This window comes from Methylobacterium sp. 285MFTsu5.1 (genome assembly GCF_000383455.1).
Lineage (GTDB): Bacteria > Pseudomonadota > Alphaproteobacteria > Rhizobiales > Beijerinckiaceae > Methylobacterium.
Genome location: NZ_KB911274.1, coordinates 55,158 through 112,253, shown reverse-complemented (window position 1 = coordinate 112,253; position 57,096 = coordinate 55,158). Strand labels below are relative to the sequence as shown.

The window sequence follows — 57,096 nt, the reverse complement described above, 5'->3', positions numbered from 1 at the left end:
GGCCCGGCCGCTGTCCTTCGCGCTCCGCGACCCGGAGGTCCTCGACGGCATCGAGGCGGTGCTGAGTTCGGGCCTCCCGCGCCGCGTCGCGCTGTCGACCCGGGTGCCGCTGGAGCGGACCTTCGATGTCCAGATCGGCGCCCTGCCGATGCCCGACGGGTCCGGCGTCAGCGCGCTGCTGTTCCTGCGCGACCTCACCGCGGCCCGGCGCCTGGAGGCGATGCGGGTCGACTTCGTCGCCAACGCCAGCCACGAGCTGCGCACGCCGCTCGCCACCCTGATCGGCTTCATCGAGACCCTGCAGGGGCCGGCCCGCGACGACGCGCAGGCCCGGGAGCGCTTCCTAGAGATCATGCGCGTCCAGGCCCTGCGGATGACGCGGCTGATCGACGACCTGCTGTCGCTGTCGCGGATCGAGCTGCGCGAGCACGTCGCCCCCACCGCGGTGGTCAATCTCGGGGCGCTCGCCCGCCAGATGGTCGACGCCCAGGGCCCGCCCGCCGAGGCGCGGGGCGCCACGATCCGGCTGGAGGAGGGTGCGGGCCCCTACGCGGTCCCCGGCGACGCCGACGAGCTGGCGCGGGTGATCGAGAACCTGATCGAGAACGCCGTGAAGTACGGCGGCGGCCAGATCAGCGTCGGGCTCGCCCGCGAGGACGACCCGCGCCTCGGGCGCCGCGTCGTCCTGTCGGTGGCCGATGACGGGCCGGGCATCCCGCCCGAGCACATCCCGCGGCTGACGGAGCGCTTCTACCGGGTCGACGTCACCTCGAGTCGCGCCCGCGGCGGCACCGGGCTGGGGCTCGCCATCGTCAAGCACAGCCTCAATCGCCACCGCGGCCGCCTCGCCATCGAGAGCGCGACCGGCGAGGGGACGACCGTGCGGGTCAGCCTGCCCGAGTACGGCGCCGCGCCGCCTCGGTTCGCGGCCGATCAGGCCGGCCCGGTATAGGAGCCGATCCCGAGCCCGGTCTCGACCCGCCCGACCCAGGCGCGGATCGCCGGGTAGTCCGTGAGGTCGAAGCCCCCCTCGTGGGCCATGCGCGTGTAGGCGACGAGCGCCACGTCGGCGAGGGTCAGGATCTCGCCCGCCATGAAGGCCGAGCGCCCGAGGGTGTCCTCCATCAGCCGCAGGGCGTCGGCGCCGCGCTCCGCGAGCTTCGGGTCGAGATCCTCGGGCGCCCGCTTGAGGTAGTGGAGCTGGTAGCGGCGGACCGCGATGTAGGGCTCGTGGCTGTACTGCTCCCAGAACATCCACTGCAGCATCCGGGCGCGGGGCAGGGGCTCCGCGGGGACCAGCGCGGAGCCTTCCGCGAGGTAGACGATGATCGCGTTCGATTCCGACAGCACGGTGCCGTCGGGCAGGACGACGATCGGCACGCGGCCGGCGGGGTTCAGGGCGAGGAACTCGGGTTTGCGCGTCCCGCCGCCGGGGACGTCGACGTCGCGCCAGACCGCCGGGATGCCGAGATGCGCCGCGACCCACTTGACCTTGAGGCAGTTGCCGGAACCCGGGTCGCCGTAGATCGTCAGCGGCTCGCTCATCGGTGTCCCCGTCGCTCCGGTGGGCGGTGACCTTGGCCGGACGGGCGCGATTCTACAACGGCCGCGGCCCGCATCGACCGGCCGGATCCGGAGCCTTGCCCGCGAACCCTTGACCTTCCCATCATGGGAAGCTCCATCTGACCGGGCATGGATGCTTCCAACCGGACCACCGCCATGTCGAGATCCGTCGCCCTGACCCTCCCCGTCGAGGGCATGTCCTGCGCCTTCTGCGTCGGCCGCGTCGAGCGCACCCTCGCGGCGCTGCCCGGCGCCCGTGACGTGGCGGTGAACCTCGCCACCCACCGCGCCAGCCTCGTCCTCGACGGGGCGACGAGCCCGGGCGACGTCGCGACGGCGCTCGCGGATGCCGGCTACCCCGTCCCAGAGACGCAGAGCCTGCTGGCCGTGGACGGGATGTCTTGCGCGAGTTGCGTCGGCCGCGTCGAGCGGGCGCTGGCCGCCGTGCCGGGGGTGACCGGCGCCAGCGTCAACCTCGCCGCCGGCCGGGCCGCGATCCGCCATCCCGAGGGGGTGGTGCCGATGGACGCGCTGGTGGCGGCCGTGGAGGCGGCCGGCTACGAGGCCCGGCCGGTCGAGGCCGGCCACCCGGTCGACCCTTCCGCCCGTCAGGCGGAAGAGGGGCGCGCCCTGCGCCGCGACCTGATCGTCACCGCCCTGCTGTCGGCGCCCGTCGTGGTCCTCGACATGGGCGGCCACCTCCTGCCCGCGCTGCACGGCGGCCCGGTGACGGCCCTGGTCCAGGCCGCGCTGGCCACCCTGGTCCTCGCCGGCCCGGGGCGGCGCTTCTTCCTGCGCGGCGTCCCGGGCCTCCTGCGCGGCCATCCCGACATGAACGCCCTGGTCGCCCTCGGGGCCGGCGCCGCCTACCTGTACTCGCTGGTCTCGACCCTGGCTTCGGACCTCCTGCCGGCCGGCGCGGCGCACCTCTACTTCGAGGCGAGCGTCCTGATCGTCACGCTGATCCTGCTCGGCCGGACGCTGGAGGCCCGCGCCAAGGGGCGCACCGGCCAGGCGATCGCGCGGCTGATGGACCTGACGCCGAAGACCGCCCGGGTCATCCGCGACGGCGCGGAGACCGAGGTTCCCCTCGACGCCCTGCGCCTCGGCGACGTCGTCCGGGTGCGTCCGGGCGAGCGGGTGGCGGCGGACGGCGCCGTGGTCTCCGGCACCAGCCACGTCGACGAGAGCATGGTGACGGGCGAGCCGGCGCCGGTGCGCAAGGGCCCGGGCGATCCCGTGGTCGGCGGGACGCTCAACGGCCGCGGCAGCCTCGACCTGCGGGTCGAGGCCGTGGGGGGCGCCACCGTGGTGGCGCAAATCGCCGCCATGGTGGAGCGCGCCCAGGGCGGCAAGCTGCCGATCCAGGCGCTGGTCGACCGCGTCACCGGGCGGTTCGTCCCGGCGGTGATCGGCATCGCCGCGGTGACCTTCCTGGCCTGGCTGGCGCTGGCGCCGGCCCCGGCGCTGGGTCCGGCCCTGGTCAACGCCGTCGCGGTGCTGATCATCGCCTGCCCCTGCGCCATGGGGCTGGCGACGCCGACTGCCATCATGGTCGGCACCGGGCGCGCGGCGGCGCGCGGCGTGCTGTTCCGCGACGGCGCGGCGCTGCAGGGCCTGCGCGACGTGCGGGTGGTGGCCCTCGACAAGACCGGCACCCTGACCGAGGGCCGCCCCCGGCTCACCGAGATCGTCCCGGCCGCGGGCGTCGCGGAGGACGCGGTGCTGGCCCTCGCCGCCGCTCTGGAGACCCGCTCCGAGCACCCGCTGGCCGGCGCCGTCGTGGCGGCGGCCCGCGAGCGCGGCCTGGACCTGCCGGAACCGGACAGCTTCGAGGCGGTGGCGGGCTTCGGGATTGCCGGACGGGTCGCGGGCCGGGCCGCGGCCCTCGGCGCGCCGCGCTACCTGGAGCGCCTCGGCGTCGCCCTCGACCCGGATCTCGCCGCCCGGGCCGAGGCGCTGGCGGGCGCGGGACGGAGCCCGATCCACCTCGTCCTCGACGGCCGCCACGCCGCGATTTTGGCGGTGGCCGATCCCGTGAAGCCGGGCGCCCGCGCGGCGGTCGCGGCCCTGAAGGCGCGCGGCCTCGCGGTGGCGATGGTCACGGGCGACGATCCCGTCACCGCCGCCGGCGTGGCGCGGAGCCTCGGCATCGACGCCGTGGCCGCCGGGGTGCTGCCCGGCGGGAAGGTCGAGGCGGTCCAGCGGTTCCGGGCGGAACACGGGCCGGTGGCCTTCGTGGGCGACGGCATCAACGACGCGCCGGCGCTGGCCGAGGCCGATGTCGGACTGGCGATCGGCACCGGCACCGACATCGCCGTCGAGAGCGCCGACGTGGTGCTGATGTCGGGCGATCTGGAGGCCCTGGTCGAGGCCCTGGCGCTGTCGCGGGCGGTGATGGCCAATATCCGCCAGAACCTGTTCTGGGCCTTCGCCTACAACGCCGCGCTGATCCCGGTGGCGGCCGGCGTGCTGGTGCCGTTCGGCGGCCCGGCCCTGTCACCGATCCTGGCCGCGGGCGCCATGGCCTTCTCGAGCGTGTTCGTCCTGGGCAACGCCCTGCGGCTGCGCCGGGCCGGCGGGCGTCCCGCGGCGGCCGAGGGGCCGGCGCTGGCCGCGAGGCCGGCATGAGCGCGGCGACCCTCACGATCGGCGAGGCGGCGCGCCGGACCGGCGTCTCGGCCAAGATGATCCGCTGGTACGAGGCGACCGGCCTGCTGCCGCCGGCCGCCCGGTCCGAATCCGGCTACCGCCACTACGGCGAGGCGGACCTGCACACGCTGCGCTTCATCCGCCGCGCCCGCGATCTCGGCTTCAGCGTGGACGCGATCGCGGATCTCCTGGCGCTCTGGCGCGACCGCGCCCGGCCGAGCGCCGGGGTGAAGGCGATCGCGCAGGAGCAGATCGCCGATCTGCGCCGCCGCATCGCCGAGATGGAGGGCATGGCCCGGACGCTGGAGCACCTGGCGGAGGCCTGCTGCGGCGACGCGCGGCCGGACTGCCCGATCCTGGACGACCTCGCCGCGGGCGACCATCCACCCGCGCCGCGGCGGCGCGGGCGCGGGATCACGGGGCCGGGTGCGGCGTGAGCGGGGCGCCGCGGATACCGAGCTTGGCCGTTGACGGCGGCTCTGGCCCCGGCTTTGCTGGTCCGGCCCACCAGCCAAGGCCACGAGAGCCCCGCCCCGATGCCCGTCCTCGAACGGATCCGCGCCTTCGCCGACACGATGACGGCGTGGCGGCACGACCTGCACGCCCATCCCGAGTTGCTCTACGACGTCGACCGCACCGCCGGCTTCGTCGCCGAGACGCTGCGGTCCTTCGGCTGCGACGAGGTCGTCACCGGCATCGGTCGGACCGGGGTGGTGGGCGTCATCCGCGGCCGGGGACGCAGCTCCAACCGCGCCATCGGCCTGCGCGCCGACATGGACGCCCTGCCGATCCAGGAGGTGCGCGACCTGCCCTACCGCTCCACCGTGCCGGGCAAGATGCACGCCTGCGGCCACGACGGTCACACGACCATGCTCCTCGGCGCCGCCAAGTACCTCGCCGAGACCCGGGATTTCGACGGGGCGGCCGTGCTGATCTTCCAGCCCGCCGAGGAGGGTGGCGGCGGCGGCGAGGCGATGGTCGACGACGGAATGATGGAGCGGTTCGGGGTCGAGTCGGTCTACGGGATGCACAACATCCCCGGCATGGCGGTCGGCACCTTCGCGATCCGGCCGGGGCCGATCATGGCCTCGACCGATCGCTTCACGATCACGATCGAGGGACGGGGCGGCCATGCGGCCCTGCCGCAGAACGCCGTCGACAGCGTGCTCGTGTCGAGCCACGTGATCATCGCCCTGCAGAGCATCGTGTCGCGCAACCTCGACCCGGTGCAGTCGGCCGTGGTCTCGGTCTGCGCGCTGGAGGCCGGCGAGGCCTTCAATGTCCTGCCGCAGACCGTCACCATGCGCGGCACCATGCGCACGCTGTCCCAGGCCGTGCGCGGCGAGATCAAGGCGCGGATCGAGACCCTGGTGGCCGAGATCGCCGGCGGCTTCGGCGCGCGGGGCGGGGTCGCGTACGGGGCGAGCTACCCGGTGACCGAGAACCATCCCGCCGAGACCGATTTCATGGCCGGCGTCGCCGAGGCGCTGGTGGGTGAGGAGAACGTCGACCGGACGGTGGCGCCGATGATGACCGCCGAGGACTTCTCCTACATGCTCGCCCGCCGTCCCGGCGCCTACATGTTCATCGGCAACGGCGACAGCGCCTCGCTCCACCACCCGCACTACGATTTCAACGACGCGGCCGCGCCGTACGGGGCGTCCCTGTGGGCGCGCCTGATCGAGACCGGGCTGCCGCGCACCGCCTGAGCGCGCCCCCAGCCGCACCGTCATCGCGCGCGCAGCGACCCAGCCCACGCCGTTAGAGGTTGCGCAGCCCTGGGTCGCTTCGCTGCGCTCGCGATGACGGGAGGCGATCAGCTGCCGTAGCGGGCCTTGAGCAGCGCGTAGGTCAGCCGCGCCGTCTGGACCTCGCCGCCCTCCGGCCGGCCGGGCTTGGCGGAGGGGTTCCAGCCGTAGAGGTCGAAATGGCCGTGCGCCTTCGTGTTGGGCGCGAAGCGGCGCAGGAACAGGGCCGCGGTGATCGCTCCCGCGAACGGCCCGCCCGAGACGTTGTTGAGGTCGGCCACCTTGGAATCGAGCAGGCTCGCGTAGGGCGCGTGCAGCGGCATGCGCCAGACCGGGTCGATCGCCGCCCGGCCGGCCCGCGCCACCGCCTCGGCCAGCGCGTCGTCCTCCGTGAAGAAGGCCGGTAGGTCCGGCCCGAGGGCCACCCGGGCCGCGCCGGTCAGGGTCGAGAAGTCGAGGATCAGGTCGGGGGAATCCGCGTCCGCGAGGGCGAGCGCGTCGGCGAGGATCAGCCGGCCCTCCGCGTCGGTGTTGCCGATCTCGACGCTGAGCCCGGCCCGGCTCGGCAGCACGTCGCCGGGGCGGAAGGCGTTGCCCGCGACCGCGTTCTCCACCGCGGGGATCAGCAGGCGCAGGCGCAGGTTCAGGCCCGCGCCCATGACCATGTCGGCGGCGGCCAGCGCCGCGGCGGCGCCGCCCATGTCCTTCTTCATCAGCAGCATCGCGGCCGACGGCTTCAGGTCGAGGCCGCCGGTGTCGAAGGCGACGCCCTTGCCGACCAGGGTCACGCGCGGCGCGTCCGCCGGCCCCCAGGTCAGGTCGATCAGCCGCGGGGCCCGGGGCGACGCGGCGCCGACCGCGTGGATCAGCGGGTACCCCTCGGCGAGGGCCCCGCCTTCCGTGACGGCGACGGAGGCGCCGTGGCGCGCGGCCACCGCCCGGGCGGCCGCCTCGATCTCGGCGGGTCCGAGATCGTTGGCCGGCGTGTTGACGAGATCCCGGCCCAGCGCCACCGCGGCGGCGATCCGCTCCACCTCGGCCGCGTCGATGCCGGCGGGCGCCGCGAGCCGGGCCTTCGTGCCGCCGCCGGTCCGGTAGCGGCCGAAGCGGTAGCTCCCCATCAGCCAGGCGAGGGCGGCCTCGGCCGGCTCGGGAGCGTTGTCCAGGCGGAAGGTCCCCTCCGGCAGCAGCCCCGGCAGCTTGCCGGCGAGGAGCCTGTCGTAGGCCGCGGCCTCCGGATCGCCGAGGCCGAACAGGACGCGCGCGAGGCCGCCGTCCGGGCCGGGCAGGAGCGCGAGGCTGCCCGCCTTCGGCTTGAAGCCGATGGCCCTGGCGAAGCTCCGCTGGGCGGGCTCCAGGCCGGACTCGACCGCCGCCCAGCCCCCGGTGGTGACCAGCGTCACCGGTACGGCCTGGGTGTCGCCGGGCAGGAGCCCGCGGGTCGTCGCCGGAATCTCGGCCTGGGTCATGTGCCTCTCGCGTGCCGCCCGGACCGGCGGCTTAACCGGTGATTAGGGTTAACGCTCTATCACCGGCCGGCCGGGAGCGTGAAGCGCGTGCTATCGCGTCCGGTCCCGATGCCGGCGGAGCGCACCATGATGACGGCCCTGTTCCGGGTCACCCGATCCCAGGCACGCCCCGGACGCCGCGCCGCCCTCGCGGCCGCCGTCGTCGCGCTGGGCCTGGCCGGCTGCAACACCCGCTCGCCCGAGACGACCGGGTCGATCGGCCCCCTCGGCGGGCCGTCCGCGGCCGCCGCAGCGCCCTCGCGGCAGGACATCGACCGGCTGGCCGAGCGCTACAACGCCGACCCCGCCGACGGGCGCACGGCGATCGCCTACGCCCGCGCCCTGCGGGCCACAGACCAGATCGGCCAGGCCTCGGCGGTGCTGCAGCAGGCCGCCCTGCGCAACCCGCGCGACCAGGCCCTGCTCGGTGCCTACGGAAAGTCGCTGGTCGAGGCGGGCCGCTTCCGCGAGGCGATCGACGTGCTCTCCAACGCGCACACGCCCGCCAATCCCGACTGGCGCATCCTGTCGGCGCAGGGCTCGGCCTCCGCCCAGCTCGGCGAGCAGGCCCGCGCCCAGGGCTTCTACGAGGCCGCCCTCAAGATCCGCCCGAACGAGCCCTCGCTCCTGTCCAATCTCGGCCTGTCCTACGCGCTGTCGCGCAACCTCGATCAGGCCGAGCAGACCCTCCGCCTCGCCGCCGACCAGCCCGGCGCCGACGCGCGGGTGCGCGCCAACCTCGCCATGGTGCTCGGCCTCAAGGGCCGCTTCGCCGATGCCGAGGCCGTCCTGCGCCGCGACATGAGCGCCGAGGAGGCGGCCACGAACGTCGCGTCCCTGCGCAGGCTCGCGGCCCAGCCGAATCGATCGAAGGCCCTGTCCGTCGCGGGCGTGCCCGGGCAAGGGTAGGGCGCCCGCGCCCCGCGACTCCCGCCCTTCTGCGGGCTCGCGGACGTACGCAGCAGCACCGGCAACACCCGTGCGGCTCTCCGCTCCCGCTCGGGAGAGGGGGCCTGTCGCGCTCGGCCGCCACCGTCGATGCCCGCTGGAGATGCGCGAGTCGCGCAGGCCTCCGCGGCGCGCGCCCAGTCGCCGCCACGGTCCCCGACAGGAAAACGCACCTGTCATGACGACCCGGTAGCGGTCAGATTCGAAAAGTTCTATATCCCTCCGCGGCTGCGCCGCGCGGCATCACGGGCGTCCAAATCGCCCCCGCGCATCGTCCTGCCCGGGCACTCCCGGGGCGGCGCGCGCCCGTCGGGCGCTACACAGGCCGAACACGGATCTCGTAGCGCAGGTCTTGCCTGCGCGTGTTCGACAACCCGCAGCGAGGATAGAACCAGCCGTGCCCTCACTCGACAGCTTCAAGGCCCGCCAGACGCTCGAAGCCGGCGGCAAGACCTACACCTACTATTCCATTCCCGCGGCCGAGAAGAACGGCCTCGCCTCGGCGGCCGCGCTGCCCTTCTCCATGAAGGTGATCCTGGAGAACCTGCTCCGCTACGAGGACGACCGCTCGGTCAAGAAGGCCGACATCGAGGCCGCCGTCGCCTGGCTCGACCAGAAGGGCAAGGCCGAGGTCGAGATCGCGTTCCGCCCCTCCCGCGTGCTGATGCAGGACTTCACCGGCGTCCCGGCGGTGGTCGACCTCGCGGCCATGCGCGACGCCATGGTGGCGCTCGGCGGCGACCCGCAGAAGATCAACCCGCTGGTGCCGGTGGACCTCGTCATCGACCACTCGGTGATCGTCGACGAGTTCGGCACCCCGAAGGCGCTCGCCGACAACGTCGCCCTCGAATACGAGCGCAACGGCGAGCGCTACACCTTCCTGAAATGGGGCCAGTCGGCCTTTGACAACTTCTCGGTGGTCCCCCCGGGCACCGGCATCTGCCACCAGGTGAACCTGGAATACCTTGCCCAGACCGTCTGGACGAAGTCGGAGAACGGCGCCGACGTCGCCTATCCCGACTCGCTCGTCGGCACCGATTCGCACACCACCATGGTCAACGGGATGGCCGTGCTGGGCTGGGGCGTCGGCGGCATCGAGGCCGAGGCGGCCATGCTCGGCCAGCCGCTCTCGATGCTGATCCCCGAGGTCGTGGGCTTCAAGCTCTCGGGCAAGCTGCCCGAGGGCACCACCGCCACCGACCTCGTGCTCACCGTCACCCAGATGCTGCGCAAGAAGGGCGTGGTCGGCAAGTTCGTGGAGTTCTACGGCCCCGGCCTCGACGACATGGCGGTCGCCGACCGGGCCACGATCTCCAACATGGCCCCCGAGTACGGCGCGACCTGCGGCTTCTTCCCGGTCGACCAGAAGACCATCGACTTCCTGAAGGTCACCGGCCGCTCCGACGACCGGATCGCCCTGGTCGAGGCCTACGCCAAGGCGCAGGGTATGTGGCGCGACGCCCGGACACCCGACCCGGTCTTCACCGACACGCTGGAGCTCGACATGGGCCAGGTCCGGCCCTCGCTCGCCGGCCCGAAGCGCCCGCAGGACCGCGTGCTGCTCGACGGCGCCAAGCTCGGCTTCGCCGCCTCGATGGAGACCGAGTTCAAGAAGGCCGCCGACCTCGCGCGCCGCTACCCGGTCGAGGGCACCAACTTCGACATCGGGCACGGTGACGTGGTGATCGCCGCGATCACGAGCTGCACCAACACGTCGAACCCCTCGGTGATGATCGGCGCGGGCCTGCTCGCCCGCAACGCCGTCGCCAAGGGCCTGCGCTCCAAGCCGTGGGTGAAGACCTCGCTCGCGCCCGGCTCGCAGGTGGTCGGCGAGTACCTGGAGAAGTCCGGCCTGCAGGAGCCGCTCGACGCGCTCGGCTTCAACCTCGTGGGCTTCGGCTGCACGACCTGCATCGGCAATTCCGGCCCGCTGCCGGAGGCGATCTCGAAGGCGATCAACGACAACGACGTCGTCGCCGCGGCGGTGCTCTCGGGCAACCGCAACTTCGAGGGCCGCGTGAACCCTGACGTGCGGGCGAACTACCTCGCCTCGCCGCCGCTCGTGGTGGCCTACGCGCTGGCCGGCTCGCTGCAGATCGACATCACCACGGAGCCGCTGGGCCAGGGCTCGGACGGCAAGCCCGTCTACCTCAAGGACATCTGGCCGTCCTCGGCCGAGGTCCAGCAGTTCATCGAGGAGAACATCACCTCCGCGCTGTTCAAGTCCCGCTACGCGGACGTGTTCGGCGGCGACCAGAACTGGAAGGACGTCGAGGTCACCGAGGCCGAGACCTTCGCGTGGAACCCGGGCTCCACCTACGTGCAGAACCCGCCCTACTTCGTCGGCATGGAGAAGACCCCGAAGCCCGTCGAGGACATCGAGGGTGCGCGCATCCTCGGCCTGTTCCTCGACTCGATCACCACCGACCACATCTCGCCGGCGGGCAACATCCGCGCGGCCTCGCCGGCCGGCGAGTACCTGCAGTCGCACCAAGTGCGCGTGCAGGACTTCAACCAGTACGGCACGCGGCGCGGCAACCACGAGGTGATGATGCGGGGCACCTTCGCCAACATCCGCATCAAGAACCAGATGGTGAAGGACGCCTCCGGCGGCGTGGTCGAGGGCGGGTGGACGCATTTCCAGCCGTCCGGCGAGAAGATGTTCATCTACGACGCGGCGATGAAGTACGCCGAACAGGGCACGCCGCTCGTGATCTTCGCCGGCAAGGAGTACGGCACCGGCTCGTCGCGCGACTGGGCGGCGAAGGGCACGAAGCTGCTCGGCGTCCGCGCCGTGGTGGCCGAGAGCTTCGAGCGCATCCACCGCTCGAACCTCGTCGGGATGGGCGTGGTGCCGCTGGTCTTCCAGGGCGACACGAGCTGGCAGTCGCTGGGCCTGAAGGGTGACGAGACCGTCACCATCAAGGGCCTCGCCGGCGAGCTGAAGCCCCGCCAGACGCTCACCGCGGAGATCAAGTCCGCCGACGGCTCGGTGAAGCAGGTCCCGCTGACCTGCCGCATCGATACGCTCGACGAGCTCGAGTACTTCCGCAACGGCGGCATCCTGCCCTACGTGCTGCGCTCGCTCGCGGCGTGAGCCTCCGGAGGGCAGCGTCCCCGCTGCCCGCGCGGTAATCAGGCGGCGCCCACCGGGTGCCGCCTGACTCGTTTTCGGTCGGTGCCGTCGTCCGACGCGCCACCCCGTCATCGCGAGCGCAGCGAAGCAATCCAGCGCGACGGAGGAAGTCCTTGCGCCGGCTGGATTGCTTCGCTCCGCTCGCAAAAACGGTGGTGACTGATAACCTCGCTTCTGTCGCCGAGCAGGTCGTTTCGCTTGCGCGCAACCTTGTTTCGCGCGCGGGCCGCCCCATAACCCGGCTCCTGAAGCCAGGATGGGACCCCGATGAAGCACCTCAGCAAGACACTCGTCGCCGCCGGCCTGACGGCCCTGCTGTCGAGTGCGGCCTTCGCCGCGCAGGTCGAGCGCGTCCGCGGGACCGTCGACAAGGCCGACGGCGGCACGGTCACGATCAAGACCGACGACGGCAAGACCGAGACCGTCGACGTGAGCGGCGCCAAGTTCGCCTGGGTTGTCCCGTCGAGCCTCGACGCGATCAAGGACGGCGTCTTCATCGGCACCGCCACCAAGGGCGAGAACCCGATGACCGCCCTGGAGGTCGTGCTCTTCCCCGAGTCGATGCGCGGCACGGGCGAGGGCCATTACGGCTGGGATTCGATCACCGACCACACCGCGGGCGCCGGCGCCAAGGTGAAGAGCGCGATGACCAACGGCACCGTGAAGGCCGAGTCGCCGAACGCCCCGAAGGTGAAGAGCGCGATGACCAACGGCACCGTGAAGGCCGACAAGGCGGCCTCGGGCGGCGAGCGCACGCTGACGGTGAGCTACGGCAAGGACGGCTCCAAGGAGATCGTGGTGCCGGCCTCGGCGCCGATCGTGGCCTTCGAGCCCGCCGACAAGGCGATCCTGACCCCCGGGTCGAAGGTGTTCGCCGTGGTCGCCAAGGACGGCAGCAAGGCCGAGGGCAAGCTCGTGGCGGTCGGCAAGGACGGCCTGACCCCGCCCATGTGAGGGCGGCAGCCGCTGCGGGCGCCGGACAGACCGGCGCCCGCAGCGGCGGTCCATACGGCCTCCGGACGGCGCGTTGACGAGGAATCCGCATACAGTCGGCGCCGGACTGGATTAAAATCGACGTCTCAGCGTGTCGCGCGCTGGCACCCTGCACACAAATCGCGCATCGTCCGCCGCCGCGAGGCCCGCCAACGAGGCCGCGGCGGAGGAGTCCATCATGGGTGCTGGAGTGGCAGGCGCGATCGCGCCTGAGGGAACGCCGAGTCTGTTGTCGCGCGAGCGGATCGTCGCCAAGCCGGGCTTCAACCGGTGGCTGGTGCCGCCGGCGGCGCTGGCGATCCATCTCTGCATCGGGATGGCCTACGGCCTGTCGGTGTTCTGGCTGCCGCTGACCCGGGCGCTCTCCGTGGGCAAGCCGGCGCCCGCCGCCTGCCCCGACATGGGCGTGATGACGGCCCTGTTCACCACCACCTGCGACTGGCGGGTCAGCGACCTCGTCACGGTCTTCTCCATCGGCATCGTCGTGCTCGGTCTCTCGGCCGCCCTGTTCGGCGGCTGGCTGGAGCGAGCCGGACCGCGCAAGGCCGGCATCGCGGCGGCCCTCTGCTGGGGCGGCGGCTTCCTGATCGGCGCCTTCGGCGTCTACATCCACCAGCTCTGGCTGGTCTGGCTCGGCATGGGCCTGATCGGCGGCATCGGCCTCGGGCTCGGCTACATCTCGCCGGTCTCGACCCTGATCAAGTGGTTCCCGGACCGGCGCGGCATGGCGACCGGCATGGCGATCATGGGCTTCGGCGGCGGCGCGATGATCGGCTCGCCCCTGGCCGACAGCCTGATCAAGAGCTTCCGGACCGCCGATTCGGCCGGCGTCTGGCAGACCCTCGCGGTGATGGGCGTGGGGTACATCCTGTTCATGCTGGGCGGCGCGTTCGGCTACCGGGTGCCGCCGGCCGGCTGGCGCCCGGACGGCTGGACCAGCCCGACCGCCAAGAACGCCATGATCGCTTCGGGGCACGTCCACCTGCGCGACGCCCACAAGACCGTCCAGTTCTGGATGATCTGGCTCGTCCTGTTCCTCAACGTGTCGGCCGGCATCGGCGTGCTGGCGCTGGCCTCGCCGATGCTCCAGGAGATCTTCGGCGGCGAGCTGATCGGCCTGCCCGGCACCGGCTTCTCGGCCCTCGACGCCGGCCAGAAGGCGCAGGTCGCGGCCATCGCGGCCGGCTTCGTCGGCCTGCTCTCACTCTTCAACATCCTGGGCCGGTTCTTCTGGGCCTCGATGTCGGACCGCATCGGGCGGAAGGTCACCTACGCGATCTTCTTTGCCCTGGGCGGCCTCCTGTACGCGGCGGCACCCTGGGCCGCCGGCATCGGCTCGCAGGCGCTGTTCGTCGCGATCTTCTGCGTGATCCTGTCCATGTACGGCGGCGGCTTCGCGACCGTGCCGGCCTATCTCGCCGACGTGTTCGGCACGCAGTTCGTGGGCGCCATCCACGGGCGCCTGCTCACCGCCTGGTCGATGGCCGGCATCGTCGGGCCCTTCGTCATCACCAAGATCCGCGAGGCGCAGGTCGCCGCGGGCGTGCAGGGGGCCGATCTCTACGGCCGGACCATGTACGTGCTGGCGAGCTTCCTGGCGGTCGGCTTCCTCTGCAACCTGCTCGTCCGGCCCCTGGCGCAACGCTGGTTCATGTCCGATTCCGAGCGGGCCTCCCTGGACGTCCGCGCCGGCGCCACGGCCTCGGGGCCGTCCGGCTCCTTCGGGATCGGCCGTGGCGGCTTCAGCGCGGGGGCCGCGCTGGCCTGGGCGGTGGTCGGCATCCCGATCGTCTGGGGCATCGGCATCACCCTGTCGAAGGCGTTCATCCTGTTCCGCTGAGCGGGCACGCTCGGTTGTGGCGGGCCCGGCGGGCCGCTAGGTTTCCGGCGCCTCGCCGTGCCGGGATGCCTTCGTCGTGATCGACAAGCTGGACTTCCTGCTCGCGCTCGCCCGCGAGCAGCATTTCGGGCACGCCGCCGAAGCCTGCGGCGTGACTCAGCAGACTCTCTCGGCCGGCGTGAAGCAGCTGGAGAACCGGTTCGGCGTGCAGCTCGTGCTGCGCGGCTCCCGCTTCCAGGGCTTCACCCCCGAGGGCGAGCGGGTCCTCGAATGGGCGCGGCGCATCGTGGCCGACGCGCGGGCCATGCACGAGGAGGTCACGGGCCTGCGCCGGGGCCTGACCGGCCATCTCCGCATCGCGGCGATCCCGACGGCGCTGCCGATGATCGTGAACCTCACGACGCCCTACCGCGAGCGGCACCCGGACGTGCGGCTGACGGTCGAATCGGCCACCTCCGCCGACATCTTCTCGCTGATCGAGAACCTGGAGGCGGATGCGGGCCTGACCTACCTCGACAACGAGCCCCTCGGGCGGGTGATCTCCGTCCCGCTCTACCGGGAGCGCTACCGCCTCGTGACGGCGATCGGCGGGCCCTTCGAGGGTCGCACCAGCGTCACCTGGGCCGAGACCAGCCGCCTGCCCCTCTGCCTGCTCACGCCGAACATGCAGAACCGGCGGATCATCGACCAGCAGATCCGCGAGGCGGGTGCGGATCCCGCCGCGACCCTCGAGTCGAACTCGATGATCGTGCTGCTGACCCACGTGCGCACCCTGCGCTGGGCCTCGATCATGCCGGAGATCCTGGTCGACGCCCTGGGCCCCATGGAGGGCGTGCGCACGATCCCGATCACCGCACCCGACCTGGAGCACACGATCGGCCTCGTCGCCCCGCGGCGCGAGCCGTCCACGCCGATGGTGACGGCGCTCGTGGCTATCGCGCGGTCCCTGGCACGGACGCTCGATCCGGATCTGGCCGCGCCGGGCCCTTCCTGAGCGGTCGGCTCCGGGCGCGGGCCGGAACGCGGCGTTCCGCGAGCAAGCCGCGGGTCGCCCGGAGCGCGTACACCGGCAGCGTCAGGACGCGCCAGAGCGCGAGGATTGCCGCGGTGATGAGAATCGCCAGCAGGATCCGCTGCATCGAACCCGCCCTCCAACCGCCGAGCTGGCCGAGAACGCGGGCCGGTGATCGGCCGGCGGGTCGGGCAGCGTCCGGGACGAGCGACGGTTAACGAGTCGTGCTGGCGCCGGGCTGTCGGCCGGTCAGGTCGCGGTTCGGGAGATCCCGGCGACGCCGTGCGCGGGAACGCGCCGGGCAAGGAAAAAGCCGCCCCGTCTCCGGAGCGGCTTCCCGTGGGCGGTCAGGCCGCGAAGCGGCCCGCGGCCTTACTTGATCTTGGTTTCCTTGAAATCGACGTGCTTGCGCGCGACCGGGTCGTACTTGCGCATCGTCAGCTTCTCGGTCTGCGTGCGGGAGTTCTTCTTGGTGACGTAGAAATAGCCCGTGTCGGCGGTGGAGACGAGCTTGATCTTGACGGTGACGGCCTTGGCCATGGCGCGGCGCTCCTGCAGGGTGCGGCATTCCGCGTGAGCGAAACGCAAATGGCCGGGAGAGCCCGGCCGAATACGGGCGGGTGAATGCCCGATCAGGCCCGACAGGTCAAGAGCGGACGCGCCGGCGCTCCGTGACGGCGAGCCAGCCCGCGAAGGCCAGGAACAGGGCGAGCAGCGCCAGCGCGAACCCGTTCGGCGGCACCAGATCGAGCCCGCCGCCGATCACCGGCGGCCCCAGCATCAGCCCGACATTGTAGAGCACCACGAAGGCCGCGTTGGCGCCCGCGAGGTCGTTCGGCGGCGTGCGGTCGCCCAGCATCGCGAGGCCGACCGTGTAGAGGGTGCCGGCGATGCCGCCCCAGACGAGGAGCAGCAGGCCGAACGCCGCCGGATGTCCGGCCGCGAGCGGGATCAGGGCCGAGCCCGCCGCCCCCGCGAGGCCCGCGCCGAGAAGCACCGCGCCCCGGTCGAGGCGGTCGGCGAGCCAGCCGAACGGGATCTGGAACAGCACGTTGCCCAGCGCGATCAGGCTGACGAGGCCGGCCGCCCCTTGCGCGTCGTAGCCGAGGCGCAGGCCGTAGAGCGGCAGGATGGCGAAGATGCCGGTCTCCACCGCCCCGTAGGCCAGGGCCGCCGCCAGGGCGCCGGGGGCGAGCCGGACGTAGCCGAGGATGCCGCGGCCGGAGCCCGTCTCGATCGTCGGCGACAGGCCGCGGGCCAGCGCGATGGGCAGGCCGCCGGCCAGCATGAGGGCGGCCCCCGTCGCGTAGGGCGCCAGCCCCTCGGTCCCGACCAGGGCCAGCAGCAGCGGTCCGACCGCGAAGCCCGCCGCCAGCACGGTGGCGTAGATGCCCATCACCAGGCCGCGCCGCTCCGGCGGGGCGGCGGCGTTGATCCAGTACTCGGAGAGGACGAACAGCGCCCCGAGCGTTGCCGAGAAGACGAAGCGCAGGGGGAACCACAGGGCGATGCCCGGCAGCATCGGGAACAGCGCGAGGCTGATCGCCCCGACGAGGAGCGCCAGGCCAAGCAGCGGGGCGACGCCGACCCGCGCGGCGAGGCGCGGCACGAACGGCACCGTGCAGATGCTGGCGATGCCCGCCACCGCGGTGTTGAGCCCGATCAGCGTGCTCGACGCGCCGCGCCGCTCCATCTCGATCGAGAGGAGCGGGATCGACAGGCTGAGCCCGATGCCGACGACGGTGACGCAGGTCACGGCCGCCGAGATCGCCGCCACGTCCTCCGAACTGATCCCCCGCCGCCCGTCCTGCAATCCGTCCGGACCGCTCACAAGGCCACCCGTTCGCGCCGCCCGTAGCGCTCGTAATGGAAGGGGATCATCCGGTAGGGCGCGAAATCGACGGCGATCTGCGCCTCCAGCTCGTCGAGGATCGCGCGGGTGATGAAGGGGAGGTCGAGCTTGCGGGCCGCGTCGAGCTGCACCCAGGCAAGTTCGGTGAACTCGGCGTCGGCCTGAACCCGCCCCGGCTCCTCGGCCGCCACCATCCGGCGGTCGACCGTGAAGAAGCGCGTGTCGAAGCGGCGCACGCGCTTCGGCGGGGTGATCGCGCGGGCGACGAGGTGCAGCGCCTCGAGGTCGGGCAGGACGCCGTGCCGGGCGAAGCCCTCCCAGCCCGCCGGGACGTCCTCGGGCGCACCGTGCTCGGTCGTGCCGAGGAGCAGACCGGTCTCCTCGTAGGTCTCGCGGATCGCGGCGAGCGCCAGCGCCCGGCCGAGATGGTGCGGGGGTCGGGACACCTGCCGGGTCAGCGCCGCCTCGGCGTAGTCCGGGAGCGCCCCGGCCACCGGCATGTGGCGGTCGCCGAGCTCGATCCGGCCGCCCGGGAAGACGAACTTGCCCGGCATGAAGGCGAGGTTGGGGTTGCGCCGGCCCATCAGGACCTTCGGGCCGCCCCGTCCGCGCCGGTCGATCACGATCATGGTCGCGGCGTCGCGCGGCCGCAGGCGCGCCGCGGCGGGCTTCCGCTCAGGAGCTGTGACGATCGGGGGCTCCCGCTGCGGCTCCGGCAAGGCGCGTCTCCTCAAGCCCCGGGGCGGGGCGGCTCCGCGGTAGCGTGGCGAAGCCGTGCATGCCAAGGGCGTATTGCAGCCCGACGACGGCGCCCTTCACGGGCTGGAGCAGGGCCAGCGCGAAGACGAGGGTGAAGACCGGCCACACGCCCATCTCGACCCAGAGCGGCACATCGTAGGCGCTCTCGGTCTCCAGGATGAGGTAGCCGACGATGTGGGCGACGATGAAGATCACCACGTAGGGCGGCAGGTCGTCGGCCCGGTGGTGGTGCAACTCCAGGCCGCAGACGTCGCATTCCGGCCGCACCTTGAGGAAGCGGCCGAAGATCCGGCCCTGGCCGCAATGCGGGCAGCGGCCGACGAAGCCGCGGGCCATCGCGGGGATCAGGCGGGTGCGCTCGGGAATCGCGTCGGCGGCCATGCCCTGGCTCTACACCGCCCGGGTCAGCGGCGCGAGCCGCGGTGGCGCGACCCGGTGTTGCGGATGCCGGCGGGGCGACCGGGCGGCGCGGCCTTGAAGGGCCGCCCGCCGGACTTCTTCCCCGACCCGGCGGACCGGGCGCCGGAGCGGGTCCGGCCCTCGCTGAGCAGCTCGAAGCGCAGCGCCCCGGCCACCGGCGCGGCCTCCACGAGCCGCACCTCGACCCTGTCCCCGAGGCGGAACGTCTCTCCGGTGCGCTCGCCGACCAGGGCGTGGCGGCCCTCCTCGTGGCGGAAATAATCGGCGCCGAGCTGCGAGACCGGCACGAAGCCGTCCGCGCCGGTCTCGTCGAGCTTGATGAACAGGCCGGCCCGGGTGACGCCGGCGATCTGGCCCGCGAAGGTCGCGCCGACCTGGTCGGCGAGGTGGTGGGCGATGAGGCGGTCGATCGTCTCGCGCTCGGCCGCCATGGCGCGGCGCTCGGCCGCCGAGATCTGCTCGCCGATCTGCGCCAGCTCGCCGAGGGAGATGTCGCTCGCGAGCCCGTCCGAGCCGAGCCGGCAGGCGGTGATCAGCGCGCGGTGCACGATCAGGTCGGCGTAGCGCCGGATCGGCGAGGTGAAGTGCGCGTAGCGGCGCAGGTTCAGGCCGAAATGCCCGAGATTCTCGGGCGCGTAGACGGCCTGGGCCTGGCTGCGCAGGATCACCTCGTTGAGGAAGACCCCGTGCTCCGTCTCGGCCGCCGTGGCGAGGATCCGGTTGAACAGGGCGGGGCGCAGCGCCCCCTCCTTGGGCAGCTTGATGCCGACCGAGGCCAGGACCTCGCCGAGCGCCCGCATCTTCTCCAGGGCGGGCTCGTCGTGGACGCGGTAGATCAGGGGCTGGCGCGCCTGCTCCAGCGTCTCCGCGGCGGCGACGTTCGCCTGGATCATGAACTCCTCGATCAGCCGGTGGGCGTCGAGGCGCTCCGGCACGATCACCCGGTCGACCGCGCCCTCGGGGCTCAGGACGACCTTGCGCTCGGGCAGGTCGAGGGCCAGGGGCCCGCGGCGGTCGCGGGCCGCGCGCAGGGCCGCGTAGGCCGCCCAGAGGGGGCGGAGCGCCGTCTCCAGCAGCGGCCCGGTCGCGTCGTCCGGCTGCCCGTCGATGGCGGCCTGCGCCTGCGCGTAGGCGAGCTTGGCGCGGGAGCGCATCATCACCCGGTGGAACCCGTGGCGGCGCTTCTCGCCGTCGGCGGCGATGACCATCCGCACCGCCAGCGCCGGCCGGTCCTCGCCCTCGCGGAGCGAGCAGAGGTCGTTCGAGATCCGCTCGGGCAGCATCGGCACGACCCGGTCGGGGAAGTAGACCGAGTTGCCCCGCTCCAGCGCCTCCCGGTCGAGGCTGGAGCCCGGCCGGACATAGGCGGCCACGTCCGCGATGGCGACGGTGAGGACGAAGCCGCCGGGATTGGCCGGGTCGGGATCGGCCTCGGCCATGACGGCGTCGTCGTGGTCCTTGGCGTCCGGCGGGTCGATGGTCACGAGCGGCCGGTCGCGCCAGTCCTCGCGGCCCTTCAGGGTGGCGGGCTTGGCGGAATCCGCCTCCGCCAGCGTCGCGTCGGCGAAGACGTGCGGGATGTTGTGGAGGTGCAGGGCGATCAGGCTCACCGCCTTCTCGGAACCGAGCGAGCCGAGCCGCTCCCGCACACGCCCCTTCGGCAGGCCGAACCGGGTCTCGCGCTCCAGCGAGACGCTGACGAGGTCGCCGTCGCGGGCCTGCCCCTCCTCGCCGGGCGGGATCAGGATCTCGCGGCCCTGCGCGCGCTTCTCGACGGGCACGATCCGGCCGCCCTGCGCGCCGGCCCGGTAGACACCGATGATCTCGGCCTTGTTCTTCCCGATGACCTTGACGACCCGGCCGGTGTAGCCGCCCTCCGCGTCGCGCTCGACCCGGATCAGGGCGCGGTCGCCGATGCCCGGGGCCGGGCGGTTGCCCTTCCGGGGGCCGCGGGGCTGCGTCAGCACGATGGCGGGCGGCTTGCCGGTGCCGGTCCACTCCACCGGGACCGCCAGGAAATCGCCGTGACGGTCGCGGGAGCGGATGTCGGCCAGCACGACCGGCGGCAGGTGACCCGCCGGGGCGAGGCCGCCGCGGCCGCGGTCGAGGGCGCCGTCCTCCTCGATCTCCTTGAGGACGCGCTTCAGGTCGATCTTGGCGGCCCCCTTGATGCCGAAGGCCTTGGCGATCTCCCGCTTGCCGACGCGCTCCTTCGACTCGGCCACGAAGGCGAGGATCTGCTCACGGGTGGGGAAGGGCTGCGGAGCGGCGGGCTCGGCCGCCGGGGCGGTGGTGCGTCGTGCCAAAAGGGGGGTGCCGGAGAGTTCTGCGATAGACGGGACCCGCGTGCGGGCGCGGGACCGAGGCGTCGGTCCTGTGAGGCTAACATGGGTGTCCGGCCCGCGCGCGGCAACGCCGTGCCGGCACTCCTCAACAGGCGCGATCAGCCGGTCGAGGCACTCTTGCGGATGCGCGCCACGGCCTGATCCACGTCGAGGCCGGGTGCGAGGAGCTCGTCCAGGGTGAAGGGGCAGGCGCGCGGCAGGGTCAGGTTCACCCGTCCCTCTAGCGGCGCGAGTTCCGGGCTCTCCGCCGCCTGGACGGCGAGCGTCCAGGCGCCGTCCATCCGCAGGCTCTCGGGCTCGGGCAGATCGCCCGCGAGGGCGGCGAGCCTGGCGCGGCCGGCCGCGCGGCAGGCGTCGCTCAGGCCGTCGTCCGAGAGGAGGGCGGCCTTGATCAGCTCGGCCAGGGCGTCCCTGACCCGTTCGAGGCTCGCGTTCATGGGCATCCGTTCCGGAGATTGCGGGAGGTCGCAGGAGGTCGCGGGTGCGTGGCAAGCCGGATGCCAGCGCGCCCCGTCCCGCCGCCGATGGTCTCCCGCGATCCGCCGGGTGTAGAAGGCGCGGATGATCCCGGTCCTGACCCGCCACACCGAGGCCGTGCCGCTCTACGCCGCGGCCTGCGCCGAGCTGCGCCTGCGCGGCTTCGAGGGCGACCTGACGCTCTCGGACGCCGACCGCACGGTCTTCTCCACCGACAACTCGATCTACCAGGTGGCGCCGGGGGCCGTGGCCTTTCCGCGCACCCGCGACGACCTCGTGCGCGTCGCCAAGCTCCTCGCGGATCCGCGCTTCGCCGAGATCGTGATCCGGCCCCGGGGCGGGGCGACCGGCACCAACGGCCAGTCGCTGGGCCACGGCCTCGTGGTCGACACCTCGCGGCACATGAACCGCATCCTGGAGATCGACGTCGCGAACCGCGTCGTCCGGGTCGAGCCGGGGGTGGTGAAGGACCAGCTCAACCGGGAGCTCGCCAAGCACGGCCTGTTCTTCGCGCCGGAGCTCTCCACCTCGAACCGCGCCACGATCGGCGGGATGATCTCGACCGATGCCTGCGGGCAGGGCTCGTGCCTCTACGGCAAGACCCGGGACCACGTCCTCGCGCTGACCTGCGTGCTCACCGACGGCACGGTCTGGACCGCCGAGCCCTTGGACCCGGCCGGGCTCGACGCCGCCAAGGGCCGCGACGACCGCGTCGGCGCCATCCACCGCACCGTCGACGCCGTCGTCACCGAGAACGCCGCGCTCATCGCCGAGCGCTTCCCCAAGCTCAACCGCTGCCTCACCGGCTACGACCTCGCGCATCTGCGCGACGCGGGCGGCCGGTTCGACCTCAAGAGCGTGATCTGCGGCTCCGAGGGCACGCTGGCGCTGATCGCCGAGGCGCGGCTGAACGTGCTGCCGATCCCCAAGGCCGCCGTGCTGATCGCGCTCTCGTACATCGACTTCGACGCGGCGCTGCGCGACGCGCAGGCGCTGCTGCCGTTCGGCGCCGCCTCGGTGGAGACGATCGATTCCACGGTCCTGGCGCTGGCCCGCAAGGACCCGATCTGGGCCGAGGTGCGGGCCTTCTTCCCCGACGATCCGGCCGGGCGGCCGGTGGACGGCATCAACCTCGTGGAGTTCGTCGGCGACGACGCCGCGACCGTGGAGGCGGCCCTCGCGCGGCTCACCGGGACGCTGGAGGCCGAGCGCGGCACCGACACGAGGCGCACCGGCTTCACCATCGCCCGGGGCGACGCGATCGAGCGGCTCTGGACCATGCGGAAGAAGGCGGTGGGCCTGCTCGGCGCCGCCAAGGGCGACGCGCGCCCGATCCCGTTCGTCGAGGACACGGCGGTCCCGCCGGAGCGGCTCGCCGACTACATCGCGGAGTTCCGCGCGCTCCTCGACGGCAAGGGGCTGCGCTACGGCATGTTCGGCCACGTCGATGCCGGCGTGCTGCACGTGCGGCCGGCCATCGACCTCAAGGACCCGGCGCAGAACGGCCTGATCCGCGAGGTCACGGAGGGGGTGGTCGCGCTCACCGCCAAGTACGGCGGCCTGCTCTGGGGCGAGCACGGCAAGGGCTTCCGGTCGGAATTCGTGCCGGCGACGTTCGGGCCGCTGATGCCCGCGCTGGAGGCGGTCAAGCGCGCCTTCGACCCGGACGACCGGATGAACCCGGGCAAGATCGCCTCGGCCATGGGTGCGGGCCTGACCCGGATCGACGGCGTGCCGCGCCGGGGCGAGCGGGACCGCACCATCCCGGCGCCGGTCCGGGAGGATTTCGACGAAGCGCTCCACTGCAACGGCAACGGCGCCTGCTTCAGCTTCGACGCGGACGAGGCCATGTGCCCGTCCTGGAAGGCGACGCGGGAGCGGCGCCACTCCCCCAAGGGCCGCGCCTCGCTGATGCGCGAGTGGCTGCGCCGCGCCGCGGAGGCCGGGATCGACCCGGCCGCCGAGCTGGCGCGGCAGCCCGCCGGGTGGCTCTCCGACGTGGCGGCGACCCTGCGGAGCCGCCTCCGCGGCCGGTCCGAGGCCGACGACTTCTCCCACGCCGTCAAGGAGGCGATGGACGGCTGCCTCGCCTGCAAGTCCTGCACGGGGTCCTGCCCGATCAAGGTCGATGTGCCGACCTTCCGGGCGAAGTTCCTGGCGCTCTACCACACGCGCTACGCGCGGCCGCTGAAGGACCATCTCGTGGCGGCGCTGGAGCCGCTGCTGCCGCTGGCGGCGCGGGCGCCGCGCTTGAGCAACGCGGTCCTCGCCAACCCGCTGGCCCGGCTGATCCTGGCCCGGGCCGGGCTGGTGGCGATCCCGGCCCTGTCGCCCGTCGACCTCACGGCGCGGCTGGCGGAACGCGGCGTCGCCGTCTCGACTCCGGACGCCCTGGCCCGGCTGGACCCGCAGGAGCGCGCGCGGTCCGTGCTGGTGGTGCAGGACGCCTTCACCAGCCACTTCGACGCGGAAGTCGTGGCCGACAGCTGCGACCTCCTCGCCGCCCTCGGCTTCCGGCCCTGGCTGGTGCCCTACCGGCCGAACGGCAAGCCGCTGCACGTACACGGCTTCCTGGCGCGGTTCGCCGCCGTCGCCCGCTCGAACGCCGCGCTGCTGCGCGACCTCGCCGGGCACGGCGTGCCCCTGGTCGGGATCGACCCGTCGATGACGCTGACCTACCGGTCCGAGTACGCGCAGGCGCTGGGCGGCGATCTCCCGAAGGTCCAGCTCCTGCAGGAATGGCTCGCCGCCCGGCTCGACCGGATCGCGCCGGGGCAGGGCGGGCGCACGATGCGGCTGCTGCCCCACTGCACCGAGCGCACCAACGCGCCGGGCGCGGTGCGGGACTGGCAGGTCGTGTTCGCCCATCTCGGCCTGCGGCTTGAGGTGCCGGCCGCCGGCTGCTGCGGCATGGCGGGGACCTACGGTCACGAGGCGCGCCACCGCGCCACCTCCGAGGCGATCTACGGCCTGAGCTGGGCCCGCCACGTCGCCGAGGCGCCCGGCTGCACCCTGCTGGCGGACGGCTATTCCTGCCGCTCGCAGGCCAAGCTTATCGACGGCGTGCGGCTGCGGCACCCGGCCCAGGCGCTGCTCGAGCATGTCCGCGCGGCCGACGCGGGCGCCGCGCCCTTCCACCCCGAGCGCGCCGCGGCGGTGGCACCGTGAGCGCCGCCGTGAGCCCCGCCATGACCGTCGCCGTCGTGGGGGCCGGCGCGGTCGGCTGCTACTACGGGTTCCTCCTGGCGCGGGCCGGCCACGCGGTGACGCTGATCGGCCGTCCCGCCCTGGTCGAGGCGGTCGAGAAGGACGGTCTCGTGCTGGAGAGCGCGGCCGGGACGGCCTCCGTGCCCGTCCGGGCGACCGATACGGGGGCGGGAGTGTCGGGCGCCGACCTCGTGCTGGTCTGCGTGAAGTCGGGCGACACCGAGGCGGCGGGCGCGATGATCGCCCACCACCTCGATCCGGCCGCCACGGTCCTCAGCCTCCAGAACGGCGTCGACAACGCCGAGCGGCTCGCCGCCGTGCTGGGCCGGCCGGTGGTGCCGGTGGCGGTCTACGTCGCCACCGCGATGGCCGGCCCCGGCCACGTCCGGCACAACGGGCGCGGCGACCTGATCCTCGGCGCGTCCGAGACGAGCGGGCACGTCGCCGCCGCGTTCGCGGCGGCCGGCATCCCGACCACCGTCTCGGCGAAGGCCGTCGACGCGCTCTGGGCGAAGCTGATCATCAACTGCGCCTACAACGCCCTGTCGGCCCTGACGCAGCTGCCCTACGGCCGCCTGGTGGAGGGCGAGGGCGTGGCCGCGGTCATCGCGGACGTCGTCCAGGAATGCGCGCGCGTCGCGGAGGCCGAGGGTGTGTCCGTGTCGCCCGGCATCCTCGACGACGTGATGGCGCTCAGCACCGCCATGGCCGGACAGCGCTCGTCCACCGCCCAGGACCTGGCCCGCGGCCGGCCGAGCGAGATCGACCACCTCAACGGCACCATCGTGCGCCGGGGCGCGGCGCACGGAATCCCGACGCCGGCGAACCGGCTGCTGCACGCGCTGGTCAAGCTCGCCGAGCGGCGGGACTGAGATCGGCCCCGCACCGGCACGGAGGCCGGCGGTCCGGCTCGCGACGGGCGGTCAGGCCCGCGCGGCGGCGTTGGCCTTGCGGGTCGCGGCGGCCTTCTTGGCGGAGGCGGAGCGCTCCGCGGCCGTGCGTCCGGCCGAGGCCTTGCCGCCGGACGCGCCGCCCTTGTGGGCGGCCGGGTGACCGGTGGCCTTGCCGCGGCCCGAGCCGCCCGGCTTCTTGCCGCCGCCGTCGTCCTTGTTGACGGTGGCCCAGGCCCGGGCCTCCGCCTCCTTCTCCGGCACGCCGCGGGACTCGTACGAGTCGGCGATGTGCTCGGCCTTGCGCTTCTGCTTGTCGGTGTATTTCGACTTGTCGCCCTGGGACATGGGCCGTCTCCCGAAGCTCAGCCCACCCCGGTCGGACCGTCGAGGATCGCGCGCACGCGGCGGACCAGCTCCGTGCGCCGGTAGGGCTTGTTCAGGAGATCAAACTCCGAGCCGCCGATATCGGTTCGCTCCAGGCTCGCCTCCGCGTAGCCCGTGGCGAGCAGCACCTTGAGCTTGGGCTGGCGGCGCCGGGCCTCGCGGGCCAGGAGCACACCGTTCATGCCCCCCGGCATGATCAGGTCGGTGAAGAGCAGATCGACCTTCCCGCTCGAGTCCAGGATCTCCAGCGCCTCGCGGGCATTGCTCGCGACCAGCGTCGTGTAGCCGAAGTCCCGCAGGATGGTGCGGGCGAGTTCGGCCACGTCCTCGCGGTCGTCGACGATCAGGATCGTCTCGGTGCCCTGGCGGTCCACGGCCCGCAGCGAGACCTTCGCGGGGGCGTTGACGTCGCCGTCGGTCGCTGGGAACGACAGGCGCACCGTCGTGCCGGACCCCACCGCCGACTCGATCTGCGCGGCGCCGCCCGACTGCTTGGCGAAGCCGTAGACCATCGACAGGCCGAGACCCGTCCCCTTGCCCTCCTCCTTGGTGGTGAAGAACGGGTCCATCACCCGGGCGAGCACGGCGGGCGGGATGCCGGTGCCGCTGTCCCTGATGGCGATGCTGACGTAGCGGCCGTCGCGCAGCGGCCCGATCTCCCGGCCGCGCGCGGCGATCTCGCTGTTCTCGGTGGAGATCCGGACGGTGCCGCCCTCCGGCATCGCGTCGCGAGCGTTGATCAGCACGTTCAAGATCGCGACCTCGGCCTGGGTCGGGTCGACGCGGCAGTTCCAGAGATCGGGCGCGAGGTCGAGTTCGACCTTCACGGCCTCGCCCACCGAGCGGGCGACCATCTCGCCCATCCCCTCGATCAGGGTGTTGAGATTGACCGCGCGGCCGTCCAGCCGCTGCTTGCGGGCGAAGGCCAGCAATTGCTGCGTCAGCGTCGTGGCGCGCTCGGCCGCCTGCCGGATGTTCTCGGTGGCGCGGCCGAGCCGCGCGCGGTCGGCGTCGGGCTTCTCCAGGCCGGCCGCCAGGATGTCGACGTAGCCGACGATCACCTGCAGCAGGTTGTTGAAATCGTGCGCGATGCCGCCGGTGAGCTGGCCGAGCGCCTCCATCTTCTGGGCCTGGCCCAGCGCCTCCTCGGCGTCGCGGCGGCGCGAGACGTCGAGCTGCGAGCCGAAGTAGTACACGAGCTCGCCGTCGGCATTGTAGACCGGCGAGACGAACAGGGCGTTCCAGAAAGTCGAGCCGTTCTTGCGGTAGTTCAGGATCTCGGTGGCGAACTCGCGCTTCTCGGCGATCGCCGCGCGGACCTGCGCGACGCTCTCGCGGTCGGTGTCGGGACCCTGGAGGAAGCGGCAGTTGCGCCCGATCAGCTCTTCCGGCGTGTAGCCGGTCATCGCCAGGAACGCCCGGTTGGCGAAGATGATCGGGTTGTCGGGCTGGCGCGGATCGGTGACGATCATCGGCATCCGCGTCGTCTCGACGGCCGCGAAGAAGATGTCGCTCTTGCGATCGGTGATGTCGCTCGGGGCGCCGTCCCGGATCGGGGGACTCGGCCCGGAGGGCGGTGTTTCTGGCGTCTCAGACATGCGAGGCGGTCGTCACCTTCCTGGCCGGGAAAGACCTCTGCGCCCGGTCGATCACGCGAGGCGTGCGCGAGACTAGCGGCCGGACGGCCGAAGTCGACCTTGTATCCCCAGCGGCGGTGTCGCGCGAAGGGCTCATGCCGCGGCCGGCCGCGCCGCCTCGGAAGGCGCGCCCACGGGGGCCGGGACGAGCCGGGGCGGCGCGGCCTCACGGCAGGCGCCCAGCACCGCCGACAGCGCCTCGTTCAGCGACGTCACCAGGAAGTCCGCCGAGGTCGCCCGGCGCAGGCGCTCCAGGGTCGCCGGATCGCGCTCGCGCCAGAAGCCGACCAGGATGCGGACACCCGGCACCGCGGCCCGGGCCTGCCGGACGGTGAACCGGATCTGCGACAGGCTCACCGGCTCCAGGTAGGAGAAGCAGATCAGCGCGAGGCCGTCCGGGTTCTCCGGCCGCTCGCCGGCGCGGATCGCCGCCATGGACAGGATCTGCGAGGCCAGCCCGTGGCGCGCGAGGATCTGGCTCAGCATCAGCGTCGCCGCCTCGTCGAACGGGCCGCGGCTCGACACGCACAGGACCGGCGTCTCGCCGCGCCAGTTGGGCGCGAGGTCCTCGCGCTCGAGGACGATGCCGGCCACCTGCCGGTCGGGCCCGACGGCGGCGAGCGCCGCCGCGGTCTCGGTGTCGGGGCCGCGGCCGGATCCGCGCCGTGGCCGACGCGCGACCGGGGCCGTGCCGAGGCGGTCCACCACCGTCCCGATCGCGGCACCGACCTCCGCCTGCCGTTCCCGATCCAGTGTGCCGCGGGACAGGTCCTCCTGCGCCAGCAGGAGGCCCGCGAGGGCGACCTCGTCGTAGTAGGTGACGAGGGCGCGCTCCTTCAGGAACTGCCAGCCCTGGTCGATCGCCTCGACCGGATCGCCGGCCAGCATGCGCTGGTAGAAGATCTCGGGCGGCGACAGGGCGGGCTGATCGCCGAGCAGCACGTCGAGGTACCAGAGCCGCTCCACGTGCCGGCCGAGCACCACGAGGCAGACGGTGAGGGGCGTGGCCAGCACGAGGCCGATCGGGCCCCACAGGAACGTCCAGATCGTCGCGGCCAGGATGACGGCGACCGGCGAGAGGCCGGTGGAGTGCCCGTAGAGCAGCGGCTCGATCACGTGGCCGCAGATCGGCTCGACCACGAGGAACAGGGCCGCGGTGGCGATCACCATGCTCCAGCCGGGATCGACGGCGGCCGCGAGGATCAGCGGCAGCAGGGCGCTGATCGCCGCGCCGATATAGGGCACGAACCGCAGGATCGCGGCGAGGACACCGAACAGGGTCGGGCTCGGCACGCCGATCAGCCAGAGGCCGATGCCGATCACCAGCCCGAAGGCGATGTTGAGGGCGAGCTGGGCCAGGAAGAACCGGCTCAGCCGGCTCGTGGCGTCGTCGATCGCCGCCGTCGTGCGCCGCAGATCGCCCGAGCCGCCGGCGAGCCGGATCGCCCGGTTCCGCAGGTCCTCGCGCTGGAGCAGGATGAAGATCGTGAAGATCAGGATCAGCCCGGTCGTCGCCAGCGGGTGCAGGATCGGGCCCGCGAAGGTCTGAAGCGTGTCGACGACGCTCGCGCGGGCGGGGGTGAGCTCGACCGTGAGCGGGTGCGTGCGCGATCCCGGCTCGCCGCGGACCTCCGCGGCCGGCGGCGGCTGCAGGGTGGCGCTGAGATCCTGCACCATGTCGACGATCCGCGAGAGCGTGCCGGTCCCGGCCGTCGCCCCGCGCAGATCCTTGATCTTCGTGCGCATCACCTGGGTGTAGCGCGGCAGGTCGGAGGCGAGCTGGGACGCCTCGCTGGCGATCAGGCTGCCGATGCCGAACAGGGCGCCGAAGACGATCACCACGACCAGCAGGACCGCGGGCGCGCGGGGCACGCGCAGCCGCCGCAGCATCCGCACCGCCGGCACGAGGACGAAGCTCAGGAGGATCGCCAGCGTCACCGGCACGAGGATCTCGCGCCCGAGGTAGAGGGCCGCCATCGTGGCGACCACGAGGAGGAGCGACGCCAGCGCCACGAAGATCGGCAGGCCCTGCCGCAGGCGCTGGGCAGTGACGGGATCCTCGCTCACGGACACGCTCCACTCACATCAGGTCTCGGGGCCGCAGATCTCGGGGCCGCAGGTCGCGCGTCCGCTGCCGGCTCAACTCGCCTGCGCGGTCTCGCCCAGGGCGGCGCTGATCTGGCTGAGCAGCTTCGAGAAATCGACGGGCTTCGGGTGATAGTCGTCGCAGCCGGCCTGGATGGCCTTGTCGCGGTCGCCCGACATGGCGTGGGCCGTGAGCGCGATGATCGGGATCGCCCGGGTGTCGGTGCCGGATTTCAGCGTCCGGGCGACCGACCAGCCGTCGAGGACCGGCAGGTTCATGTCGAGGAGGATCACGTCGGGCTGGCCCGAGCGCGCCTGCCGGACGCCGGCCTCGCCGTCATGCGCGAGCATCACCTCGTAGCCGCGCCGCTTGAGGCGGCGCGAGAGGAAGTCCCAGATCTCTTCGTGGTCCTCGACCAGCAGAATCTTCGCCATCAGAACTCGTAACCCCCGGCTCGCGTCGTGCCGGTCGGAGGCCCAACGCGCGGCAACGCACAATCGCCCAACGTTCCTGCCGCGATTCCGGTCCCTGGAGAAGTGGCCTCCGGTCCGCGGTTGACCCGTCGGTCCGCGGGTAAGAGCGTGGACGCCAACGAATCGACAATCCTCGGACGGGGCGGAATGGCCAGTATGCCTGACATCGAGTTCTATCATTCGCCCAATACCCGCTCGTCGGGCGTCCGCGTGCTGCTCGAGGAACTCGGGGTCCCGTACCGGCTGCACGCGCTCAACATGCGCGCCGGCGAGCACCTCCAGGACGCCTATCGCGCCGTCAACCCGATGGCGAAGGTGCCGGCGATCCGCCACGGCGACGCCCTCGTGACCGAGCAGGCGGCCGTCTACCTCTACCTCGCCGACCTGTTCCCCGAGGCGGGGCTCGCCCCGGCGCCGACCGAGCCCGACCGCGCCACCTATCTGCGATGGATGGTGTTCTACGGGTCGTGCTTCGAGCCCGCGGTGATCGACCGGCACCTCCAGCGGGAGCCGGGCCCGCGCGCCCTGTCGGCCTACGCCGATTACGACAGCGTCATCGCCCGGGTGAAGGAGGCCCTGACGCCCGGCCCGTACCTGCTCGGCGCGCGCTTCAGCGCCGTCGACGTGCTGTGGGGCGGCGCCCTCGGCTGGACGACGGGCTTCGGCCTCGTCGCGCCCGACCCGGTGCTGGCGGCCTACGTGGAGCGCATCCGGTCCCGCCCGGCCTCGCGGAAGGTCGCGGCCGCGGACGCGCAGCTCGCAGAGGCGCACCAGGCGGCCGCGTCGACCTGACCGCGGCCGGACTCTTGCTGGGGCTCGCGCCGGGGGCCGGCCCCGGCGCGCGGTCCGGTCTCCCGCCGCCGGCGCACCCCGCGGGCGGCCCCTCGCGCGACCGGAACCCGTCGGCCCATGCGTCTGCTCGCTCCCCTCATCGCCGCGCTCCTCCTCGGCGCCCCCGCGGGCGCCGCACGAGCCGCCGAGCTCACCGGCACGCTGAAGAAGATCCACGACAGCAACAGGCTGGTCCTCGGCGTGCGCGATACCGCGACCCCGTTCAGCTACCTGGACCAGGACCAGAAGGTCGTCGGCTTCGCGGTCGACATCTGCCTGAGGATCGCCGACGCGGTGAAGCGCGAACTGAAGATGCCGGGCCTCGAGGTCGGGATGGAGTTCGTCAACTCCTCGTCCCGCATCCCGCTGATGACCAACGGCACGATCGATCTGGAGTGCGGGACGACCACCAACAACGCCGAGCGCAAGAAGCAGGTGGACTTCACCAACACGCACTTCCTGACGGCGACCCGCTTCGTCTCCCGGAAGGACCAGCACATCGCCAGCTTGGACGACCTGCGCGGCAAGACGGTCTCGTCGGTCGCCGGCTCGACCAACATCCTGATGCTGATCAAGGCCAACAACGAGCGCAAGCTCGGCATCACGGTGATCGCCGCCAAGGACGTCCCGGAGGGCTTCCTCATGGTCGAGACCGGCCGAGCCTCGGCCTTCGTCATGGACGACGTGCAGCTCAGCGTGGTCGCGGCCCAGTCCAAGGAGCCCGCCGCCTACGCAGTCAGCGAGGAGACCCTGTCCAATCCGGAGCCCTACGGGATCATGCTGCGCAAGGACGACCCGGCCTTCAAGGCGGTGGTCGACCGGGCGACGGCCGATCTCTACCGGAGCCCCGAGATCACGGCGCTCTACGACCGCTGGTTCCTGAAGCCCGTGCCGCCGCGCGGCCTGACCTACAACGTGCCGCTGTCGTCGGCCCTGCGCTGGGCCTTCGCGCACCCGACCGACAATCCGGATCCCGCGTTCTACGCGCACTGATCTGTCGCGCGGCGGGGTTCCGCTCCGGCGAGGGAGATGCGATGCCGCGGGTCTGATCCCGCCCGCGTCGCGAAGCGTGCCATGACCGACAGCACAGAGCCGGCTCTCCCGTCCAGCGCGGCCGTCGCCGCGGCGCCGGCCACGTCGATCCCGCGCCTGATCGTCGTGCTGGCCTGCGCGGGGTTCGGCAGCACCTTCGCGCTCCGCTCGGTCGAGCCCCTCGTCGGCGTGCTCGCCCGGGATCTCGCGAGCGACGCCCACACGGTGGCGCTCCTCTCCACCGCCTTCGCACTGCCCTACGCGTTCATCCAGCCGGTGCTCGGCCCGATCGGCGACGCGCTCGGCAAAGAGCGGGTGATGAGCACCTGCCTCGCGGTGCTCGCCGTCGCGCTGACCCTGTGCAGCGTCGCGCCGGACATCGGCAGCCTGTTCGGCCTCCGCATGCTCGCGGGGGCTGCCGCGGGCGGCTGCATCCCGCTCTCGCTCGCGCTCCTGGGCGACCGCGTGCCGATGGAGGGTCGCCAGGTGGCGATCGGGCGCTTCCTCGTGGCGGTGATCCTCGGCCAGCTCTCGGGCTCGACCTTCGCGGGCCTGATCGAGGCGGCGATCGGCTGGCGCGGCGTCTTCGCGGTCATCGCCGCGGTGGCGGCCCTGGCCTGCGCGGCGACCGTCTTCGGCTTCGACCGGGCCGGCCGGGCTCCGGCCCGCCGCCCCGCCTTCGGCGAGGCGGTGACGCGCTACCGCACGATCCTGGGCAATCCCCGGGCGCGGGTGCTGTTCTCGGCGGTGTTCATCGAGGCCATCGCGATCTTCGGCGTGTTCCCGCACCTCGCCCCGCTGATCGAGGCGCGGGGGGAGGGCGGCCCGCGCGAGGCCGGGCTGGTGCTGGCGGGGTTCGCGGTCGGCGGCCTGCTCTACTCGGCCCTGGTCGGGCTGCTGGTGCGGCTGCTCGGCCTGCCGCGGATGCTGATCGGCGGCGGCCTGATCTGCGGCGCGTCGCTCACCGTGGTCGGGCTCGCGGGCTCCTGGCAGGTCGACTGCGCCGCGCTCACCGCCATGGGCCTCGGCTTCTACATGCTGCACAACACCTACCAGACGCAGGTCACCGAGGTCGCGCCCAAGGCCCGCGCCTCCGCGGTGGCGCTCCACGCCTTCTCGTTCTTCTGCGGCCAGGCGCTCGGCGTCGCGGTGATCGGGCAGGCGCTGCTCCGGTTCGGGCAGCTCGGGGCCCTGCTCGGATGCGCCGTCACCATCCTGGCGCTCGGGATCGCCACCGCCATCGCCCTGCGGCAGAAGCCGGGACCAGTCCCGTTTACCGGCTGAGCGCGCCTTTTCCCGGACGCCCGCAACGCAGTGGAAGGCGATCCGGGAACCAGCACACGAAGCGCCGCGAAAGCGGCACCGCATATCGACGCTTCGCGACGTTTCGCGCTGGATCCTGGGTCGCATTCCGCTGGTGCTCCATGCGCCGGGGAAAGGGCATGGTGCTCGGACGATTCAGAGCGGCGTCCAGCCGTTCCATGGTTTTCCGAGAGTTAGTCTGAACCGCGCGAGGTCGTCCTTGTGAGCGCAGCGAAGCAATCCAGTGTCGCGCCACGCCTCCCGATGTCGCGCTGCTCTGGGTCGCTTCGCTACGCTCGCGATGACGCGGAGCAGCTCTCAGACCCGCCCCATCGCCAGCGCCTTGAGGTCGAAGCCTAGATCTTCCGCCTTGTCGGGCGTCAGCGGCGTCCCGGCCGCGAGCAGGCGCCGCGCGATCATGTGGTCACCCGCGCGGTCGACGGATTCCACCGCGCTCAGGCGCCCGTCGCGGAAGCGGAAGACCGAGAAGGCGTCGCCGGTCCCGCGGACGACGCCGGCATCGCCGGGTCCCGACAGGCCCGCGATCTGCAGCTTGTGCGGACCCTGGTCGCTCCAGAACCACGGCAGCGCCCCGTAGGCGGCGGGCTTGCCGGTGAGGCGGGCCGCGAGGCAGCGGCCCTGGTCGATGGCGTTCTGCACGGACTCGATCCGCACCGTCCCGTCCGGCGTCAGCCCGCGGGCGAAGGGGATCGGGAAGCGGGCGCAGTCGCCGATCGCCGAGATGGCCGGGTCGGGCGTCGCCAGGAACGCGTCGACCCGCACGCCGTCCTCGGCCGGGAGGCCGGCCTCCGCGGCGAGCTCCCGGTTCGGCAGGACGCCGATCCCCACGAGGACCAGATCGGCCGCGCGTTCGCTGCCGTCCGCCAGGGCGACGCCGGTGGCGCGGCCGTCCCGCCCGACGATCGCCGTCACGCCCGCCCCGAAGGCGAAGCGCACGCCCATCGCGGCGTGGGCGCGGCGGAAGAATTCGCCCATCTCGGACGAGACCGCCCGGGCCATGGGCCGCTCGGCCGCCTCGACCACCGTCACCGGGAGGCCGCGCGCGGCCGCGACGGCGGCGAATTCGAGCCCGATGAAGCCGGCCCCGATGATGACGACCGCCCGGGCCTCGGCGACTGCCGCCTTCAGGGCGTCGGCATCCGCGAGACCGCGCAGCTGGCGCACGCCCGCGAGTTCGGCGCCCGGGACCGGCAGGGGGCGGTTGCGCGCGCCGGTGGCGAGCACGAGGTGGTCGTAGGGGAGGTCGGTGCCGTCCGAGAGCTGCAGGCGGCGCGCGTCCCGGTCGATCGCGACGGCGCGGAGCCCCGGGCGGTGCGCGATGGCGTGCTCGGCGAAGAAGCCGGGCGGGCGCAGGAACAGGCCCTCTCGGTCGGTCTTGCCGGCGAGGTAGGCCTTCGAGAGGGGCGGCCGCTGGTAGGGCAGGGCGGTCTCGTCGCCCACCAGGGTGATCGGGTCGCGGAACCCGCCCTCCCGCAGGGACGCGGCGAGCTGGAAGCCGGCCTGCCCGGCCCCGGCCACGACGACGCCGGCAGCGGCGCTCACGCCTTGGCTCCCGCCAGCACCAGACCGCTCTGGGCGACGCCCGGCAGGCAGCGCGCGCCCTCCGACATCAGGTAGGACCAGACCGCGGAGGCGGCCGGGCCCAGCACCTTGTCGGCGCGCCGGACCGCGTACCAGTCGCGCCGGATCGGCAGGCCCCTGACGTTGAGGAGGACGAGGCGCCCGCTCTCCAGCTCGGCCGCCACGGAGTGCACCGAGAGCAGCGCGATCCCGAGCCCGGCCATCACCGCCTGCTTGATCGTCTCGTTCGACCCGGTGTCGATGTCCAGCGGCGCCCGCTTGACCAGGACGCCGCTCATGAACTCCTCGAAGACCATGCGGGTGCCCGAGCCCTCTTCGCGGAGGAAGAACGGCTGGTCCGCGAGGTCCTCGCGGTTCAGGTCGGTCCGGCCCGCCAGGGGGTGGCCGGGCGGCGCGATCAGCACGATCGGGTGCGGCCCGAAGGTGGCGGCCTCGATCGGGAAGTCCCGGGGCGGGCGGCCCATCAGGGCGAAGTCGATCTCGTAGCCGCGCAGCGCCTCCACGGTCTGGCCGCGGTTGCGCACCGACAGGCTGATCTCGACGCCGGGATGCTTCTTGACGAAGCCCGCGATCACCTGCGGGGCGAAGTACTTGGCGGTGGAGACGACGCCGAGCGCCACGCGGCCGCCCTCCGCGCCGCGCAGGGTGCGCAGGCGGTCCGTGCAGGTCTCCAGCACCGTGTTGATGCTGTCGATCGCCCAGAGCATCTCGCGGCCGGCATCCGTCGGCTTGAGGCCCCCCGGCGTCCGGTCGAACAGCAGCAGCCCGGCCTCCTCCTCCAGCTGGCGGATGCGCGCGTAGAGGGCGGCGGAGGTGACGTTCAGCTCCTGCGCAGCCCGGGTCATGGTGCCGAGGCGGGCCACGGCAGCGACCGCCTGAAGCTGCTTGAGGGAGAGGTTGCGCATGGCGGACATCTCGTTTTTTTCGTCCTATGGCACAAGATCGCACAGAAATCTTGAAGGCCCCGCCGCGGGTTCCTGTCGATCCGGAGACAGAGACCGCTATCTTGGCAGCCAAGCGGCCGCTACAGAGCCGGCGCGGAACGCGCGATCCCCGCGGACGGGATCCGAGCAGGAGGAGTAGGCCGATGGCAATTTCAGCGGCGATCGGGACGCCCCTCGAGACCTGCCTGGCGCAGGCCGTGGACGCCAATCCGGCGCTGAAGGACGCCGCCGCGGTGATCGCGGCCGTGGCGCGGTCGGCGGTGGAGATCAGCGAGCGGATCGGGCGCGGCGCGCTCAGCGGCGACCTCGCGGCGGCCGGCGATCACAACAGCGACGGCGACGTCCAGAAGGCCCTCGACGTCATCGCTCACGAGAGCGTGACCGCGGCGCTGCGGGGCGCGCCGGTCGCCGAGGTCGCCTCCGAGGAGGCCGAGGAGGTGATGCGTCTGAACCCGGACGCCCCGCTCGCCGTCGCCATCGACCCCCTCGACGGCTCCTCCAACATCGGCGTGAACATGGCCGTCGGCATGATCTTCGGCATCCGGCCGTCGATCAAGGATCCGGCGAACCCGCTGGCCTCGTTCACCACCCCCGGCTCGACGCAGATCGCCGCGGGCTTCGTCACCTACGGCCCGGCCACGGCGCTGATCCTGACGCTCGGCGACGGCACCCAGTCCTACGTGCTCGACCGCGCCGAGGGCCGGTTCAAGCTGACGAGCCCGGCGATGTCGGTGCCGGCCTCCACCAAGGAATTCGCCATCAACGCCTCCAACGCTCGGCACTGGGACGCGCCGGTGAAGGCCTATATCGAGGATTGCCAGCGCGGCACCGAGGGGCCGCGCGACAAGGACTACAACATGCGCTGGCTCGCCTCGCTGGTGGCCGACATCCAGCGCGTGCTGACCCGCGGCGGTGTGTTCCTCTACCCGGGCGACGCCCGGAAGAACTACGCCCGTGGCCGCCTGCGGCTGCTCTACGAGGTCGCGCCCGTGGCCATGCTGGTCGAGCAGGCCGGCGGCGCGGCGACCGACGGCCAGACGCGGATCCTCGACCTCGTGGCCACCGGCATCCACGAGCGGGCGCCGCTGGTCTGCGGCTCGACCGAGGAAGTGGCGTGCGTCGCCACCTACTATGCCGGAGGCAAGCCCGATGCCGGCCGCTCGCCGCTCTTCGGCCAGCGCGGCCTGATGCGGTCATAGCCGCACCGTGAAGTCGTAAAGGCATGTCGGCGCGGCACCCCATCATCTCGGTGACCGGCTCCTCCGGGGCCGGGACCACCTCGGTGCGCAACACCTTCGAGCAGATCTTCCGCCGCGAGGACGTGCGGGCGGTCTTCATCGAGGGTGACGGCTTCCACGCCTTCGACCGCGACACGATGCGGGCGATGATGGCGAACGAGCCGACGCTGTCCCACTTCGCGCCGCGGGCCAACCTCCTGCCGGAGCTGGAGGCGGTGTTCCGCAGCTACGCCGAGTCCGGCACCGGCCGGACCCGTCACTACGCCCACGACCAGCACGACGCGCAGGCCTACGGCATCCCGGAGGGCAGCTTCTCGGACTGGGAGACGTTCCCGCCCGATTCCGACCTCCTGTTCTACGAGGGCCTGCACGGCTGCGTGGCCGACCAGGACGTCGACATCGCCCGCTACGCCGACCTGAAGATCGGCGTCGTGCCGGTGATCAACCTCGAATGGATCCAGAAGCTGCACCGGGACCGCTCGTTCCGCGGCTACTCCACCGAGGCGGTGACCGACGTGATCCTGCGGCGCATGCCCGACTACGTGCAGACTATCTGCCCGCAATTCTCGTTCACCGACATCAACTTCCAGCGGGTGCCGACGGTCGACACGTCGAACCCGTTCATCGCCCGCTGGATCCCCACCGCCGACGAATCGATGGTCGTGATCCGCTTCAAGGACCCGAAGGGGATCGACTTCTCGTATCTCGTCTCCATGATTCACGACAGTTTCATGAGCCGGGCCAACTCCATCGTGATCCCCGGCGGCAAGCTCGACTTGGCGATGCAGCTGATCCTGACGCCGATGATCATGCAGCTCGTCGAGCGCCGCCGCCGGCTGGCCTGAGCCGACCCCGAAAGCCTCCCATGCTCGCACCCGTCATCGCCCCGTCGATCCTATCCGCCGACTTCTCGAAGCTGGCCGAGGAGACCCGCGCCGTGGACGCGGCCGGGGCCGACTGGATCCATCTCGACGTGATGGACGGGCATTTCGTGCCCAACATCACCTTCGGGCCGCCGGTGGTGAAAGCGCTCCGGCCGCACACGCAGAAGTACTTCGACGTGCATCTGATGATCGCGCCGGCCGATCCGTACCTCGCGGCCTTCGCGCAGGCGGGGGCCGACGGCATCACGGTCCACGCTGAGGCCGGGCCGCACATCCACCGCTCGCTCCAGACCATCCGCGACCTCGGCAAGCGCGCCGGCGTGGCGATCAACCCGGGCACGCCGGCCGCCATGGTCGAGCCGGTGCTCGACCTCGTGGATCTCGTGCTGGTGATGACCGTCAATCCCGGCTTCGGCGGCCAGAGCTTCATCAAGGGCGCCATGGAATCGGTGGCGCGGGTGCGCGCCATGGTGGCGGGCCGGGACATCCGCATCCAGGTCGACGGCGGGATCGACCCCGAGACGGTCAAGGTCGCGAGCCGCGCCGGCGCCGACACGTTCGTGGCCGGCAACGCGGTGTTCAGCGGCGGCCCGGACGCCTACGCCGAGCGCATCGCGGCGATCCGCGAGGGCGCGGAGGGCGCCTCCGGTCGCGACCTGTCGTGCTGAAGGCGCTGATCTTCGACGTCGACGGGACCCTCGCCGAGACCGAGGACCTGCACCGGCAGGCGTTCAACCGCGCCTTCGCGGAGCTCGGCCTGCCCTGGCGGTGGGACGAGGCGCTCTACGCCGACCTGCTGGCCGTCATGGGCGGCAAGGAGCGGCTCGCCCACTACATCGACACCGAGCACCCGGCGGAAGCCGCCGCGCTCCACGCCCGCGCGCCGGAGATCCACGCCATCAAGACGCGCGCCTACGGCGACCTCGTCGCGCGGAACGGCCTGCCGCTGCGCCCCGGGATCGCCCGGCTGATCGCCGAGGCCCGGGCCGCGGGAGTCCGGCTCGCGGTGGCCACCACGACGAGCCGCCCGAACGTCGACCGGCTCCTCGCCGCCAATTTCCCGCCGGACGCAGCGCCCTTCGACGTGATCGCGGCCGGCGACGAGGCGAGCCGCAAGAAGCCCGCCCCCGACGTGTTCCTGCTGGCGCTCGCCGGCCTGGAGATCCCGGCCTCCGAGGCGGTGGCCTTCGAGGATTCGGCCGCCGGCATCAGCTCGGCCCGAGCCGCCGGGCTGCCGGTCCTGGCAACCCGGAGCCGCTACACCGAGAGCCACCGGCTCGACGGCGCCTTCTCGGCCGTCTCGGATCTCGGCGAGCCGGACCGGCCGCACCGGCACCTCGCGGGCGTCGAATGGCCGGGCGGGGTCGTGGATCTGGCCTCCCTGATCCGGTGGCACGAATCCCGGGGCGGTCAGAGCACGCCGGTCCAGGCGATGGGCACGAGCCGGTAGCCCCGTCCGTCCCGTTCCACGTGGCCGAGCGACGGGAAGGGGAAGTGGTAGCCGACCACGAGGGCCCTCTCGGACGCGGCCGTGTCGTAGAAGCGGTGGCGCGTCGCCTGCGCCTGATCGGCGTCGTGATCGTACATCACGTGCCAGTCCGGGTGCTGCAGGAAGAGGGCCGGGATGTTGGTCACGTCGGACTGGATCAGCAGACGGTCCGCACCCGAGGCGACCGCGAAGGCCGTGTGGCCCGGCGTGTGGCCGGGGGCGGCGAGGGCGGTGATCCCGGGCACGATCTCCTCGTCCCACGCGAAGGTGCCGATCCGGTCCTTCAGGTCGCCGAGCACCCGGCGGGTGTTGGCGAAGTAGCCCTGCGTCACCGGGTCGGCGGCGCGGGCCATGTTGGCGTCGCTCATCCAGAACGCCCAGTCGGGTGCGGCGGCCCGGATCTCGGCGTTCGCGAAGGCGAGGGACCCGTCCGCCCGCTTGAGGCCGTTCGTGTGGTCGGGATGGAGGTGCGAGAGCAGGACGAGGTCGATGTCCTCGGGCCTGATCCCGGCCGCCGCGAGGTTCGCCGCGAGGCGGCCGACGGGCGCGCCCGGCACCGGGCCGTTGCCGGTATCGATCAGGACGAGCTGCGCGCCCGTGTTGATCAGCGTCGGGTTGAACGGCACCGTCACCTGGCCGGGGGGCATGTAGGCCGCCCGCGCGGCGCCGAGCGCCTCGTCCCGGGGAACGTTGCGCACGAAGCGGTCCGGCATCGGGAAGCTGCGCGCCCCGTCGTTGAGGATCGTGACCTCGCAGCTGCCGACACGCGTCCGGTAGAAGCCCGGCGCCTGCGCTCCGCCGAAGGGTGCGGTGGCGCGGGCGCGGCCGCCGAGACCCAGGACGGCCCCTCCGGCGAGCGCGGCCCGCACCAGATCGCGACGGTTCGTGCCCGGCATCGGATCCTCCTTGAAACCCGCGTTGGCCCGTGTCCTAGCGTCTGCCCGGCCGGCGATCGGCGCGGGCGTCCGCCCGCCCGTGCGCCTCGGTGGCGAACAGCATCGTCCCGGCCGCGAGGCCGAGCGCGGCCGCGATCCCGAACTTGAGCCAGCGCGGGTCGGCCGCGGCGACGTCGCTGGTCGCGCGGGAGTCGAAGCGGCCGTGGGCGCCGGGATCGGTGTCCACCGGGTCGTAGAGGTTGTCGGGTCGGTTCTTCTGCGCCTGCACGCCGGTCATCTCCCCGCGATAGCCGTGCCGGGCGAGGTAGCCGTCGATCCAGCCCGGGATCAGCATGTTTCCGATGATCGCCTTCCAGGCCGAGGCCCCGATCCACACTTCCCGGGGCGCGTCGTGCGCCGCCCGGAAGACGTGCCGGGCGATGGCCCCCGGCTGGTAGATCGGCGGCACCGGCTCGAGCTTGCGTGGCAGCCGCGAGCGCGCCCAGTCGAATTGCGGCGTGTTCACGGCCGGAAGCTGTACCATCGTCAGGCGGACTCGGCTGCGGTCGTGGAGCAGCTCGCTGCGCAGGGAATCGACGAAGCCCCGCACGGCGGCCTTGGCGGCGCAGTAGCTTGCCTGGAGCGGGATCGACCGGTAGGCGAGCGCCGAGCCGACATGCACGATCGTGCCCCGGTCGCGCGGGACCATGTGGCGGAGGGCCGCCAGCGTGCCGTGCACCTGCCCCAGATAGGTCACCGCGGTGGCGCGGTGGAACTCGTCCGGGCTCGTCTCTTGAACGGGCGCGTAGACCGTCACCATCGCGTTGTTGACCCAGACGTCGATGCCGCCGAACGCCTCGGCCAGCGCGTCGGCGGCCTGGGCGACGGCCTCCGCGTCGGCGACGTCGGCCGCAAAGGCCAGGGCCCGGCCGCCGGCCCGCTCGACATCGCGGATCGTGCCCCTCAGCCCCGCCGGGCCGCGCGCGATCAGCCCCACGTTCCAGCCGTGCCGGGCGAATTCGTGGGCGACAGCCCGGCCGACGCCGGCGCTCGCGCCCGTGACCATGACCGTGCTGCGTCCGTTCCGGCTCGACATCGGGTTCCCAGCTGCGCGTGAAGTCCAGCGCCAACGCCCGAGACGGCGACTTTTTCCGCGGTCACGGGATTGCGAAGCCCGCGGGGCCGTATCGGCCCGTGTCGCGCCGACCGGCAGCGGCCGCGTTGCTTCGTCCGAAGGCGGCGGCCTATATACGGCGCGACCTCACAGCCGCGACGGCGGGGTTCCGCACGCCCGCCCGCGCCAACGAACAAAAGTCCGAACCGTCATGGCAGGCCATTCGCAGTTCAAGAACATCATGCACCGGAAGGGCCGGGTGGACGCGGTCCGCTCGAAGGTGTTCGGCAAGCTCGCCCGCGAGATCACGGTGGCGGCCAAGCTCGGCACGCCCGACCCGGCGATGAACCCGCGCCTGCGCGCCGCGATCCTGGCGGCCCGCGCCGAGAACATGCCCAAGGACAATATCGAGCGCGCCATCAAGAAGGCCGCCGGCGCCGACGGCGAGAACTACGAGGACATCCGCTACGAGGGCTACGGGCCCGGCGGCGCCGCGCTGATCGTCGAGGCACAGACCGACAACCGCAACCGCACCGCCTCGGACGTGCGCTCGGCCTTCACCAAGTCCGGCGGCAGCCTCGCCGAGACCGGGGCCGTCGCCTTCATGTTCGACCGCGTTGGCGTGATCGTCTACCCGGCCTCCGTGGCCGACGCCGACACGATGCTGGAGGCGGCGATCGAGGCCGGCGCCGACGACGTCAGCTCCGGCGAGGACGGACACGAGGTCATCTGCGCCCAGGATTCCTACGGCGAGGTCACCAAGGCCCTCGAGGCGCGCTTCGGCGAGCCCGCGCGCACGGGCCTGATCTGGAAGGCGCAGAACACCATCAACGTCGACGACGAGACCGGCGAGAAGCTCATCCGCCTCGTCGAGGTGATCGAGGACCAGGACGACGTCCAGAACGTCTACGTGAACTTCGCCCTGTCGGACGCGCTGGTGGCCAAGCTGCAGGCGTGAGGGGCACGGCCGGCGAGCCGGGAACGGACAGTCCCGGTCGCAGCCATGCCGGGCGCCCGCTCGCGCTCCGGATCCCGCTCGGCAATCCCGGACTGGCGAAGTCGGGGGTGGCGACGTGTTCGCCCTCCCGAGTTCCGGGCTCGCCCGTCAGGCGCCCGCGGCCGCGAGTTCGGCCCCGAAGCGGTCCTGCGCGTAGCGCTCCACCGAGAAGGTGTCGTCGGGCAGCTGCACCATGAAGCGCTCGGCCACCTCGGTCAGCACGATGTCGGGCCGGACGCGCTCGATATACGGCCAGTCCAGCGAGGTGCTCCAGACGAAGTGCACCTCGCGGAACGTCTCGGCCAGCATGATCGTCAGCATGTACGGCATGACGTGCGAGAAGGAATCGCCGAACAAGACCAGCCGGCGCGGGTCGGTGGCCTTGGCGTTCCCGTAGATCACGTGCGCACCGACATGCAGCGTGTGCAGCAGGCCGGCCTTCTCCCGGGCCTCGACGATCGGGCTGCCGTAGGTCCGGACCGCGTTCTGCTGCATCAGGACGGTGCGCGAGCGCGCCTGCCGGGGTGGATCGAAGGCGCTCCCCAGATCGCCGTCGTGGTCGGTCTCGAAGGACGGCCGCTCTCGCAGGTCCTGCCGCGGCTCGGCGCCCAGCGCCCGGCAGATCTCCGCGTAGGCGAGATAGCAGCCGTCGGCGGACCAGTGGGTGTCGGTCCGGCAGTAGAGGTCGGCCGCGTCGCGCTGCGCCCGCATCGGCGTCACCAGATCGATGCAGGTCTGCCGCCAGCGCTTCCGCCGGCGCCAGGCCGCGTACAGCCCGACCGGACCCGGGAAGCGGCCCGCCGGGGGCTCGCTGTGGAGGAGGCGGTAGGCCGGCGACGCGCTCGGCCGGATGGTGAGCCCGTCGAGCCGGTGATCGTAGATCATCAGCTTCTCCGGGGCGACGACGTGGCGGTACAGGATCCCCTGGGCGCGCAGGCGCCGCTCCCGCGTCGTCACGAGGCTGCGCCACTGCCAGATCAGCTCGGTCGTCTCCTCCGGCCGCTCGTACTGGCCGAGCACGTCGTTCGTGCCCGTCTTCAGGAACAGCCAGCCGTCCTGGCCGACATGGATGTGATCGGGCGTGCTCGAAGCCATGGCGCACTCGTGAGGCGGGTCGCCCGTTCCGGCGGCCGCCGATGTCGAATTCGGCCGCAAGGCGCGGGATGCCGGTGCGGCGGCGGACCGGCAGAGTGCCGCACGCGTCATCCACCACCCGGCAGGCCCCGTCATGCCCCTCCTCAAGGCCCGCGCCAAGCCGCATAGTACGGCTGCCATGAGCCCCGTTCCCGCGACAGACCCTGGCGATGCCGAGCGCTGGGCCGCCCTCGCCGCCCGCGACCCGCGGGCCGACGGCACCTTCGTGTACGCGGTCCGCACCACGGGCGTGTACTGCCGCCCGAGCTGCGCCGCGCGCGCGGCGCGGCCCGAGAATGTCAGCTTCCACCGGACCTGCGCTGAGGCCGAGGCTGCCGGCTTCCGGCCGTGCCGCCGCTGCCGCCCGGACGAGCCCGCCCTCGCCGAGCGCCGGGCCGAGGCGGTCGCCCGCGCCTGCCGCCTGATCGAGACGGCGGAGACGGTTCCGTCCCTCGCCGCGCTCGCCAGCGCCGCCGGCCTGAGCGCCTACCACTTCCACCGGGTGTTCAAGGACGCCACCGGCGTGACCCCCAGAGCCTACGCGGCCGCCCACCGCGCCGCCGCCGTGGCGCGGCGGCTGCCCGGGGCCGCCTCGGTGACGGAGGCGCTGTACGAGGCCGGCTACGCCGCCGCGAGCCGGTTCTACGCGGCGGGCGCGCCGCGCCTCGGCATGGCGCCCGCCGCCTACCGGACGGGCGGCGCGGGCCTGCGCATCCGGTTCGGCATCGGCGCCTGCAGCCTCGGCGCGATCCTCGTCGCCGCCACCGAGGCGGGCGTCTGCGCGATCCTCCTCGGGGACGCGCCCGAGCCGCTCCTGCACGATCTCCAGGACCGCTTCCCCGCCGCGGAGATCGAGGGCGGCGACCCGGCCTTCGAGGGCTGGATGGCGCGGGTCATCGGGCTCGTGGAGGCGCCGGGCAGCGGCCTCGACCTGCCCCTCGACATCCGCGGGACGGCGTTCCAGCAGCGGGTCTGGACGGCGCTGCGCAAGATCCCGGTGGGATCCACCGCGACCTACGCGGAGATCGCCCGGGCGATCGGCCTGCCGACGGCGACGCGCGCGGTCGCGCAGGCCTGCGGGGCGAACCCGGTCGCGGTGGCCATCCCCTGCCACCGCGTCGTGCGCTCGGACGGTGCCCTGTCGGGCTATCGCTGGGGCGTCGCGCGCAAGCGCGCGCTGCTCGACCGGGAGGCGGAGGCCTGAAGTCCCTCCGTCCCGCGCGCGTCCGCGCTCCGCGCGGTCTGTTCTAGAGCCGCCTCCGATTGCGTTGCGACGGTGCGGGACGAAGGCCGATCCGGTCGAGACAGCCGCCCCACACCCCTCTCCCGCAGGGGAGAGAGGACCCACGCCTCGCTCGGCACGGGCCCGGCTACATTGTCGTCCCGACCGGGCGCGGCTCTAGCGCCGGCCGCCGCCCGGACCGCCAGGCCCGCCGAAACCACCGCCGCCGAAACCACCGCCGCCGAAGCCGCCCCCGCCCGGGCCCGGGCCGGGGCCCCCGGGCGAGCCGCCGAAGCCCCCGGGGCCGCCCGGGAACGCCCCGGGGCCTGCCGGCGGCGTGCCGCCGAAGCCGCCGCGCGGCGCTCCGAATCCGCCGGTACCCTCCGATCCGGGGACGACCGCGCCCCCCGGCCGGGTGTCGATCGCGGGGCCGCGCGGTTCGCCGATGCCGCCCAGGCCGCCCTGGCGGCCTCCGGGCTCGGCGCCGAAGCGGCCGGGCGCCTCGTCGGGGAGGTTGCGGAGGTCGAGCCGGTCGCGCTCCCGCTCGAACCGGGGGGCGTCCGGCCGCTGCGGCTCGGGCGCGATGCGGTCCTCGATCCGCAGCCGCTCCACCGTCAGGTCCCCGTCCCGCGCGATCGCCGCGGTCAGCACCGCCCGCACGCTCCCGGTGCGCGGAACCTGCGCGCCGGGGCGGCCCGCGACGGCGTAGCCCGCGCCGACGTCGAGCCTGCCGCTATCCCGGCCGATATAGGCCTCGATCGAGACCTGTTTCAGACCCGGCGGGAAGGGCAGACCGACCTGCGCGGCGTTGGTCACGGTGAGCACGCCGTTCGCCGCACGGCCCGTCACCAGGGCGCGCCGGCCCGGCGGCAGGGCGTCGGCGCCCGCGAGGCGGAGGCCGCCGATCCCGAGGCCGCCCGCGACCCGCCGCACCGGGCCGGCGACGCGGTCGGGCCCGGTGTCCCGCGGCTCGATCAGGCTCGCCACGATCACGCCGTCGGGCCGGCGCAGCCCGCTCACCGCGACTCGCGCGCCCGGCTGCCACGCGCCGCCGAGACCCGTGGTCGAGACCCGCTGGCCGAGCACTACGAGCCGCCCAGGCGCGACCGATTCCACCGTCCCGACCACTTCGCTCGTGACGTCGATCCGTCCCGTGGCGAGTCCGCCGCCCTCGGGCCGCGCCACCACGTGGACGACCTGACCGATCTTCAGGTGGGCGGCCTTCGCGGCCGTGCCGTCGATATGCACCTCCACCTCGGGCGGATAGGCGATGCGCAGGTCGTTGACGACGATCGAGCCGAAGCGTCGGATCGTGCCGATCACGCCGGTGCCGCCGATGCCGCGGTCGCCCTCGCCGAGGGGCCCGCTCTTCGGCGCGTCGGTCCGCATCATGCCGGTCCCGCCGATGCCCTGATCGCGCGGGGATTCCTGCGACCGGACGGTGCCGGGCAGAACGGTCGCGGCGCCCGCGAGCAGGCGCAGGACGAACCGGCGGTTGAGCGTGGCGCGCACCGGCCGGCCTCTCACCGCTCGTCCGCTCGCCGCGCCGGCGGCGCCGCTTCGGTGTAGACGTACAGGCCGAAGTTCCAGCGATGCGTGCCGCCGGGATCGGTCTGGCAGGCCGCGTGCGCTTCCCGGTTGGCCTGCTGCAGCGCCTCCATGGCGATCTCGCGGGCGCGCGCCTCGAGCCGGGTCGCGAGGTCCTCGGACAGCCCGTCGTAGTGGACCGCCCGCTCGAGGAAGCGCGGCGCGTCTCCGAAGATGTTGGCGACGGCGGCGGCGATATGGTCGTGCAGGTTGCGGCCGAAATAGTAGAGCTGGGGCCCCTCGGCGCCGTCGCCCCTCGGTACGTAGGCGGCCTCGGCCAGCACGATCCGGTCCTGCGGATCCGTGAAGGCCAGCCCGCGATCGAGCCACTCGTCGAGGACGGCGCGCGGCCGCAGGTCCCGCGTCACGCCCGCGACCAGCGACTCGAACGAGGGTGCGCCGCCCTCGGCCGTGCGCGGAAGTTTCAGGGGCTGGCCCTGCGCGTCGGTGAAGGCCGGGTCGGCGATCCAGCGGGCGATGATCCGGCTGGTGCGGGAGACGACCGCCGGGACGGCGCTGACCGGAGCACCGGCGCCTCGCAGGCGCCGGACCTCCTTGCGGTGGATGCCGGTGAGCAGGGAGACGCGGCTGTCGGTCTGCTCCTTTCCGGTGAGGGCGAAGTCGTACTCGGCGACGTTCACGTACAGCTCGCGCAGCAGGTCGGTGAGTGCTGGGAAGGTGATGCCGCGGGCGACGAGCAGGCGCACGAGGGGGCGCAGCAGCCGCGCCAGCGGCGCGTGCAGGCTGGCGCCCTCCCGCGGTGTATCGGCAGTATCAGACATGGCCGCATCGTGACGGCTCACGCTGTGGGACACAATCCCACCGCGTGCGAAGGCGCACGCTGGTCCCTCGATTTCGCGTTGACGTGGGATTTTTGCACACGTAAAACCATTTCGTGGTCAAATTTCCCACGAAATGCGGGGCCGGCCGATGACGATTGATACGCGAACGCTCGTGGCGATGCCCCTGCCGCCGCTCACGCTTCCCACCGCCCAGGCGCGACGGGCAAGCCTGGGTGATCCCCTTCCGCGGCTCCGACGCCTCGTCTGCGTCGTCGCCGCGCTCACACTGCCCGTCCTCGGGGTCGCCGTCGCGGAAACGGTCCACCGCGCCGGTTCACCGAGGGCGCCGCAGGCCGCCGCTCCCGCCACCCCCTCAGGCGGGGCGGCGGCACCCTCGGGCGCCGTCGGGCCCCGACGCGCCGCGAGAACCGTGAGGGTCGCGGCACGCACGGAAGAGAACCGCGAGGTCCGCTCTTGATCGCCCTGTCCGGTATCGACCGCGCACGAACCGCGCCGACCTGCGGTGGAGCGGCCATTCTCGATCTCGCCCTCTGCCTGATCCTGTCCGTGACCGTCGTCGGGCTGCTCCTCCTGGCCCTCTGATCCCGCGGCTCCGCCGCGCGCCGAACGAGATTTCCATGAACGCACGAACCTCCGCAGCCCTCGCGGGCGCCGCATGCGGCTGCCTGGCCCTCGCCGCCCAGGCGGCCGACCTGCCCCGCCGCGCGCCGCCGCCGCCACTGCCGTCGCTCCCGGTCTTCACCTGGACGGGCATCTATGCCGGCGTGAATGCGGGATACGCATTCCCGACCGGGAGCGGCGGCTTCACCGACCCGACCTACGGCACCGTCACGGGCGGCGGGCGGTCAGGCGGCTTCGCCGGCGGCGGCCAGATAGGCTACAATTACCAATTCACGCCGGGCTCCGGCGCCGTCGTCGGCGTCGAGGCCGACATCCAGGGCGCGGCCTTCGCCAAGGCGGACGCCGCCTATCTCGGCACCACGCCGTATTACAGTGTCCGACCGAGCCTCGACTATTTCGGCACGGTCCGCGCCCGGCTCGGCTACGCGTTCGACCGGGTCCTCGTCTACGGGACCGGCGGTTTCGCTTACGGCGGCGGGGCGCGCGCGACCGACGCGGGCGCCTACCCCTACACCCTGCCGTCGACCGACCGGACCGGATACGCGGCCGGCGGCGGCATCGAGTACGCCTTCACCGAGAAGCTCTCCGCCAAGGTGGAGGCGCTCTACCTCCATCTCGGCCGCGGAACGAACGCCGCCACGTACTACAACGCCAGTGTTCCGGCGTTTTATGGTGCCGGCAAACAGGACTCCGGGTTTGCGGTGGTTCGGGCCGGTGTGAATTACCGATTCTGAGCAATATTCGTTGGGCGATAGCTTGACGGAGCGGTCAAGCTGGGTCGCAATGCCCTGCATTCGGCTTCGCGAATCTGTCGGCCGCGCGAGCCTGTCCATGGCCGAGGGATGTCGGTGAGGCCGGATACCGCGCGGGTGCAGCCCCGCGGGACCGCGGATTCTCTCCGACAGGATCGGCCGTGAGCATGCCCAGCTCGACCTCCCTCACGACAATGCTGCTCGCCGTCGCGCTCGCGGCCTGCACCGTCCCGGCGCGGGCGCAGGAGATCGTGCCACCCGGGCCCGACGGGCGCGGCGCCATCCTGATCTACGGGAATTTCTGCGGCCCCGGCAGCCGCGGGCCCGGCTACCCGCCGATCGACGCGCTGGATCTCGCCTGCGCGCACCACGACGCGTGCTCGCCTGAGCCGGCCGCGGGAACGCTGCCGACCTGCGCCTGCAACGGCCGCCTCCGCGTCGAGGCGGGGCTCGTCGCCCGCGATCCGGCGGCGCCGGCCCGGACCCGCCAGACCGCGCAGTTCATCTCGGATTTCGCCGCGGCGCTGCCCTGCCAGTAGGGCGCACCACGGGGCCGCTCAGGCGGCGTCGGCCGGGTTGGCGGCTGCCTTCGGGCCGCCCTTGGCGACGCCCACCAGGGCCGGGCGCAGCACGCGCTCGCCGATGACGTAGCCCGCCTGCACGACCTGCACGACGGTGCCGGCCGGAACCTCCGCGTTCGGCACCTCGAACATCGCCTGATGGCGGTTCGGGTCGAACTTCTGGCCCTGCGGCTCGACGATCTTCACGCCGTGGCGCTCGAGGGTCTTGCCGAGGTCGCGCTCGGTGAGCTCGATCCCGTCGATCAGCCCCTTCAGGGCGCCGTCGGCCGTGGCCTTCGCGTCGGCCGGAACGCTGTCGAGGGCGCGGCGGATGTTGTCGGCGACGTTGAGCACGTCCCGGGCGAAGTTGGTCACCGCGTAGGCGCGCGCGTCGGCGACCTCGCGCTCCGTCCGGCGGCGCAGGTTCTCCATCTCGGCGAGGGTGCGCAGCGTCCGGTCCTTGAGCTCGTCGCGCTCGGCGGTCAGCAAGGCCAGGGCCTCCGCGACCGGATCGACGGTGGCCGACTCGCTGCCCTGACCCGCGGGCGCGGGATCCTGGGCCGCGCCGGCACCGGCTTCGACCGTGGTCTGGCGCTGGTCATCCTGAGGCATGTCGTTGCTCGTCATCACGTTTCAGTCGTGGGCGGGAATCGGTGAGGGATGGTGGAATCGGCGCTGATATCTGGCCACGGGGCCGCGAAATCAACCCGTACGCTCACGCCTCGCGCGGCGGCGGCGCCGCCACCAGCGCCTCCAGACCCTCGGCCTTCAGCGTCGCGACGTCGTGGGCGAACACGTCCATCACGGCGGCCCGGATCGCGGCCTGCCGGTCGGGCTGCGTCACCCGCGTGCCGGTGAGGTCGGTGACGTAGAAGACGTCCACGGCGCGCTCGCCGAACGTCGCCACATGCGCCGACGTGATGTTGAGCGACAGCCGGCTGAAGGCCGTGGTGAGCTCGTAGAGCAGGCCCGGCCGGTCGAGGCCGGTGATCTCCACCACGGTCTCCCGGCTCGACAGGGCGTTGTCGATGATGACGTCCGGCGGCACCGGGAAGGTCTTGGCGCGGGTGCTGGTCGGCGGGTGCTTGTCGGCCACGAGGTCGGCGATCTTGATCTCGCCCTTCAGCGCCCGCTCGATCGCCGCGGTGATGCGCTTGGTCCGACGCAGCTCGTCGTCGTCCCGCTCGAAGGCGCGCGAGATGAAGATCGTGTCGAGGGCGAACCCGTCCGTGGTGGTGAAGATCTGCGCGTCGACGATGTTGCTGCCGGCCGCGGCGCAGGCGCCGGTGACGATGGCGAGCAGGCGGGGATGGTCCGGCGAGTAGACCGTGATCTCGGTCACGCCCCGGACGGGATCGAGGGCGACGTCGGTCGCGCTGGTCCGCCCGTCGCGCACGACGTCGCGCAGGAAGATCGCGTTCTTGAGCTGGCGCGTGCCGTCGACCTTGAGCCAGTAGGCCTGGCTGTGGCGGGCCGCGTAGGCGTCGAACTCCTCCGAGCCCCAGCCGGGCAGCTGTTCCCGCAGGCCCATCTGCACGAGGCGCACCCGGTCGGTGCGGGCGATCTCGGAATGGCCGCCCGAGAGGTAGACCTCGGTCTCGTCGTACAGGGTGCGGACCAAGGTGCCCTTCCAGGCGGTCCAGACGCCGGGGCCGACGGCGGTGATGTCGGCCACCGTCAGGATGGTCAGGAGCTTCAGCCGCTCCAGGCTCTGCACGCTCGCGGCGAAGCGCTCGATCGTCTTGGCATCCGAGAGGTCGCGGCTCTGCGCGGTCATCGACATCAGCAGGTGGTGCTCCACGAGCCAGCGCACCGTCTCGGTCTCGGCCTGGTTCAGGCCGAAGCGCGGGCAGAGCTTCTCGGCGATGGCGGCGCCGGCGATCGAGTGGTCCTCCGGGCGGCCCTTGGCGATGTCGTGCAGCAGGATCGCCACGTAGAGCGCGGTGCGGTTGTGGATCGAGTGCACGAGGCGCGAGACCAGCGGGTAGGTCTCCTGGGCCCGGCCCGATTCGATGTCCGCCAGCACGCCGACCGTGCGCAGCAGGTGCTCGTCCACCGTGAAGTGGTGGTACATGTTGAACTGCATCATCGCGACGATGCGGCCGAAATCCGGGATGAAGCGGCCGAGCACGCCCGCCTCGTTCATCTCGCGCAGCGCCTCCTCCGGCGCGTTCCGCGAGGTCAGGATCTCGACGAACAGTCGGTTCGCCTCGGGGTCCACGCGCAGCGACGGGTTGACGAGGCGCAGGGACCGGTTGGCCAGCCGCTTGGCGTCCGGATGGATCGCGAGGTTGTGCCGGTCGGCGAGCCAGAACAGCCGGATGAGGTTGACCGGGTCGCGCTCGAAGGCGTCCTCCGCGCGCAGGTTCACCCGGCCGTGGTCGATCCAGAAATCCTCCGCCTCCATGGCGGTCGCCCGGAACCGGTCGCGGAACCGGCCGATCCAGCGGTCGAGAACCGGCGTGCGCTTGGCGTGGCGCGCCTCCAGCTCGGCGCAGACGATGGCGGTGAGATCGCCCACATCCTTGGCGATGCGGAAATAGGCCTTCATGAAGCGCTCGACGCCGGAGAGGCCGCCCCGGGCCTCGTAGCCGAAGCGCTCGGCGATCCGCGGCTGCAGACCGAAGGACAGGCGCTCCTCGGCGCGCTTCGTGGCGAAGTGCATGTGGCAGCGCACCCGCCACAGGAACTCCTCGCAGCGCTCGAACAGCGCGTACTCTTCCGGGGTGAACAGGCCGGCGCTGACGAGCTCGATCTGGTCGCGGACCCGGTAGGTGTACTTGGCGATCCAGAACAGCGTGTTGAGGTCGCGCAGGCCGCCCTTGCCGTCCTTGACGTTGGGCTCGACGAGGTAGCGCGAGGTGCCGGCCTTGGAGACGCGCAGGTCGCGCTCGCGCAGCTTCGCCTCGACGAACTCGGCGGCGGATCCGACCACCAGCTCGGCGTCGAAGCGCGTCACGAGCTCCTCGTAGAGCACCCGGGTGCCGAACAGGTACCGCGCCTCCAGCAGGGCCGTCCGGATCGTCATGTCGGCCCGCGCCTCGCGCAGGCACTCCTCGACCGAGCGGGTGGCGTGGCCGACCTTCAGTTTCAGGTCCCACAGGACGTAGAGCATCCCCTCGACGACGCTCTCGGACCACGCGGTCTGCTTGTAGGGCAGCAGGAACAGCAGATCGATGTCCGATCCCGGCGCCATCGTGCCCCGGCCGTAGCCGCCGGTGGCGACCACCGCGAGCTGCTCGCCGGTCGACGGGTTGTCGTTGGGATAGAGCCGCCAGACCACGGCGTCGTGGATCGCCCGGACCACCGCGTCGGTAAGATTCGACAGGGTCTGCGCGCACAGCAGCCCGTTGCGGTCCTCGAGGAGCTGCGCCTCGGCGGCCCGGTGGCCCTCCTCGATCACCCGGCGCAGCTGCGGCACCAGCGCGGCCCGGAGCTTCGTGGGCTCGCGGGCCTCGCGGTCGAGGTTCTCGAGAACCGTATCGAGGGCGGCGACGGGATCGAACATGGTTCCCGTTAGCATGATATCCCTAAGCCGCCAGCCATGCGGCGCCCGCCGCTACTCCGCGGCCGGCAGATCGAGGGCGAGCAGCCGGGCCGTGCGGTTGCGGGTCGCCGCCCGGGGCTCGGTCTCGCTCGTCTGCCGCCGCGCGTCGGCGATGGCCGCGTGGACGCCGTCGACCGCCAGGATCAGCGCGCTGACCGTCCGCGCGTCGATGCTGCGCTCGCGGGCGTAGCAGACCACGTCCGCCACCAGCCCGTCGGTCTCGATCGCGATCGCGTCGAGTTCGGCGGCGCTGGTCGCCGCGCGCACCTCGCGCATGATGTCGAGGAGCCGGTCGAGGACGAAGTCGACCCGCTCCCGGCGCTTGCGGGCGAGGCGCTGGCCGAGCCACGCGAAGCCGGAGCCGATCGTGCCGCCGAAGAAGGCGAACAGGTAGATGTAGTCCTCGTAGCGGTCGAGGAAGGTCTGCTGCTCGCGCTCGAAATAGTCGACGGCGCCGGGGTGGTTCGGCAGGCGCGCCGAGGTCGCCGCCACCGTCGTGTCGAAGTCCGGCGCCTTCATCAGCTTGGCCACCGGCGCGGTCGAGGCGAGCCGCGAGCGCCACTCGAACAGGTGCTGCGTCGCAGAGGCGACCGCGACGCGGCTCACCGTGCCGCGGGCCATCAGGCGATAGGAGGCGCCGACGGTCTTGACCTCCTCGTCGGGCCGCTTCGGGCGGCCGCCGAAGGTGCCGGCCGGGATCGTCACCGACTGCAGCTCGGGGAAGCGCTGCAGGATCGCGTCGCCGTCCGGGATCGAGACGAAGCCGATCTTGCGGTCCGGCGCGCCCAGCTCGACGGCGCGGACGACCGCGGCCGCCGGCTTGGAGGCCGGGCTCGCGATCACCGCCACCGCGTCGACCCGCTTCTCGGTGAGTGCGGCCGTGACGTCACCGACCTTCAGCGGCACCACGACCACGTGGCCGGGCTCCGCCTCGGCGGCGTGGCCGGCCTCCGGCGCGTCCTCGCCCACGATGTCCGGCACGAGGTCGTAGAAGGACAGGAGGTTCGTGAGGAACGACAGGTCAGCGCTGTGACGGACCACGATGCCGAGCCGCTTGCGCGCCAGGGCCGGCACGTCGTCGAGATCGGCCGCCTCCGGCGCCGCGATGACCAGGGCCTCGTCGTGCAGGATCGCCAGGGTCAGCCCGTTCTCGGGCAGGAACACGTCCGGCCGCACCACCGCGAGGTCAGCCTTGTTGCGCTGGAGTGCCAGGGCGCTGTCGCGCACGTCGCCGTAGCGCACCACCTTGAGACGGACGTCCTCCCGGGCCCGGTCGAGGGCGCCGGCATAGGCCTCGATCAGCGCGGCCTCGGGCCCGTCCTGGGGGCCGACCGCCACCGTCAGGGTGTTCGGGCGCGACAGGTAGACGATCGCGGCCGCGGCCGCGGCGAGCCCCAGGGCCACGAGGACCAGGAGCCACTCGCGCCGCATCAGTACGGCCGCCGCGCCGTGCAGCCGCAGGCGCCATCGGCCCTGCGGAGTGCCGGGCGAAGAACGGTGGTTCGGGCCATGGCCGAGCCTGTCGCGTTGCGCGCGTTCCATACCTGAGTCATGGAACGCAAACCTGTCGAGATCGTGAAGAACCGGTGAAATCTCCATTCGTTGCAGGATCCGCGCCAGAAGGTCGCGACCGCGAGATCAAGCCGCCCGGCCCCGTGAGCCCGGCCTGGCTGGAGCGTGCGGCGCTCCACTATCTGGAGCGCTACAGCGCCTCGACCGATATGCTGCGCCGGACGCTCGCGCGCCGCGTCCAGAAGCGCGCGCGGGCCCGGGGCGAGGATCCCGAACGCTTCGCCGACCTCGTGACGGCGACCGTCGCGCGGGCGGTGTCGGCCGGCCTCGTGGACGACGCGCGCTTCGCCGATACCCGCCTCGCCACCCTGCGGCGTCGCGGCACCTCGACCCGCGGCGTCTCGGCCAAGCTCGCCGCCAAGGGGATCCCGCGCGACGTCGTGGAGGCCGCCATGCTGGCTGAGCGCGACGCCCTGCCGGACGGGGAGGCGGACGCGATCGAGGAGCAGGCCGCCCAGGCCTACGCCAAGCGGCGACGCCTGGGACCGTATCGCCGACCGGACCAGCGGGCGACGCACCGCGACCGCGACCTCGCCGCCCTGGCCCGGGCCGGCTTCGCCTACGGCCTCGCCCGCCGTGTGGTCGACCGGGAGCCCGACGAATCCGGCGAGCCCGACGCGCCTGCGTGACGGGTGCGGCATCGCGGCCCGGGGTGAACGCCGCGCCGGCCTTGCACCTTCGGCCACGTTGTTCATTGTCTGTTCGATGGACGAGACCCTGGCCAAGAAGCTGCGCATCCTCGCGGACGCCGCCAAGTACGACGCCTCCTGCGCCTCCTCGGCCGCGCCGAAGCGGGCGGCCGGCAAGGACGGGCTCGGGTCGACCACCGGCGCCGGGATCTGCCACGCCTACACGCCCGACGGGCGGTGCGTCTCGCTCCTCAAGATCCTGCTGACGAACTGGTGCCTGTTCGACTGCGCCTACTGCGTGAACCGGCGCTCCTCGAACGTGCGGCGGGCGAAGTTCACCGTGGAGGAGGTCGTGAACCTCACCCTGAACTTCTACCGGCGCAACTACATCGAGGGGCTGTTCCTCTCCTCCGGCATCATCAAGTCGCCGGATCACACGATGGAGCTGCTGACCCGCGTGGCGAAGTCGCTCCGGCGCGACCACGGTTTCGCCGGCTACATCCACCTTAAGTCGATCCCGGAGGCGAGCCCCTGGCTGATCGAGGAGGCGGGCCTCTACGCCGACCGGCTCTCGATCAACGTCGAGCTGCCGACTGAGGCGAGCCTGGAGCGGCTCGCGCCCGAGAAGGACGGCGCCGCGATCCAGGGGGCGATGGCGCAGATCGGCGAGCGCATCGTGCAGGCCAAGGCCGAGAAGCGCCGCTTCTCGCCGGCCGGCCACTCGACGCAGGTGATCGTCGGGGCGGACACCACCACCGATGAGGCCCTGATCCGCAAGAGCGCGCTCCTCTACGGCAGCGTTGGCCTGAAGCGGGTCTACTACTCTGCCTACAGTCCGATCCCGGACGGCTCAGCGATCCTGCCGCCGAAGCCGCCGCCGCTCCAGCGCGAGCACCGGCTGTACCAGGCCGACTGGCTGCTCCGGTACTACGAATTCACCCCCGACGAGGTGGCCGACGCCTCCGAGGGCGGGATGCTCGCCCTCGACATCGACCCGAAGCTCGCCTGGGCGCTGAAGCACCGGGACAAATTCCCCGTGGACGTGAACCGCGCCGACCGGGAATGGCTGCTGCGGGTGCCGGGGCTCGGGGCGCGGGCGGTCGACAAGATCGTCAGGGCGCGCCGCCACGCGACCCTGCGCCTCGATGACGTCGCCCGGCTGACCTCCGGATTGAAGCGGGCGCGGCCGTTCCTAGTGGCCGCCGACCATCGGCCGGTCGGGCTCACCGACCGGCTCGACCTGCGGACGCGGCTGGTCGAGCCCGCGGCGCAGCTGAGCCTGTTCTGATGGGGGCGGGGCACGCGCCGTTTCCGTCTGCCTCCGTGGAGAGAGGGGATGCGCGGTCGCCGCGCGCCGTCGCGCTGCGCCCCGGCGCCGATCTCGACGGTTTCCGCAAAGCCGCCCGGAGCCTCGTCGCGCAGGGCGTCGCCCCCGAGGCCGTGACGTGGTCGGTGACGGATGCGCCCGGCCTGTTCGGCGGCGACGCGGAGCAGGCCGCCGGGACGCCGCTTGTCCTGCCGAAGGCCGTCGCCACCTTGATCCCGCAGGTCATTCCCCACCGCGATCCGGAGCGCTACGGCCTGCTCTACGCGCTGATCTGGCGCGTCTGCCGCGGCGAGCGGCACCTGATGGAGATCGGCAGCGACCCGCTGGTCCACCGCCTGCACCGGATGGCGAAGGCGATCGGGCGCGACCTCCACAAGATGCACGCCTTCCTGCGTTTCCGCCGGGCGGAGGGACCGGACGGCGAGCGCTACGTCGCGTGGTTCGAGCCGGACCACCACATCCTCGAGGCGGCGGCACCGTTCTTCGTCGACCGCTTCCGCGGGATGCGCTGGTCGATCCTGACGCCCGAGGGCTCGGCCCACTGGGACACCGAGACCCTGACTTTGGGGCCGCCCGGCGACCGCGCCCATCTTCCGGAGGGCGACGGCTTCGAGGCCGGCTGGCAGACCTATTACGAGAGCACGTTCAACCCGGCCCGCACCAACCTGAAGGCGATGCGGGCGGAGATGCCCAAGAAGTACTGGCACAACATGCCCGAGACGGCTGCGATCCCGGCCCTGGTCCGGGCGGCGGCCGGGCGAACCGAAGCCATGATCGAGAGGGAGCCGACCTTGCCCACACGCCGCGAACCCGCCCGGGCCGTCGCCGCCATGGCCGACCAGGATCCCAAGAGCCTCGACGAGCTGAACGCGATCATCCGCCGGACCGAGCCGCTGGTTCCGGGGGCCACCCAGGCCGTGCTCGGCGAGGGGTCGGTCGGGGCGACGGTGGCCTTCGTGGGCGAGCAGCCCGGCGACCAGGAGGACCGGCAAGGCCGGCCCTTCGTCGGGCCCGCCGGCCAGTTGCTCTCCCGCGCCATGGCGGAGGCCGGGCTCGACCGGGGCGCGAGCTACCTGACGAACGCGGTCAAGCACTTCAAGT

Annotated in this window: 48 protein-coding genes (2 of these 48 running past the window's edge); 26 read left to right on the top strand and 22 right to left on the bottom strand. The window is 72.6% G+C overall.

The features are described 5' to 3' along the window. Positions 1 to 952, top strand: partial view of an ATP-binding protein gene (locus tag H288_RS0110690; protein WP_020092579.1) — the 3' portion only. The gene continues 320 nt to the left of window position 1, outside the view; 952 of the gene's 1,272 nt are visible here — the last part of the coding sequence; its start codon lies off the left edge, out of view; the stop codon is at positions 950 to 952. On the opposite strand, the gene H288_RS0110685 is transcribed toward H288_RS0110690, so the two are convergent. Then, the gene (locus H288_RS0110685; RefSeq protein WP_020092578.1) at positions 934 to 1,545 is read right to left on the bottom strand and encodes a glutathione S-transferase family protein; all 612 of its coding nucleotides are present in this window, start codon (positions 1,543 to 1,545) and stop codon (positions 934 to 936) included. The genes H288_RS0110690 and H288_RS0110685 overlap by 19 nt on opposite strands. Positions 1,546 to 1,719: 174 nt before the next feature. On the opposite strand from H288_RS0110685, the gene H288_RS0110680 reads away from it, so the two are divergent. From H288_RS0110680 to H288_RS0110670, 3 genes are all read left to right on the top strand, one after another. Then, complete coding sequence (locus H288_RS0110680; protein ID WP_020092577.1) at positions 1,720 to 4,194, top strand: heavy metal translocating P-type ATPase; 2,475 nt, start codon at positions 1,720 to 1,722, stop codon at positions 4,192 to 4,194. Continuing rightward, a complete protein-coding gene (gene cueR / locus H288_RS0110675; RefSeq protein ID WP_020092576.1) occupies positions 4,191 to 4,652 on the top strand; it encodes a Cu(I)-responsive transcriptional regulator in 462 nt (153 codons plus the stop codon). The genes H288_RS0110680 and cueR overlap by 4 nt, the downstream gene beginning before the upstream one ends. Before the next feature lie 99 nt (positions 4,653 to 4,751). After that, the gene (locus H288_RS0110670; protein WP_020092575.1) at positions 4,752 to 5,924 is read left to right on the top strand and encodes a M20 aminoacylase family protein; all 1,173 of its coding nucleotides are present in this window, start codon (positions 4,752 to 4,754) and stop codon (positions 5,922 to 5,924) included. Positions 5,925 to 6,031: 107 nt separating this feature from the next. Here H288_RS0110670 and H288_RS0110665 read toward each other — a convergent pair whose 3' ends face one another. Beyond that, entirely contained in the window at positions 6,032 to 7,432 is a 1,401-nt protein-coding gene (locus H288_RS0110665; protein WP_020092574.1) for a leucyl aminopeptidase family protein, read from the bottom strand. 126 nt (positions 7,433 to 7,558) lie between these two features. Between H288_RS0110665 and H288_RS0110660 the strand changes: the two genes are divergently transcribed. The 5 genes from H288_RS0110660 (at position 7,559) to H288_RS0110640 (ending at position 15,382) form a co-directional block, all read left to right on the top strand. After that, positions 7,559 to 8,380 carry a hypothetical protein gene (locus H288_RS0110660; protein WP_103984986.1) on the top strand — a complete coding sequence of 274 codons (822 nt, stop codon included), beginning with the start codon at positions 7,559 to 7,561 and terminating at the stop codon, positions 8,378 to 8,380. Positions 8,381 to 8,816: 436 nt separating this feature from the next. Continuing rightward, on the top strand, positions 8,817 to 11,516 hold the full coding sequence (gene acnA / locus H288_RS0110655) for an aconitate hydratase AcnA (protein WP_020092572.1): 2,700 nt from the start codon (positions 8,817 to 8,819) through the stop codon (positions 11,514 to 11,516). Positions 11,517 to 11,822: 306 nt separating this feature from the next. After that, the gene (locus H288_RS0110650; RefSeq protein ID WP_020092571.1) at positions 11,823 to 12,509 is read left to right on the top strand and encodes a hypothetical protein; all 687 of its coding nucleotides are present in this window, start codon (positions 11,823 to 11,825) and stop codon (positions 12,507 to 12,509) included. A 217-nt stretch (positions 12,510 to 12,726) separates the two neighbouring features. Then, positions 12,727 to 14,388, top strand: coding sequence for an OFA family MFS transporter (locus tag H288_RS0110645; RefSeq protein ID WP_051123735.1), 1,662 nt, complete (start codon positions 12,727 to 12,729; stop codon positions 14,386 to 14,388). A gap of 76 nt (positions 14,389 to 14,464) precedes the next feature. Beyond that, complete coding sequence (locus tag H288_RS0110640; protein WP_020092569.1) at positions 14,465 to 15,382, top strand: LysR family transcriptional regulator; 918 nt, start codon at positions 14,465 to 14,467, stop codon at positions 15,380 to 15,382. A gap of 390 nt (positions 15,383 to 15,772) precedes the next feature. On the opposite strand, the gene rpmG is transcribed toward H288_RS0110640, so the two are convergent. From rpmG to H288_RS0110610, 6 genes are all read right to left on the bottom strand, one after another. After that, a complete protein-coding gene (gene rpmG, locus H288_RS0110635; protein ID WP_020092568.1) occupies positions 15,773 to 15,940 on the bottom strand; it encodes a 50S ribosomal protein L33 in 168 nt (55 codons plus the stop codon). 106 nt (positions 15,941 to 16,046) lie between these two features. Beyond that, positions 16,047 to 17,177, bottom strand: coding sequence for an MFS transporter (locus H288_RS0110630; RefSeq protein WP_020092567.1), 1,131 nt, complete (start codon positions 17,175 to 17,177; stop codon positions 16,047 to 16,049). 50 nt (positions 17,178 to 17,227) lie between these two features. Beyond that, positions 17,228 to 17,971, bottom strand: coding sequence for an NUDIX domain-containing protein (locus H288_RS0110625; protein WP_020092566.1), 744 nt, complete (start codon positions 17,969 to 17,971; stop codon positions 17,228 to 17,230). Continuing rightward, positions 17,928 to 18,392: a DUF983 domain-containing protein gene (locus tag H288_RS0110620; protein ID WP_020092565.1), complete on the bottom strand. Its 465-nt coding sequence runs from the start codon at positions 18,390 to 18,392 to the stop codon at positions 17,928 to 17,930. The genes H288_RS0110625 and H288_RS0110620 overlap by 44 nt, the downstream gene beginning before the upstream one ends. 23 nt (positions 18,393 to 18,415) lie before the next feature. Further along, positions 18,416 to 20,737 (bottom strand): ribonuclease R, encoded by a 2,322-nt coding sequence (rnr, locus tag H288_RS0110615; RefSeq protein WP_020092564.1) that lies wholly within the window; start codon positions 20,735 to 20,737, stop codon positions 18,416 to 18,418. Positions 20,738 to 20,874: 137 nt separating this feature from the next. Beyond that, on the bottom strand, positions 20,875 to 21,213 hold the full coding sequence (locus H288_RS0110610) for a hypothetical protein (RefSeq protein WP_020092563.1): 339 nt from the start codon (positions 21,211 to 21,213) through the stop codon (positions 20,875 to 20,877). Positions 21,214 to 21,337: 124 nt separating this feature from the next. Here H288_RS0110610 and H288_RS0110605 point away from each other — a divergent pair, with 124 nt between their 5' ends. Both H288_RS0110605 and H288_RS0110600 read left to right on the top strand, forming a co-directional pair. Continuing rightward, a complete protein-coding gene (locus H288_RS0110605; RefSeq protein ID WP_020092562.1) occupies positions 21,338 to 24,421 on the top strand; it encodes an FAD-binding and (Fe-S)-binding domain-containing protein in 3,084 nt (1,027 codons plus the stop codon). Positions 24,422 to 24,441: 20 nt separating this feature from the next. Next, positions 24,442 to 25,332, top strand: a complete 891-nt coding sequence (locus H288_RS0110600; protein ID WP_026604834.1) for a 2-dehydropantoate 2-reductase — start codon at positions 24,442 to 24,444, stop codon at positions 25,330 to 25,332. A gap of 51 nt (positions 25,333 to 25,383) precedes the next feature. Here H288_RS0110600 and H288_RS0110595 read toward each other — a convergent pair whose 3' ends face one another. The 4 genes from H288_RS0110595 to H288_RS0110580 all read right to left on the bottom strand — a co-directional run bounded on the left by H288_RS0110595 (position 25,384) and on the right by H288_RS0110580 (position 29,894). Further along, the gene (locus H288_RS0110595; protein ID WP_020092560.1) at positions 25,384 to 25,698 is read right to left on the bottom strand and encodes a hypothetical protein; all 315 of its coding nucleotides are present in this window, start codon (positions 25,696 to 25,698) and stop codon (positions 25,384 to 25,386) included. A 17-nt stretch (positions 25,699 to 25,715) separates the two neighbouring features. Next, complete coding sequence (locus tag H288_RS0110590; protein WP_020092559.1) at positions 25,716 to 27,335, bottom strand: hybrid sensor histidine kinase/response regulator; 1,620 nt, start codon at positions 27,333 to 27,335, stop codon at positions 25,716 to 25,718. Between the two features lie 132 nt (positions 27,336 to 27,467). Beyond that, positions 27,468 to 29,441 (bottom strand): AI-2E family transporter, encoded by a 1,974-nt coding sequence (locus H288_RS0110585; RefSeq protein ID WP_026604833.1) that lies wholly within the window; start codon positions 29,439 to 29,441, stop codon positions 27,468 to 27,470. Between the two features lie 72 nt (positions 29,442 to 29,513). Further along, positions 29,514 to 29,894, bottom strand: a complete 381-nt coding sequence (locus tag H288_RS0110580; RefSeq protein WP_020092557.1) for a response regulator — start codon at positions 29,892 to 29,894, stop codon at positions 29,514 to 29,516. A gap of 186 nt (positions 29,895 to 30,080) precedes the next feature. Between H288_RS0110580 and H288_RS0110575 the strand changes: the two genes are divergently transcribed. The 3 genes from H288_RS0110575 (at position 30,081) to H288_RS0110565 (ending at position 33,080) form a co-directional block, all read left to right on the top strand. Continuing rightward, positions 30,081 to 30,725 (top strand): glutathione S-transferase family protein, encoded by a 645-nt coding sequence (locus tag H288_RS0110575; protein ID WP_043712443.1) that lies wholly within the window; start codon positions 30,081 to 30,083, stop codon positions 30,723 to 30,725. A 117-nt stretch (positions 30,726 to 30,842) separates the two neighbouring features. Continuing rightward, positions 30,843 to 31,757: an amino acid ABC transporter substrate-binding protein gene (locus H288_RS0110570; RefSeq protein WP_020092555.1), complete on the top strand. Its 915-nt coding sequence runs from the start codon at positions 30,843 to 30,845 to the stop codon at positions 31,755 to 31,757. 81 nt (positions 31,758 to 31,838) lie between these two features. Continuing rightward, positions 31,839 to 33,080, top strand: a complete 1,242-nt coding sequence (locus H288_RS0110565) for an MFS transporter (protein ID WP_020092554.1) — start codon at positions 31,839 to 31,841, stop codon at positions 33,078 to 33,080. A 336-nt stretch (positions 33,081 to 33,416) separates the two neighbouring features. On the opposite strand, the gene H288_RS0110560 is transcribed toward H288_RS0110565, so the two are convergent. After that, a complete protein-coding gene (locus tag H288_RS0110560; RefSeq protein WP_020092553.1) occupies positions 33,417 to 34,661 on the bottom strand; it encodes an FAD-dependent oxidoreductase in 1,245 nt (414 codons plus the stop codon). Next, the gene (locus H288_RS0110555) at positions 34,658 to 35,605 is read right to left on the bottom strand and encodes a LysR family transcriptional regulator (protein ID WP_026604832.1); all 948 of its coding nucleotides are present in this window, start codon (positions 35,603 to 35,605) and stop codon (positions 34,658 to 34,660) included. Before H288_RS0110555 ends, H288_RS0110560 begins: the two co-directional genes overlap by 4 nt. Positions 35,606 to 35,787: 182 nt before the next feature. On the opposite strand from H288_RS0110555, the gene H288_RS0110550 reads away from it, so the two are divergent. From H288_RS0110550 to H288_RS0110535, 4 genes are read left to right on the top strand one after another with little or no spacing between them, the layout of a single operon-like run. Then, the gene (locus H288_RS0110550; protein WP_020092551.1) at positions 35,788 to 36,843 is read left to right on the top strand and encodes a class 1 fructose-bisphosphatase; all 1,056 of its coding nucleotides are present in this window, start codon (positions 35,788 to 35,790) and stop codon (positions 36,841 to 36,843) included. A gap of 23 nt (positions 36,844 to 36,866) precedes the next feature. Further along, positions 36,867 to 37,727, top strand: coding sequence for a phosphoribulokinase (locus H288_RS0110545; RefSeq protein WP_012320495.1), 861 nt, complete (start codon positions 36,867 to 36,869; stop codon positions 37,725 to 37,727). A gap of 20 nt (positions 37,728 to 37,747) precedes the next feature. Next, the gene (rpe, locus tag H288_RS0110540) at positions 37,748 to 38,434 is read left to right on the top strand and encodes a ribulose-phosphate 3-epimerase (RefSeq protein ID WP_020092550.1); all 687 of its coding nucleotides are present in this window, start codon (positions 37,748 to 37,750) and stop codon (positions 38,432 to 38,434) included. After that, positions 38,428 to 39,216 (top strand): HAD-IA family hydrolase, encoded by a 789-nt coding sequence (locus tag H288_RS0110535; RefSeq protein ID WP_020092549.1) that lies wholly within the window; start codon positions 38,428 to 38,430, stop codon positions 39,214 to 39,216. Before rpe ends, H288_RS0110535 begins: the two co-directional genes overlap by 7 nt. Here the strand turns inward: H288_RS0110535 and H288_RS0110530 are convergent. Both H288_RS0110530 and H288_RS0110525 read right to left on the bottom strand, forming a co-directional pair. Further along, positions 39,177 to 40,151: an MBL fold metallo-hydrolase gene (locus H288_RS0110530; protein ID WP_020092548.1), complete on the bottom strand. Its 975-nt coding sequence runs from the start codon at positions 40,149 to 40,151 to the stop codon at positions 39,177 to 39,179. The genes H288_RS0110535 and H288_RS0110530 overlap by 40 nt on opposite strands. Before the next feature lie 34 nt (positions 40,152 to 40,185). After that, complete coding sequence (locus H288_RS0110525) at positions 40,186 to 41,226, bottom strand: SDR family oxidoreductase (RefSeq protein ID WP_020092547.1); 1,041 nt, start codon at positions 41,224 to 41,226, stop codon at positions 40,186 to 40,188. A gap of 229 nt (positions 41,227 to 41,455) precedes the next feature. Here H288_RS0110525 and H288_RS0110520 point away from each other — a divergent pair, with 229 nt between their 5' ends. After that, positions 41,456 to 42,202 (top strand): YebC/PmpR family DNA-binding transcriptional regulator, encoded by a 747-nt coding sequence (locus tag H288_RS0110520; protein ID WP_020092546.1) that lies wholly within the window; start codon positions 41,456 to 41,458, stop codon positions 42,200 to 42,202. A gap of 147 nt (positions 42,203 to 42,349) precedes the next feature. Here the strand turns inward: H288_RS0110520 and H288_RS0110515 are convergent, their stop codons facing one another. After that, on the bottom strand, positions 42,350 to 43,336 hold the full coding sequence (locus tag H288_RS0110515) for a hypothetical protein (protein WP_020092545.1): 987 nt from the start codon (positions 43,334 to 43,336) through the stop codon (positions 42,350 to 42,352). A gap of 178 nt (positions 43,337 to 43,514) precedes the next feature. On the opposite strand from H288_RS0110515, the gene ada reads away from it, so the two are divergent. After that, a complete protein-coding gene (gene ada / locus H288_RS0110510) occupies positions 43,515 to 44,579 on the top strand; it encodes a bifunctional DNA-binding transcriptional regulator/O6-methylguanine-DNA methyltransferase Ada (protein WP_020092544.1) in 1,065 nt (354 codons plus the stop codon). Positions 44,580 to 44,774: 195 nt separating this feature from the next. On the opposite strand, the gene H288_RS35085 is transcribed toward ada, so the two are convergent. Beyond that, complete coding sequence (locus H288_RS35085; RefSeq protein WP_020092543.1) at positions 44,775 to 46,109, bottom strand: DUF5666 domain-containing protein; 1,335 nt, start codon at positions 46,107 to 46,109, stop codon at positions 44,775 to 44,777. Positions 46,110 to 46,120: 11 nt separating this feature from the next. Further along, entirely contained in the window at positions 46,121 to 46,966 is an 846-nt protein-coding gene (locus H288_RS0110500) for a DUF6502 family protein (RefSeq protein WP_020092542.1), read from the bottom strand. Between the two features lie 474 nt (positions 46,967 to 47,440). Between H288_RS0110500 and H288_RS36255 the strand changes: the two genes are divergently transcribed. From H288_RS36255 to H288_RS0110485, 3 genes are all read left to right on the top strand, one after another. Continuing rightward, positions 47,441 to 47,569: a hypothetical protein gene (locus tag H288_RS36255; protein WP_020092541.1), complete on the top strand. Its 129-nt coding sequence runs from the start codon at positions 47,441 to 47,443 to the stop codon at positions 47,567 to 47,569. A 35-nt stretch (positions 47,570 to 47,604) separates the two neighbouring features. Continuing rightward, positions 47,605 to 48,342, top strand: coding sequence for an outer membrane beta-barrel protein (locus tag H288_RS0110490; RefSeq protein ID WP_020092540.1), 738 nt, complete (start codon positions 47,605 to 47,607; stop codon positions 48,340 to 48,342). Positions 48,343 to 48,527: 185 nt separating this feature from the next. After that, complete coding sequence (locus H288_RS0110485) at positions 48,528 to 48,899, top strand: hypothetical protein (RefSeq protein ID WP_020092539.1); 372 nt, start codon at positions 48,528 to 48,530, stop codon at positions 48,897 to 48,899. Between the two features lie 18 nt (positions 48,900 to 48,917). Here the strand turns inward: H288_RS0110485 and grpE are convergent, their stop codons facing one another. The 3 genes from grpE to H288_RS0110470 all read right to left on the bottom strand — a co-directional run bounded on the left by grpE (position 48,918) and on the right by H288_RS0110470 (position 53,898). Beyond that, positions 48,918 to 49,532: a nucleotide exchange factor GrpE gene (grpE, locus tag H288_RS0110480; protein ID WP_026604829.1), complete on the bottom strand. Its 615-nt coding sequence runs from the start codon at positions 49,530 to 49,532 to the stop codon at positions 48,918 to 48,920. Between the two features lie 103 nt (positions 49,533 to 49,635). Beyond that, entirely contained in the window at positions 49,636 to 52,428 is a 2,793-nt protein-coding gene (locus H288_RS0110475; RefSeq protein ID WP_020092537.1) for a [protein-PII] uridylyltransferase, read from the bottom strand. A 51-nt stretch (positions 52,429 to 52,479) separates the two neighbouring features. Next, positions 52,480 to 53,898, bottom strand: coding sequence for a TAXI family TRAP transporter solute-binding subunit (locus H288_RS0110470; RefSeq protein ID WP_020092536.1), 1,419 nt, complete (start codon positions 53,896 to 53,898; stop codon positions 52,480 to 52,482). Positions 53,899 to 54,122: 224 nt separating this feature from the next. Between H288_RS0110470 and H288_RS0110465 the strand changes: the two genes are divergently transcribed. From H288_RS0110465 to H288_RS0110455, 3 genes are all read left to right on the top strand, one after another. Continuing rightward, positions 54,123 to 54,668 (top strand): RecX family transcriptional regulator, encoded by a 546-nt coding sequence (locus tag H288_RS0110465; protein WP_020092535.1) that lies wholly within the window; start codon positions 54,123 to 54,125, stop codon positions 54,666 to 54,668. Positions 54,669 to 54,744: 76 nt separating this feature from the next. Next, a complete protein-coding gene (locus H288_RS0110460) occupies positions 54,745 to 55,956 on the top strand; it encodes a putative DNA modification/repair radical SAM protein (RefSeq protein ID WP_020092534.1) in 1,212 nt (403 codons plus the stop codon). Beyond that, a protein-coding gene (locus H288_RS0110455; protein WP_026604828.1) for a UdgX family uracil-DNA binding protein crosses the window boundary here: on the top strand, positions 55,956 to 57,096 show its 5' portion. 341 nt of this gene lie beyond the right edge of the window; only the first 1,141 of its 1,482 coding nucleotides appear in the window; its start codon is at positions 55,956 to 55,958; its stop codon lies off the right edge, out of view. Before H288_RS0110460 ends, H288_RS0110455 begins: the two co-directional genes overlap by 1 nt.

Coding starts and splice junctions, on each gene's coding strand:
- H288_RS0110685 (WP_020092578.1), bottom strand. CDS start 1,545: ATGAGCGAGCCGCTGACGATCTACGGCGACCCGGGTTCCGGCAACTGC.
- H288_RS0110680 (WP_020092577.1), top strand. CDS start 1,720: ATGTCGAGATCCGTCGCCCTGACCCTCCCCGTCGAGGGCATGTCCTGC.
- cueR (WP_020092576.1), top strand. CDS start 4,191: ATGAGCGCGGCGACCCTCACGATCGGCGAGGCGGCGCGCCGGACCGGC.
- H288_RS0110670 (WP_020092575.1), top strand. CDS start 4,752: ATGCCCGTCCTCGAACGGATCCGCGCCTTCGCCGACACGATGACGGCG.
- H288_RS0110665 (WP_020092574.1), bottom strand. CDS start 7,432: ATGACCCAGGCCGAGATTCCGGCGACGACCCGCGGGCTCCTGCCCGGC.
- H288_RS0110660 (WP_103984986.1), top strand. CDS start 7,559: ATGATGACGGCCCTGTTCCGGGTCACCCGATCCCAGGCACGCCCCGGA.
- H288_RS0110650 (WP_020092571.1), top strand. CDS start 11,823: ATGAAGCACCTCAGCAAGACACTCGTCGCCGCCGGCCTGACGGCCCTG.
- H288_RS0110645 (WP_051123735.1), top strand. CDS start 12,727: ATGGGTGCTGGAGTGGCAGGCGCGATCGCGCCTGAGGGAACGCCGAGT.
- rpmG (WP_020092568.1), bottom strand. CDS start 15,940: ATGGCCAAGGCCGTCACCGTCAAGATCAAGCTCGTCTCCACCGCCGAC.
- H288_RS0110620 (WP_020092565.1), bottom strand. CDS start 18,392: ATGGCCGCCGACGCGATTCCCGAGCGCACCCGCCTGATCCCCGCGATG.
- H288_RS0110610 (WP_020092563.1), bottom strand. CDS start 21,213: ATGAACGCGAGCCTCGAACGGGTCAGGGACGCCCTGGCCGAGCTGATC.
- H288_RS0110605 (WP_020092562.1), top strand. CDS start 21,338: ATGATCCCGGTCCTGACCCGCCACACCGAGGCCGTGCCGCTCTACGCC.
- H288_RS0110600 (WP_026604834.1), top strand. CDS start 24,442: ATGACCGTCGCCGTCGTGGGGGCCGGCGCGGTCGGCTGCTACTACGGG.
- H288_RS0110595 (WP_020092560.1), bottom strand. CDS start 25,698: ATGTCCCAGGGCGACAAGTCGAAATACACCGACAAGCAGAAGCGCAAG.
- H288_RS0110590 (WP_020092559.1), bottom strand. CDS start 27,335: ATGTCTGAGACGCCAGAAACACCGCCCTCCGGGCCGAGTCCCCCGATC.
- H288_RS0110580 (WP_020092557.1), bottom strand. CDS start 29,894: ATGGCGAAGATTCTGCTGGTCGAGGACCACGAAGAGATCTGGGACTTC.
- H288_RS0110575 (WP_043712443.1), top strand. CDS start 30,081: ATGGCCAGTATGCCTGACATCGAGTTCTATCATTCGCCCAATACCCGC.
- H288_RS0110570 (WP_020092555.1), top strand. CDS start 30,843: ATGCGTCTGCTCGCTCCCCTCATCGCCGCGCTCCTCCTCGGCGCCCCC.
- H288_RS0110565 (WP_020092554.1), top strand. CDS start 31,839: ATGACCGACAGCACAGAGCCGGCTCTCCCGTCCAGCGCGGCCGTCGCC.
- H288_RS0110555 (WP_026604832.1), bottom strand. CDS start 35,605: ATGCGCAACCTCTCCCTCAAGCAGCTTCAGGCGGTCGCTGCCGTGGCC.
- H288_RS0110550 (WP_020092551.1), top strand. CDS start 35,788: ATGGCAATTTCAGCGGCGATCGGGACGCCCCTCGAGACCTGCCTGGCG.
- H288_RS0110545 (WP_012320495.1), top strand. CDS start 36,867: ATGTCGGCGCGGCACCCCATCATCTCGGTGACCGGCTCCTCCGGGGCC.
- rpe (WP_020092550.1), top strand. CDS start 37,748: ATGCTCGCACCCGTCATCGCCCCGTCGATCCTATCCGCCGACTTCTCG.
- H288_RS0110530 (WP_020092548.1), bottom strand. CDS start 40,151: ATGCCGGGCACGAACCGTCGCGATCTGGTGCGGGCCGCGCTCGCCGGA.
- H288_RS0110525 (WP_020092547.1), bottom strand. CDS start 41,226: ATGTCGAGCCGGAACGGACGCAGCACGGTCATGGTCACGGGCGCGAGC.
- H288_RS0110520 (WP_020092546.1), top strand. CDS start 41,456: ATGGCAGGCCATTCGCAGTTCAAGAACATCATGCACCGGAAGGGCCGG.
- H288_RS0110515 (WP_020092545.1), bottom strand. CDS start 43,336: ATGGCTTCGAGCACGCCCGATCACATCCATGTCGGCCAGGACGGCTGG.
- ada (WP_020092544.1), top strand. CDS start 43,515: ATGAGCCCCGTTCCCGCGACAGACCCTGGCGATGCCGAGCGCTGGGCC.
- H288_RS0110500 (WP_020092542.1), bottom strand. CDS start 46,966: ATGTCTGATACTGCCGATACACCGCGGGAGGGCGCCAGCCTGCACGCG.
- H288_RS0110490 (WP_020092540.1), top strand. CDS start 47,605: ATGAACGCACGAACCTCCGCAGCCCTCGCGGGCGCCGCATGCGGCTGC.
- H288_RS0110485 (WP_020092539.1), top strand. CDS start 48,528: ATGCCCAGCTCGACCTCCCTCACGACAATGCTGCTCGCCGTCGCGCTC.
- grpE (WP_026604829.1), bottom strand. CDS start 49,532: ATGCCTCAGGATGACCAGCGCCAGACCACGGTCGAAGCCGGTGCCGGC.
- H288_RS0110475 (WP_020092537.1), bottom strand. CDS start 52,428: ATGTTCGATCCCGTCGCCGCCCTCGATACGGTTCTCGAGAACCTCGAC.
- H288_RS0110470 (WP_020092536.1), bottom strand. CDS start 53,898: ATGCGGCGCGAGTGGCTCCTGGTCCTCGTGGCCCTGGGGCTCGCCGCG.
- H288_RS0110460 (WP_020092534.1), top strand. CDS start 54,745: ATGGACGAGACCCTGGCCAAGAAGCTGCGCATCCTCGCGGACGCCGCC.